This window comes from Promicromonospora iranensis, assembly GCF_028994775.1.
Lineage (GTDB): Bacteria > Actinomycetota > Actinomycetes > Actinomycetales > Cellulomonadaceae > Promicromonospora > Promicromonospora iranensis_A.
In genome coordinates, this window is record NZ_JAJQMN010000001.1 from 597,203 (window position 1) to 648,402 (window position 51,200).

At 69.6% G+C, this 51,200-nt stretch carries 38 protein-coding genes, 1 other RNA gene and 1 pseudogene; 17 read left to right on the top strand and 23 right to left on the bottom strand.

Features of this window, described 5'->3' with window-relative positions:
* Both LUU90_RS02710 and LUU90_RS02715 read right to left on the bottom strand, forming a co-directional pair.
* The coding region (locus LUU90_RS02710; RefSeq protein WP_275001704.1) for a tetratricopeptide repeat protein at positions 1–1,630 on the bottom strand (1,630 nt) is incomplete at its 3' end.
* 583 nt (positions 1,631–2,213) lie between these two features.
* On the bottom strand, positions 2,214–2,579 hold the full coding sequence (locus LUU90_RS02715) for a trypco2 family protein (RefSeq protein ID WP_275001705.1): 366 nt from the start codon (positions 2,577–2,579) through the stop codon (positions 2,214–2,216).
* A 340-nt stretch (positions 2,580–2,919) separates the two neighbouring features.
* Here LUU90_RS02715 and LUU90_RS02720 point away from each other — a divergent pair, with 340 nt between their 5' ends.
* Both LUU90_RS02720 and LUU90_RS02725 read left to right on the top strand, forming a co-directional pair.
* Positions 2,920–3,552 carry a hypothetical protein gene (locus tag LUU90_RS02720; protein WP_275001706.1) on the top strand — a complete coding sequence of 211 codons (633 nt, stop codon included), beginning with the start codon at positions 2,920–2,922 and terminating at the stop codon, positions 3,550–3,552.
* Positions 3,553–3,987: 435 nt separating this feature from the next.
* Positions 3,988–4,527: a hypothetical protein gene (locus LUU90_RS02725; protein ID WP_275001707.1), complete on the top strand. Its 540-nt coding sequence runs from the start codon at positions 3,988–3,990 to the stop codon at positions 4,525–4,527.
* Positions 4,528–5,019: 492 nt separating this feature from the next.
* Here LUU90_RS02725 and LUU90_RS02730 read toward each other — a convergent pair whose 3' ends face one another.
* Positions 5,020–5,571, bottom strand: coding sequence for a hypothetical protein (locus tag LUU90_RS02730; RefSeq protein ID WP_275001709.1), 552 nt, complete (start codon positions 5,569–5,571; stop codon positions 5,020–5,022).
* A gap of 372 nt (positions 5,572–5,943) precedes the next feature.
* On the opposite strand from LUU90_RS02730, the gene LUU90_RS02735 reads away from it, so the two are divergent.
* Genes LUU90_RS02735 through LUU90_RS02745 form a run of 3 tightly spaced genes read left to right on the top strand, consistent with a single transcriptional unit; the run spans position 5,944 to position 9,864 of the window.
* Positions 5,944–6,963: a CBASS cGAMP-activated phospholipase gene (locus LUU90_RS02735; protein ID WP_275001710.1), complete on the top strand. Its 1,020-nt coding sequence runs from the start codon at positions 5,944–5,946 to the stop codon at positions 6,961–6,963.
* Positions 6,963–7,967 (top strand): SMODS domain-containing nucleotidyltransferase, encoded by a 1,005-nt coding sequence (locus LUU90_RS02740; protein ID WP_275001711.1) that lies wholly within the window; start codon positions 6,963–6,965, stop codon positions 7,965–7,967. Before LUU90_RS02735 ends, LUU90_RS02740 begins: the two co-directional genes overlap by 1 nt.
* A gap of 4 nt (positions 7,968–7,971) precedes the next feature.
* Positions 7,972–9,864 (top strand): ThiF family adenylyltransferase, encoded by a 1,893-nt coding sequence (locus LUU90_RS02745; RefSeq protein WP_275001712.1) that lies wholly within the window; start codon positions 7,972–7,974, stop codon positions 9,862–9,864.
* A gap of 419 nt (positions 9,865–10,283) precedes the next feature.
* Here the strand turns inward: LUU90_RS02745 and LUU90_RS02750 are convergent, their stop codons facing one another.
* On the bottom strand, positions 10,284–10,781 hold the full coding sequence (locus LUU90_RS02750) for an SAM-dependent methyltransferase (RefSeq protein ID WP_275001713.1): 498 nt from the start codon (positions 10,779–10,781) through the stop codon (positions 10,284–10,286).
* A gap of 14 nt (positions 10,782–10,795) precedes the next feature.
* Complete coding sequence (locus LUU90_RS02755; RefSeq protein ID WP_275001714.1) at positions 10,796–12,199, bottom strand: hypothetical protein; 1,404 nt, start codon at positions 12,197–12,199, stop codon at positions 10,796–10,798.
* Between the two features lie 159 nt (positions 12,200–12,358).
* Between LUU90_RS02755 and LUU90_RS02760 the strand changes: the two genes are divergently transcribed.
* Positions 12,359–12,709 (top strand): hypothetical protein, encoded by a 351-nt coding sequence (locus tag LUU90_RS02760; protein WP_275001715.1) that lies wholly within the window; start codon positions 12,359–12,361, stop codon positions 12,707–12,709.
* Positions 12,706–13,827, top strand: a complete 1,122-nt coding sequence (locus LUU90_RS02765) for an HAD family hydrolase (protein ID WP_275001716.1) — start codon at positions 12,706–12,708, stop codon at positions 13,825–13,827. The genes LUU90_RS02760 and LUU90_RS02765 overlap by 4 nt, the downstream gene beginning before the upstream one ends.
* Before the next feature lie 71 nt (positions 13,828–13,898).
* On the opposite strand, the gene LUU90_RS02770 is transcribed toward LUU90_RS02765, so the two are convergent.
* From LUU90_RS02770 to LUU90_RS02785, 4 genes are all read right to left on the bottom strand, one after another.
* Positions 13,899–14,705, bottom strand: a complete 807-nt coding sequence (locus LUU90_RS02770; RefSeq protein ID WP_275001717.1) for a hypothetical protein — start codon at positions 14,703–14,705, stop codon at positions 13,899–13,901.
* Between the two features lie 561 nt (positions 14,706–15,266).
* Positions 15,267–16,400, bottom strand: coding sequence for a hypothetical protein (locus tag LUU90_RS02775; RefSeq protein WP_275001718.1), 1,134 nt, complete (start codon positions 16,398–16,400; stop codon positions 15,267–15,269).
* 143 nt (positions 16,401–16,543) lie between these two features.
* Positions 16,544–20,158 carry a MobF family relaxase gene (gene mobF / locus LUU90_RS02780; protein ID WP_275001720.1) on the bottom strand — a complete coding sequence of 1,205 codons (3,615 nt, stop codon included), beginning with the start codon at positions 20,156–20,158 and terminating at the stop codon, positions 16,544–16,546.
* 462 nt (positions 20,159–20,620) lie between these two features.
* The gene (locus LUU90_RS02785) at positions 20,621–20,824 is read right to left on the bottom strand and encodes a helix-turn-helix transcriptional regulator (RefSeq protein ID WP_275001721.1); all 204 of its coding nucleotides are present in this window, start codon (positions 20,822–20,824) and stop codon (positions 20,621–20,623) included.
* 93 nt (positions 20,825–20,917) lie between these two features.
* Between LUU90_RS02785 and LUU90_RS02790 the strand changes: the two genes are divergently transcribed.
* Positions 20,918–21,583: a hypothetical protein gene (locus LUU90_RS02790; protein ID WP_275001722.1), complete on the top strand. Its 666-nt coding sequence runs from the start codon at positions 20,918–20,920 to the stop codon at positions 21,581–21,583.
* Positions 21,552–22,844 (top strand): tyrosine-type recombinase/integrase, encoded by a 1,293-nt coding sequence (locus tag LUU90_RS02795; RefSeq protein WP_342469310.1) that lies wholly within the window; start codon positions 21,552–21,554, stop codon positions 22,842–22,844. Before LUU90_RS02790 ends, LUU90_RS02795 begins: the two co-directional genes overlap by 32 nt.
* Positions 22,845–22,868: 24 nt before the next feature.
* On the opposite strand, the gene rnpB is transcribed toward LUU90_RS02795, so the two are convergent.
* An RNA gene (rnpB, locus tag LUU90_RS02800) (RNase P RNA component class A) lies at positions 22,869–23,266 on the bottom strand.
* Between the two features lie 56 nt (positions 23,267–23,322).
* The gene (locus tag LUU90_RS02805; RefSeq protein ID WP_275001724.1) at positions 23,323–23,706 is read right to left on the bottom strand and encodes a tautomerase family protein; all 384 of its coding nucleotides are present in this window, start codon (positions 23,704–23,706) and stop codon (positions 23,323–23,325) included.
* 50 nt (positions 23,707–23,756) lie between these two features.
* On the opposite strand from LUU90_RS02805, the gene LUU90_RS02810 reads away from it, so the two are divergent.
* Both LUU90_RS02810 and LUU90_RS02815 read left to right on the top strand, forming a co-directional pair.
* Positions 23,757–24,584, top strand: a complete 828-nt coding sequence (locus tag LUU90_RS02810; RefSeq protein WP_275001725.1) for a YaaA family protein — start codon at positions 23,757–23,759, stop codon at positions 24,582–24,584.
* A 51-nt stretch (positions 24,585–24,635) separates the two neighbouring features.
* A complete protein-coding gene (locus tag LUU90_RS02815; RefSeq protein ID WP_275001761.1) occupies positions 24,636–25,964 on the top strand; it encodes an MFS transporter in 1,329 nt (442 codons plus the stop codon).
* Between the two features lie 6 nt (positions 25,965–25,970).
* Here LUU90_RS02815 and LUU90_RS02820 read toward each other — a convergent pair whose 3' ends face one another.
* From LUU90_RS02820 to LUU90_RS02830, 3 genes are all read right to left on the bottom strand, one after another.
* Positions 25,971–26,723 (bottom strand): histidine phosphatase family protein, encoded by a 753-nt coding sequence (locus LUU90_RS02820; protein WP_275001726.1) that lies wholly within the window; start codon positions 26,721–26,723, stop codon positions 25,971–25,973.
* Positions 26,720–27,478 carry a zinc ribbon domain-containing protein gene (locus tag LUU90_RS02825; protein WP_275001727.1) on the bottom strand — a complete coding sequence of 253 codons (759 nt, stop codon included), beginning with the start codon at positions 27,476–27,478 and terminating at the stop codon, positions 26,720–26,722. Before LUU90_RS02825 ends, LUU90_RS02820 begins: the two co-directional genes overlap by 4 nt.
* Before the next feature lie 134 nt (positions 27,479–27,612).
* The gene (locus LUU90_RS02830; protein WP_275001728.1) at positions 27,613–28,557 is read right to left on the bottom strand and encodes a Nif3-like dinuclear metal center hexameric protein; all 945 of its coding nucleotides are present in this window, start codon (positions 28,555–28,557) and stop codon (positions 27,613–27,615) included.
* Positions 28,558–28,673: 116 nt separating this feature from the next.
* Between LUU90_RS02830 and LUU90_RS02835 the strand changes: the two genes are divergently transcribed.
* The 3 genes and pseudogenes from LUU90_RS02835 to mtnN all read left to right on the top strand — a co-directional run bounded on the left by LUU90_RS02835 (position 28,674) and on the right by mtnN (position 31,846).
* On the top strand, positions 28,674–30,560 hold the full coding sequence (locus LUU90_RS02835; protein WP_275001729.1) for a SulP family inorganic anion transporter: 1,887 nt from the start codon (positions 28,674–28,676) through the stop codon (positions 30,558–30,560).
* A gap of 30 nt (positions 30,561–30,590) precedes the next feature.
* Positions 30,591–31,040: pseudogene (locus LUU90_RS02840) on the top strand (S-ribosylhomocysteine lyase); the annotation flags it as partial.
* A 92-nt stretch (positions 31,041–31,132) separates the two neighbouring features.
* Positions 31,133–31,846: a 5'-methylthioadenosine/S-adenosylhomocysteine nucleosidase gene (gene mtnN, locus LUU90_RS02845; RefSeq protein WP_275001730.1), complete on the top strand. Its 714-nt coding sequence runs from the start codon at positions 31,133–31,135 to the stop codon at positions 31,844–31,846.
* Positions 31,847–31,854: 8 nt separating this feature from the next.
* On the opposite strand, the gene LUU90_RS02850 is transcribed toward mtnN, so the two are convergent.
* Positions 31,855–32,817: a LysR family transcriptional regulator gene (locus tag LUU90_RS02850; RefSeq protein WP_275001731.1), complete on the bottom strand. Its 963-nt coding sequence runs from the start codon at positions 32,815–32,817 to the stop codon at positions 31,855–31,857.
* A gap of 138 nt (positions 32,818–32,955) precedes the next feature.
* Here LUU90_RS02850 and LUU90_RS02855 point away from each other — a divergent pair, with 138 nt between their 5' ends.
* The gene (locus LUU90_RS02855; RefSeq protein WP_275001732.1) at positions 32,956–34,254 is read left to right on the top strand and encodes an aspartate aminotransferase family protein; all 1,299 of its coding nucleotides are present in this window, start codon (positions 32,956–32,958) and stop codon (positions 34,252–34,254) included.
* A 19-nt stretch (positions 34,255–34,273) separates the two neighbouring features.
* Here the strand turns inward: LUU90_RS02855 and LUU90_RS02860 are convergent, their stop codons facing one another.
* The 8 genes from LUU90_RS02860 to LUU90_RS02895 all read right to left on the bottom strand — a co-directional run bounded on the left by LUU90_RS02860 (position 34,274) and on the right by LUU90_RS02895 (position 49,944).
* Positions 34,274–36,172 carry a bifunctional 3'-5' exonuclease/DNA polymerase gene (locus tag LUU90_RS02860; RefSeq protein WP_275001733.1) on the bottom strand — a complete coding sequence of 633 codons (1,899 nt, stop codon included), beginning with the start codon at positions 36,170–36,172 and terminating at the stop codon, positions 34,274–34,276.
* Positions 36,173–36,286: 114 nt separating this feature from the next.
* Positions 36,287–38,308: a hypothetical protein gene (locus LUU90_RS02865; protein WP_275001734.1), complete on the bottom strand. Its 2,022-nt coding sequence runs from the start codon at positions 38,306–38,308 to the stop codon at positions 36,287–36,289.
* On the bottom strand, positions 38,305–39,456 hold the full coding sequence (locus LUU90_RS02870; protein WP_275001735.1) for a VWA domain-containing protein: 1,152 nt from the start codon (positions 39,454–39,456) through the stop codon (positions 38,305–38,307). Before LUU90_RS02870 ends, LUU90_RS02865 begins: the two co-directional genes overlap by 4 nt.
* Entirely contained in the window at positions 39,453–42,224 is a 2,772-nt protein-coding gene (locus tag LUU90_RS02875; RefSeq protein WP_275001736.1) for a DUF5682 family protein, read from the bottom strand. Before LUU90_RS02875 ends, LUU90_RS02870 begins: the two co-directional genes overlap by 4 nt.
* A complete protein-coding gene (locus LUU90_RS02880) occupies positions 42,221–43,339 on the bottom strand; it encodes an ATP-binding protein (protein WP_275001737.1) in 1,119 nt (372 codons plus the stop codon). Before LUU90_RS02880 ends, LUU90_RS02875 begins: the two co-directional genes overlap by 4 nt.
* Positions 43,340–43,410: 71 nt before the next feature.
* Positions 43,411–47,226, bottom strand: coding sequence for a DUF4132 domain-containing protein (locus LUU90_RS02885; RefSeq protein ID WP_275001738.1), 3,816 nt, complete (start codon positions 47,224–47,226; stop codon positions 43,411–43,413).
* Between the two features lie 200 nt (positions 47,227–47,426).
* Positions 47,427–48,728 (bottom strand): aspartate--tRNA(Asn) ligase, encoded by a 1,302-nt coding sequence (gene aspS / locus LUU90_RS02890; protein WP_275001763.1) that lies wholly within the window; start codon positions 48,726–48,728, stop codon positions 47,427–47,429.
* Positions 48,729–49,074: 346 nt separating this feature from the next.
* Positions 49,075–49,944 (bottom strand): alpha/beta fold hydrolase, encoded by an 870-nt coding sequence (locus tag LUU90_RS02895; protein ID WP_275001739.1) that lies wholly within the window; start codon positions 49,942–49,944, stop codon positions 49,075–49,077.
* A gap of 130 nt (positions 49,945–50,074) precedes the next feature.
* On the opposite strand from LUU90_RS02895, the gene LUU90_RS02900 reads away from it, so the two are divergent.
* Together LUU90_RS02900 and LUU90_RS02905 are read left to right on the top strand one after the other, a co-directional pair.
* Complete coding sequence (locus tag LUU90_RS02900) at positions 50,075–50,725, top strand: heme oxygenase (biliverdin-producing) (RefSeq protein WP_275001740.1); 651 nt, start codon at positions 50,075–50,077, stop codon at positions 50,723–50,725.
* A gap of 156 nt (positions 50,726–50,881) precedes the next feature.
* Positions 50,882–51,200, top strand: a 319-nt coding sequence (locus LUU90_RS02905; protein WP_275001742.1) for an FAD-dependent oxidoreductase, incomplete at its 3' end; no start/stop codon positions are given.

A 51,200-nucleotide genomic window follows, 5' to 3' on the forward strand; every position in this document is an offset into this window, starting at 1 on the left:
GGTTCCCCGCTGCCCAGTACCCGTCCGCGAGATTGTTCCGTGACTGCAAGGTGTCGGGGTGGTCCCGGCCCAGAACCCGCTCCCGGTCTGCCAACGTCGCCTCGAACAGCGGGATCGCCCGCCCCAAGTCCCCAGCCAGCCGGTATGTGCGGGCGAGATGATCCCGGGAAACCAGGGTGTCCGGGTGGTCCGCCCCTAGTGCCTGCTCAGCGGAGGTGGACAGCGGCCGCAAAATCGTGAGCGCCGTGTGAGGATCTGACAGGTCGTTCAGGGCTTCGCCTGCTCGCGCTCCCGCGGCGACCATCTGTTCGTCCACGCCCTGATCGGGATGGGCAAGAAGCGTCAGAACGTGCGTCGCTAGCGCGGCCGCTTCAGTCCGCTGGGCCCAGTAGTCTTCTCGGTCCAGCGGCCGGACGGTACCGACCGTGCCGGTACCGGCGGCAATAGCCCGCGAGGACCAGCCATCCCGGTCGGTTATGTCGCGGATCACCCGGCCGACAAGCCGGTGCATGATCACGCTCGTGGTGTCGTCGGACGGCTGCGCCAGACCGCTGTCGGCGATGACCGCCAAGGCATCACCGACCTCGAATGCCTCACCCAGAGCGCCGAACCAACGGCGCGGCACACCGCCGGGGTCGAGGAAGGCAAGGGCGCCTAGAACCGATCGGGCCAGCTCCTGGTCGTGGGCGGCGTCTATCGCTGCTGCGACCGCTAGTGCCAGCGCGGCCACGGTCGCGCGTGGGTATTCCGGCGTTGCCTTGTCGTCCCCGAATAGGCGGTCGAGCGGTTGCCACCTCAGCTCCTGCATATACTCGCTGTACCCGTAACCATGGTCGAGACGGCGACGGCGCGCGATCGTCCAGACCGCCCCTGCCAGCGCCAGGGGAAGTCTGCCCAATTCCACTGCGACCCGTCGTGCACCGGCTGGGTCTGCCAGAGCGGTCCCGTCATGTAGGTAGGCGAGCGCCTGCTTGTGGGTGAACACGCCAATGTCAAGAACGTCGCCGAGAGCGACGGATCGGTCAGCCGAGGTGGCGATCACCGCAGCCGTTGCCTCCGGTGGCAACAGACCATCCAGGTCGTGCCGGTCGATGACGTTGTCGAACACGACCAGCCGACGGGTATCGCGGTCGCTGGCCCACAGGCTGTACAACCTGCGCACGCTGTCTTCGGGCGGTTCGCCCTGGGCGACTGCGCCGAGGCGTTCGGCCAGGAGCCGTAGGTCGGACACGGCCCCGGCGCGGGTCTCGGCGTTGACCCACGCCACCACGGGCCAGCCCTGCTGCACACAGTGGCGCGCGATCTCGCCGGCGGTCTGGGACTTGCCGACACCACGCAACCCGGCCAGCGAAACCAGGGTCATAGTGCTGTTACCAGCGACTCGTTCCACGAGCCTGGCAGTTACGGCACGGTCCACGTACCCCGGAGCTCGCCGAGGGATCTGACCCACGACGACCTGTTCGGTCCGCGTTGTCCCGCCGACAGTGGTCAGCCCTGCGATGCCCGTCACGCCGATCCGGTCCAAGAATCCCGCAGCCGACTCCGGATCAAGCCTGTCGAGCAGGTCGAACCCGGCAACGCGAAGAACGGTCGGGGTCTCCTTGACCTGCCGCGCCGAGATCACGCCCACGCAGTACTCCCGGCCGCTAACGGTGGCCAGCACAGCTCCGCCCGATGCTGCCGACCATGCCTGGGTGGCCTCGGGCGCCGTACCCCGAACGTCCGGCAGCAGCGACCTGTCCGATGTCAGTGAGAGCGCTACTCGTCCGTCACGGACCCAGCCATCCGGTATCCGAGCCACATGCGCCGAGTCCAGCAGCAGGTTCCCCGTCAAGGGCACCAGCCCGTCCGGCCCGCTGGGCTCACCCGGTGTGTGCGGGTCGAGGCGCCCGAACGACGGGTAGCACCCGCACGTGCAGCCAACAAGCACTCCGCCGGCCGCAGTGTCCAGAACTGCCAGCGACACTGGCTCGACCTCAGGCAGACCATCGACCTCCAGCAGCGCGAGGTCAACATTGGCGTCACAACTCCGCCATACGACCCGTCCGGTTAAGCGGTTCCCGTCGTGCCACACCTGGTAGTCCTCACCGTCCGCGCAATGGTCCGCGGTCAGGACCAGATTCTCTCGCAGGTGGAACCCAGAGCCACGGGAGCGGACTTCCTGCCCTGTACGCGCGAACGTGAGCAGGACGTTCCGCACTACTTCCACCGCGTCAGTCCTGTCCGTCCAACAGAGGTGTCTGCGTCGTCCCGTCGTCCGACACGACCTTCGGTGTCAGCGTCAGCCTGATGGTCTGCGTCGTTGCGCGCTCCGCCGACCCCTTGGTGCTGGCATCGACCAGCCACCACTTGACGCCGCCCCCGGCCTCCGCGCCGAGCGTGACGGTCGCCTGAAGCTCGACCTCGATCGCCGTCGCCTCGAACCGCAGCCGGCTGTCCTTCCCGGCGTCCATCGCCGCCTCCAGCTCCGACCTCAACGCCTCGATCGCCTTCGCAATAGGCACACCCTCAGCCATGAGAACTCCCCCTGTACCTGCCTGGACGAACAACGCTAAAGGTGCAAGCAGCTCGACGGCCATAGAAGTCAGAAATGAGGCCGTACTTCCGAGCCAGGCTTCTAGCGAACCAGGGATCAGATGCCGTAGTAGAGCTCGAAGTCGTACCTGGGCGACGGCCGGTGCTGGCGGCATTGGAATCGTTGGAATTTAGCGGTTTCTGCGTTGGCTAGCGCCGGTCAGTTGGGGTGGCTGTCGGGCTTCTTGTGGGCTTTTCTTGGACTCGGCGACGAGCGCGAGCGCGACGGCTCGCAGGATCAACACACTGGAGCACGGGCCAACGAGGCGGCCACCCCGCCGCCAAGCAGTCACGGATGCCCCCTCGCGCAAGGGCACATGCGAGGAAGACAAGTATCGTGGGCACGTGCCTGACGACGGTCACTTGGTGGACGATGTTGCAGGCGAGGCGGCAGCGCTCGTCGTGCCCGGTTCTGGGCCTCTTATAGGTCGAGCCTTCGCAGCGCTTCGTCATGAGTGGCAGCGGAACGCGTCTCTGGCGCTCAAGGCGGCCGTGTCGATTTCGGGCCTCTCGCGCAACGACCTCGAAGAGCTGTTGGAGGAGGATCCGGCGCTGACGCCCCTCTACCTCCGGGTGCTCTGGGCGGCTGGCATGAACGGGCATGACGAGACGTTGCGAGCGATGGGCGCAACGCTTGGGGAGGCGGTCCGTTCCCGTGACTGCGATGACGCTGAGTCAATCGCAGACGCGGACCAGGCACTCCTCGGGATGAGCAGGTTGACCCCTCGCCACTTTCGCGTCCTCCGGTTCCTCTGCAGCAAGCCTCGGCCGATTGCCGGCGCCGATCCTTCTGTCTGGAGCACCGCGTACCTCGCAGAGGAACTCGAGATGACCGAGGAACGGATGTCATGGTGTCTTACGGACTTGGGGACCACAGGCTTAACCATTTCCGAGGGCCGCTGGGGTGGAGTACACAGTTGGGCAACGCCGCTCGGGCAGGCGGTCGTACGGGCCGCGGACCAGCTCGGCGCGGTGTGACTCTTGTTCCTGGCGCGGTACGGGAGCGCTCAATCTGACTTCAGGTCCGCTCGATATGCCGAGAAGACCAGATTGAAGGAACCGCGGGGACTGTACCTCGGGTTCTCCCGAGAGCTGTCCTGTTATGTCTCGCGGTGTCCGAGGAGTTGGTTGGGCACCGCGAGACCCTTGGGAATCCGGGGATGTCACGGCACAACGCTGCGTTGGTGAGAGTGGCGTCGGATGGGCTCAGACAGCGCTCATGTGTACCCGATGTGTACCGCACGGCGGGTCTCAGATTTGGTGCGTCCTGCAGTCACCGATGTCCGACGCTGGGCACGCAAAACCGTGTCTTCGGCTGTGTCAGCGGCCAGCCGTAGGATCTGGGCTCGTGAATCGACCTGCGCTTCATGCGCTCACTACGCCCGTCCACTGGCCGATGGGTAGATACTGACCATGGGCATCTACTTCGGCTTGTTCGCCGTGGACTCCGGCCTCGTTCAGCGGGACGAGGAGTGGCTCGCGGAGTACGCGGAAGAACGATACCGAGAGTTCTGGGAGTGGGACCAGGATCCAGCGGCGGCGATGGACGACCCGCGCAGCGAAGTCATGCTGCGTTACCAGCACCACTACATGGACCTAATCAACCCTTACCTGGAGGCCGCGTACGGCATCGAGCCATACACCTGGTTCGCCGGTGAGCAGGTCAGCGAGCTCTACTTTGTCACGCCGCCGGACCAAGTCACTGCACTCGCAGCCACCCTGTCGCGTCCGGCCGGCGACGTTCGTGAACGGCTCGACTCCCTTGCTCGGGCAAACCTCGACATGGTGGGCACCTGGACACCATTGGAGGGCCTCCAGGCAATCGGCACGATCCAGGACGGGACCGTCGACCAGGTCTGGGAGCTGATCGATGGCTTGCACGTCCAGCTTCAGACCTTTTTCCAGCGAGCCGCCGACAGCGGACAAGCCATGATCGGCGAGTTCAGTCCGTGACACGGTCGCAGGTGATCCCCGCACCTTCGTCTTTGTCACCCGTGACCAGAGCATGTCCACGACCCGGAAATTGCCCAACACGAATGTGAGCCTGCGCCAGAGTGTCCCCGCGGTGTCAGCAGTAGTTCGTGGATCGCAGTCCGGGCATATGGCACGAGTTGCGATCGGCGACAACGGCCGGGAGCGTTGGAATACCAACGCTCCCGGCCGTTGGTCACGTTGAGACCGGATGGACTCGTGCGGACCTCTTGCGGACTATCTGCGCACTGCTGTCGCGTCGTCAATCCATGGCGGCTGGGGCTCATGCGGACCTCCGGTCGGCTACCTCTGCGTCGACTGGCAAGGTCACATTCCAACCCGCGATCTGCCTGAAGGAGATGGGGCAGCCATTGTGGAGTTGACCGCTACCAGATCAAGGCGCGCCTGACGGCGCCCGCGACCTCCGCCACCTCCGGTCGCACCCCGTCGCACCCACCTCCGCCGCTGATGCGCTCACACCTGCTTGGTCAGAGATTCAAGTGCCCGGCGGCCTGCCGTCACGTCGGCCAACATGGGGGCGAGGAGCGCGCTCATGTCGTCGGGGATGTCCGGAGCCGAAGGGGCGATGTCGAGGTCGTGCGCTCGCGCTGTTGCAAATACTTCTCGTGCTTCAGGATCAGGATCGGCTGTCAGCCTCGCGATCTGGATCTTGCGGGCGCTGTCCCTCGCGTTCTGGAGGTCACCAACAGACTGGATCGCGACGATGACGGCCAGCCAGTCGTTCCAGAGCAAGCGGGACGCGATGACATCACGGCCTTCCTTCCAACCGTCCGCTGTCAGTCTCAGATCGTGCGGCCACCACTTCTTGTTCCGAATGCACATCCGAGCGGCCGTTTCGGCCATTAGGAGGTCAGCATCGATCAAGCGCGCAGCTCGTCGTGCCATTACGGCTTCCCGCCGATTTTCTGCCCTGCGTTCCAACCAGCCGCCGAAGCCGACCCCAGCGATGCCGCTGACCAGCGTTCCGCCGATTCCCGCAAGAGCAATGATCGCCTCTCCGTCCATGGGGGTAAGCATGCACCTGCGCGCACGAACAGAGTCGGCGGCCGTGAAATCCCGGCCGCAGCGATGCTGTCCGTAACTCGCAGACGGCCACGACGGCCGGTGCCCGTAACCAGTACGTCGATCACCCGCCTAACAACCGCCCGCCTGAGGTCGACGTGCCTGAACATCCGACGCCAGGCACCACTCCAAGGTGGACTCTTCTTGGGCTCCGTTGGTGCGATGCCCTGTCCAGCCAGCCTGGTCCGCCTAGGTGTCGGTGCCCTATGCGGCCTAGCCACTCGGTCGCGAGGCACCGATCCGAGTTGCCGATTCGCCACACCGATGTCAGTGGCGAGGGCTACCGTGTGAGCACCGCAGGAGATGGAGGAGCAAGTGACGAGTCAGCTCTCCTCAAGTGGACCGGTCCCGGAGCCCTTCAACGGGGATCGTTTCCAGATCCTCGCCCTCGACGGTGGAGGCGCGAAGGCGCTGTTCAGCGCCAATGTTCTCGCGCGGTTCGAACAGGACATTGGCGTACGCGTCATCGACAACTTCGACCTCATCGCAGGCACCTCCGCAGGTGGAATCGTGGCGCTAGCGCTCGGTGCAGGACTATCCCCAGCCGAAGTGGCCGATCGTTACCTAGAGCTCATTGCGAAGATCTTCCCGCGCAACCGGCAGCGAAAACTGCGGCCGAGCCGTTTGGTGCGACCGAGCTACTCAGGCGCCGCCTTGCTCGATGCACTCAACTCCGTCTTCGGCGATCGCCGACTTGGCGAGAGCGCCAAGCGGCTCCTCGTGCCGTCGTGGAATGTCCAGAGCGGCGGCGTCCACATCTTCAAGACACCCCACCACGCTCGTCTCGTCCGCGACTGGAACGTCAAGATGGCCGATGTCGCTCTCGCGACGGCGTCCGCGCCGACATACTTCCCAGCGGCCACGGTCGACTCGACACGACTGATCGACGGTGGCGTGTTCGCGAACAATCCGTCGGTACTCGCGATTGCTGAAGCGACAAGCATGCTCGGAGTGCCGCTCGACGCGATCCGGATCCTCAATATCGGAACGATGAGCCCATTCACTGACCATTCCGACAAGCTGGATAACGCCGGGCTGAGCAAGTGGGGGCTCGCTGCGGTTCCCCTGATCCTCGCCGCGAGCAGCGCCAGCAGCAGTGGCCTCGCTCGTCACTTGATCGGCTTCGACGACTTCGTCCGCATGGACGCTGTCGTTCCACCAGGATTGTTCTCGCTCGACCGCATCGATGCGAAAAAGGTTGCAGGCTATGCCGCCACGGTCAGCCGAGACCTCAGCCCGGAGTACTCCACCAAGTTCGCGGATCACATCGCGCCGTCCTATACGCCACTGCGGGTCGCAACCGCGACAGGACCTACCCCTGAGGAGCCGAAATAATGGAGCAAGTCACACACTTCACCAATTTTCTCACCGAGAGGGTCAACCTACCCGAGTCCAAACTGGAATTTCTCGACAAGCGGGTTGATCTGATTTACAGCGCCCTCAAGAATTCTGATCTAGGTGCTCGCGTACTCGGTATGAAGAAGCAAGGATCGTGGGCACAGCGCACCATCATCAATCCGAAGGAGGGTGAAGAGTTTGACGCAGACTTCATGATCGAGTTTGAAGAACAGGACGGCTGGAGCCCGTCGGACTATCAGACGCCCGTCTTCGACGCTCTTAGTGAGTACTGCGAAGCACAGAAAATGAACACCCTCCCGGAAGCGAAGAACCGCTGCGTGACAGTTACGTACGCCAACTTCATGCACGTAGACGTTGTCCCGTACGTGAATCGTGCGGTCGACGGCGAATGCATTGTCAACACTGACACGAACACCTGGGAAGACACGGACCCGAGTGGATTCACCAAGTGGATGCGCAAAAAGGATGAGATTGCCAACGGCAATATGCGCCGAGCACTACGCATCCTCAAGTACCTGCGGGATCACCGGGACTACTACGAGGACACCAAGTCGATCATCCTCACCACCATCGTCGGCGGCGTCATCAGTCTCGACAAGACGCGGACCTACCCGGGCTGTTACGACAACCTTCCCAAGACGCTCCACCGAATCACGGCCGACCTCGCCGCCTGGGTGCGGGACATGCCGGAGCGGCCTGAGATCGCCGACCCGTCCCGCGCCGACTCCACCTTTACCCATCGCTGGCCACAACCGGAGTACGACAATTTTCGGCGAGACATCCAGGACGTCGCAGCCCGCGTCGAGGAAGCGATCAACTGTTCGACGGCTTGGTCGGACAGCACCAACAAGTGGCGTGAACTCTTGGGCGACGGCTTCGGCCCAGCCGACATCGGTAACGAAAGCAAGTTTCCTGCGACCGGAACAGGAGTAGCAGCGGGGATTGAAACCATGACTGGGCGCAGCGGCCGAGCCGGCTAGGTTCATGGTCAAGAAAAAACCCGGGCTCACGGGCTGGCAACGTCGCTGCCTCTCCCAGCTCAAGGCATCCGCCAGCCAGCTTCCGGAAACGCTCGACGTCATCGGCGATGGGAAGCTTGACGACAAAACCCGGGCGCTCCACATTCCGTTCAGACTCAACACGACTGATATTGAAACAGTTCCAGGTGGGCTCCCGCTTGAAAGTAGCGAACTATTCATCATTGCCGTTGCACCGACCGATGAGCATCCGCCGTGGGTGTACGTCGACCATGCTCGATTCTTGGGCCACCCTCACGTGTTGTCCGGTTTCCTGCTCTGCCTCTACCTCGACGAAACCCGGGAGTGGGACCCCGAACAGTGCATAAACGGGGAGCCCAATGGCGTACTTAACCGACTATGGCGATGGTTAAGTAAGGCCGCTCGCGCGGAATTCAATGCAGACGAAGCTCTCTATCACGCGGTCGGTGGGCTCCCGCACGTCAGCCGAACCGGCCTGCCTCTGCCTCCTATCCTGGTGCGTGATCTGCCTGAGCAGCATGGCCGTGCGGCATCCGCCTGGCTCACCCTTCGTTCCGACTGGTGCCTGCAACTGCACACCTCACGCCCCCTCGACGTCGAGACAGAACATGTTCCGGTCTTCTTCACCGATCACGATCTGCCCTTTGGCGCAGGCGACGACTACCTGTATGAACTCACCACACGCCTTGACCTGCCCTACAACGGGGGACTTGCAGCTGCGTTCGCGCCGCAAAACTCCGCCTTCAGGCCGACCAGACGAGCCAGCGGGGTGCGGTGTCAAGGCGCCCCCCTCAGCAGCAGCACTGGCCAGGACCGCACAACCTCAACCCAGTTCGATCGAAGGCCGTCGATCGCTATGCTTACCGTCCTCGCCGCAAGCGCAGCACGAAAGCCGAGCGGAGCGCCACAAACTCTCCTTCTTGCTGTCCCCCATCCAAGAGGCGGGCCTCGCCACCTCATCGCCGTGCATTTCGACTCGATACTTGCGGACCATCTTCGTGCACTCGTGCGTGACCGGACCGGTCCCCTGCTCAACTTCGAAGAAGCACGAATCGATCGAGCTACACCACTCAAGTGGTGCTACATCTCGGACGAGCGAACTGAGGTCACCCGCAGACGCGACATCGCACGACCCGTGACGGCATACCAAGGTGCGACCGTCGTAGTTTGGGGTGTCGGAGGGCTCGGATCGTGGATCGCTGAGTTCATCACGCGAGCCGGAGCCTCGAAAGTGACTGTCTGCGACACGGGTATCGTCACTGGCGGTCTCCTCGTCCGCCAAAACTACACAGATCATGACATCGGAGCATCGAAGGCGGAGCGGCTTGCAGAGCGGCTACGAGCGATAGCACCAAGCGCCTCGATAGAAAGTCACGGAAATCTCGGGGACGATGAACTGCAGAAAATCGCCACGTCCGCGAATCTAATCGTGGACGCAACGATTAATCGTGTTGTGACTCGCCGACTCGAAAGCATTTCAACGGACCCCGACAGGGCGGCAGTCATTGCGCAGGTCGCTACCGACGTCGGCACTGGCAGCCTCGGCCTCGCTATGATCCATGGGCGCAAGACGCAAGAGAGCGTCCTGGAAACAGACATGAGAGTTGGCCGGGCAGTTGAACGAGAACTAGCACTTGAACCCTATCGCGTCTTTTGGAACGATCCCGAGCCAGGAGACGAGTTTGTCCCTACGCGGGGTTGCTCCTTACCGACGTTCCATGGCTCCGCTGTCGATCTAGCCGGCGTCGCCGCCACTTTGACGAACCTCATAGCACCACACCTAAAGGATCATGCGAGCGGTACACATCTTGTAGCCTTACCCCACTCAGGTGTAACACCGGAATACCGGTACATAACGCACGATACACTGGAATCGTAAGACGAGGGACGGATACCACCCGTTGGAAACGCGGGGACCAGGACCCTCATATGTTGTCGTCGAAGACACGGTGAGAGGCAGGTTTTCGAGCCTCCGTGAAGCTAACGGCTGGGATCGCCTGTACTCAACCGATCCCAGCCATTGCGACCTACCCTCCGGATCACCATGAGTCGTGGGGAACTAGGCGAGAGAATCGTCACCGGTTCTCGATCAGCTCACGCACGTCTTGCGTACCAATCAGGGCTTGGCCTGCTCGTGCCAGGTGTTAGTGCTCCCGTCCAACGCGGTGTCGGCCACGCGGGCCGCGAACGACGTCTTGATACCCGATCGCGAACTGTCAATCCACTTCTGGACATGCCGATAACCAGTTGCCCGGTACTCCAAAGCCTGGAGAAGGCACTCGAGTAGGGCCCCCGAAGTCAGGACCGAGGCTGCTCGTTCCCGGCGGAAGCAAAGTAGTCACCAAGCATCTCGGTAACCCATGCCGGCTGGTGCGTCTCGCCGCGCGGACCCATCTCGGCGAACCACGGCTTGATGTCGAGGACAGGCGTCCCGTCGACAGCATCAAGGTCCTCGACGTGCAGATCCAGGCCGTCGATCAACACCAGTCGGCACCGTGAGACGCCAATCCAGTTCTGCCGACGCATGTTCCGGTGCCCGAAGATCCCGACCTCCGGCCAGTCCGGATTGTTGCGCGGGCGACGCGCGCCAGGATCGAGGTCGGACTGGTCAGTCAGGTGGAAGAAGAACGCGACTTCGAGGTGGGAGAACTCGTCGAGGCCAGCGACTGATGCCTCGGTGTAGGCGTCCGGGTCGATCCGGATGATCGAACGAGCGCCGCCCCAGTAGTCATCAGTCGGCTCGACGCGCCCGCCAACAACGTGCGCGACTGGGGTCATGACGATGGGGTCGGTCAACGTTCCTCCGCGTGTCAGTTCGTAGCAGCAAGATAGGCGCCGGCGCGCTGGTCGAGAATATCCGCGTCCGAGCTGGTCGCCCTGTAGGTCGCCAGGGCGGAGCGCATCTCGATGATGGTCTGGCGAGCCCTAGCCGACTGCACGCCGTCCATCGCGTCGAGCGCCACGCTCCAGGTCGCGATTGCTTGCTCCAATTCGCCGCGCCTGGCCTGCACGTCCCCGAGATATCCCAGTGTCACTGCATGGGTCCGCTTGAACGTGGATGCCTTGCGGGTCACGACGGAGTACTCCAACTGCTGCTCGGCTCCGGCAAGGTCTCCGATATCCCGAAGGGTATTGCCAGTCTCGTGTGCAAGAGACGCTTCCCCGAAGAAGAAGACCCGTGTGGGTTCGTCGCCCCCAGGCGTCGCAGCAGCAAGGTCCCGTTCGGCGACGAGCAGGGCGGATGATGCTGCGCTCTTCTGACCTGTCGCGGCAAGAGCGCGGGCGTGGACCACGCCGAGGAGCGCCCGCTCTCTTGGCGCGGCAGCCTTGTAGCGGTCGCCGTCCACCGAGGCTGTCGCGAGTTCCTGAGCCTGGGTCGGGTGGCCGAGGTCGATCGCCTGGTGCGCCATCGCGCGCAGCGTGTGCCCTGCCATCGCGGGATCATCGGCCTCAGCGGCGAGCTTGACCGACGAGGTGAACAGTCCCTGGGCGATGCCGTGCTCAGCGTTGTCGAAGGCCATCCAGCCGGCGACATACGCCAGTTCGGAAGCGGCGGAGAACATCTCGCTTCTGAGTACGTCGTTCGCGAAGGAGCCGTTCAAGAGCCGCTGCACGTCGTCGGTGAGGTACTGCATGGCGGCCGCCCGCGCGTGCCCGCCACCGTGCCGCTGGTCCATCCGAGAGAAGAACGCGACAGACTCGCGGACCGCTTCGAGGTCACCGCGGCCTACCGAGCGAACGCCGCGTGCGGCACGCTCGGTGGATCGGCGAACCATCTCGGTCCACCACGACTCATTGGGCAATGCGGCTGCGACCGTCGAGTAGGCCGCCAGACCGAGCAGGCCCCGTCGAGTGAGGTCCACGTACTTGCTCCCCAGGTCGGCCAGCCCGGTTAGCGTATCCATCTCCCACGTGGACGAGTGACCAGGTTCTCGCGCCGCGCTCCCACGCTTGGTCGGGTAGAAGCCGATCTCGGCATCCGTCGCCACACCAAGGACGGCGCGCAGACCGTCCCGATACTGCTGCCCAGGCCACCAGGACTGGCCGCGCTCGTAGCGGGCTATCGCGTGGGCATCGAGTGCGATGCGCTGCCCGGTCATCGCCCAGACATGCGCGTTCACAGCTTCCGCAAGTTCCGCGCGGGACATGGGTTCGCCGGGGCGCATACGTGAGGCCAGGGCCTCGCGCCGCTCGCGGAGTAGATCGTTGCCCATTGCCCGATCTCCTCCCCCGTGCGCAGGTCGTCCCGGGCGGACGTTCTACAGATTGTCCTGTTGATTGCCCTGCCTGTGTGAGCGAATCGCAACAAGAGTAGCGAGGAGACGCATCTCAGCGACCGATCCCAGACGGCCAGGCAGACTTCGGAGAGTCCCGTGAACCGCAGAGCAGCAATGACGCGACGTCCTGAATCACACACTCCAACGCAGGGCGCGCCAGGTAACCAGCGGCGATTGCAGACGGGCATCAACAACGGACTCATAGTTGCGGCATGGTTTCTCGACTGCGTCGGGGCCGAACGCATCGAACTGGTGACCGTGACACCTCACCGTGTCAGCCTCAAGCCAGCCGACCTCAACCAGGGCGAACAGATCGCCGGTCTACTCAACCTGAACATGCCAATCGACCACCGGATGCTCGTGCCCGGCAGCACGCTGTGGACCGGTGAACGTGACGGCTTCGAGGTCCAGGTCCGGTCCGTGCTGCGCGGAGTGGTTGCCCGATGAGTGCCGCGACCGCGACCGTCACACGGACCCTCGTGGCGCTCGATATCGACGGGACCCTGGTGGACGACGGGAGCAGGATTCCGTCTGGCACGGTCGAGGAGCTGGACCTGGCCCGCGCTGCCGGGCACGAGATCGTGCTCGCTACCGGGCGATCCCTGGTCGGGTTACTGCCGATCACGGTCCGGCTGGGCCTGACCGACGCCTGGGGCGTGTGTTCGAACGGCGCCCTGACCATCCGCCTGGACCCCTCCGCACCCTCCGGTTACGACCTCGTCGACGCCCGGATGTTCGACCCAGGGCCAGTGATCCGCCGGGCCCTGGAGACCGTTCCGGTGGCTCGGGTCGCGGTCGAGGAGATCGGTTGGGGCTGGCGTACGAATCATCCGTTCGAGACGGGAGAGCTCAACGGCCAGCAGAAGCTCGTCACGGTAGACGACCTGGTGGCCCGACCCGCCACCCGGATCGTCATCGCCGCACCCGAGATCCGCAGGATCACCGATGCCCTGCACGCCACCGGCGTCACGGTCACCCCGATGGGCCCCGACTGGCTCGACATCGCAGCCCGGGACGTGAACAAGGCGGTCGCACTCGACGGCGTACGCAAGCACCTGAACATTCCGGTCGAGCGGACCGTTGCGGTCGGGGACGGTGTCACCGATCTGACGATGCTCGCTTGGGCCGGGCGCTCGGTCGCGATGGGGCATGCGCCCGCGATCGTGCGCAGCGCCGCCGACGAGACCACCGGCACCATCGAGCAGGCGGGAGCCCTGTCGGTACTGCGTTCCCTGGTACCGGCCGTAAACCGTTCACTGTCACCGTTGGCTGCGCAGATAGCCACCGCCGAGGCCAACACAGTAAGGCCAGCAGTACTGCGCGTGTGGCACGGCCCTAGCGAGGACCTGTCCCGATGCGAAGCCTGGACGCTTCAATCGGGTCACTGGATTCGATACGCGCCGATCCCTTCTGGAGTCGGCGTGACGATGCGCGCAATCGAGGCCGCCGCACTGGAGGCAGGCTTGCTCTTCCCTCGTGGCGATGAGGGCCGCCGCCGCGCACAATGGCGCAGCGTTTCTGGTGCCGGTCCCGCCGGATTCGAGCTACCTATTGGCCGCCTCTGACGCTTGACGTTAGACCCCCTGGGATTGCAGGCAGGGCGCGTCTACAAGTGCACGACGGCATGAGGCGAGGTTCACCTAGCTGTGCGGAGCTTCTTATATGCGCGCCCTCCGGGGCGAGGTGCCTGGTGAGGTTCGAAGGTCTTCATGACCGTCTCGTTGACGCGGTAAACGTTCCGCCGTCGAGTGACGGCATAGTCGTCGCCCACCAACGCCTGGTCCACCGACACCAAACCATGTTCGGACAACTCGATCGCAGCACGGCTCCAGGTCGAACCCGACAGGCCGTACAGATCCTTGCGCTCAGCATCCGTCCATCGGCGATCCTCCCTCCCCCCTGTGAGCTCCTTGAGTATTAGATAGAGCGCCAGCTCACGACCACTCATCACGCAAATCCAGGCATTTGTCCAGAACTCGATCGGCAAGGTGAGGTAGCGATTACCGTCACCGCGACCAGGCCACGGCGGCGGGTTCCCCGTGGCCGGAGCCATCGGGTTGAGCACTTGGATCTGTCGCCGGCCGTCCCCATCCTTGATTTCCGCGAGGAAGCGTTCCGACTTGAGCCAACGCATAGCCGCTTGAACTCGCCGCACACCCTTGGTGGCCGGATCAGGCAGGGCTAAGGTACGAGCCACCTCGCCCGCATGAAGCGGCCTCGTGGTGTGGGGCGCCTTGGTTGCCCTCATCACGTACGTCAGGAACAGCTTGAGACGGACTTCGCCACTCTGGCCGCCGCCCAGAAGCTTGGCAAGGGCCGGCTCCCCCGAGCCACCCTTAACGAACCCGATCGGCAGCTGGACACTTGACACCCGCCCAGCCCGCCGAACCAGTTGCCTGAGGTTTGCGTGTGCGTCGCTGAGGTCTGCGTTCTGCTCGGCCATCGATCTCTCCTCAACCTACGTCGTTAGCAGACGCCGGGGGTGCAGTACACGGGGTACACGGGGTACGTGGGGGTACTAAGGGGTCCTGGCACCGCAGCGCGCGACAGCGCTTGATCGCTACCTTGCCGAAGGGTTCTCCTACGTCTACAACCGATGTCTTCCTCGTCTAAAACCGCTGTTCCCGATATCAGAGAGCAACCCTCTCATCGTCCACAAGCGATGCTCCCACAGTCAGAGAACGATTGTCTACGAGGTGGACATGGCGCATCAGATTGGTGTGCGATGAGGCTTGTCGCCAGCAAGGTGATGCCACGACGGCTCCCACGGATTGCGCCCGCGGGAGCCGTCCCTGACGGAGGAGGTGATCACATGCTCCAGGGTTTCAAGCTGACCATTCGATTCGGTCGTCATCAGCTGTCCATCACCCTCGAGCCGTTCTGACTGGGGGGCGAGGAGGCACCTCTTCTCACCCCATTCGAACGCATATGAGTCTGCAGCACAAGCCACCTCGCCAGCCCCTGCACCCCGGGGCTGGCGAGGTGGCACATCCAAGGCCCCGGATCACCGCTCCACGATGGCAGGTGCCGCGATGCGCTCGACACGAACCGCGCGCTTTTCCAGCAGGTACCGCAGCACCTGCTCGTCGTTCTCGGTAACGCCTGGGCCCAGTCGCGTCTTACAGAAAAACAACGGCGCCATACCGTCGAGGCCCCCGCCGAGCGGGCGCAGCTCGATATATGGGGCCAGCCCGTACGGCCCCTCGCGCACATGAACGACAGCTTGTCGCTCATCCGAGCCAGCAACGACCAGCCGAGCCTCCGACTCTTCGATGAAGGTCCTGTCCTTCACGAGCCCGACCATGGTGAGGTACCACTGGATCGCCCAAGATTCTGCCTCGCTCTCCGATACTTCGCCGCGACACGCGGCAGCGAAGACCTCAAAAACGCTGGCTTCCAGGCGGTGCAAAGCCTCGTCAAGTTCGGGTGTACCGGTGTAGAGGACGTTGCGCCAAACAAGATCGATGTCGGACGAAGGTCGATTCGTCTGCTCTGAGGCGATCGACGTCTCCGGCTCGGGGGCGTGGTATCCCTCCACTACGGCGTCGCGCGTCGGCGATTCGCGGCCGTCCTCCCCGGCAATGTCCTCGTCGGTGCTTGCAATGTCGCCCTCGATGCAAATCGGTTCGAACGCCACCTTGACGTCGAGGCACATAACGCACGAGCCGTACGCGCGCCATTGGGAGAGTCGGTCCGGAACGGTGGATGCGCAGGCGACATACATGGCTTCGCCCCTCAACCAATGGTCGCCAAGGGTGACGATGAGCAGGAGCGCTTGCGCCGGTGTGAGAGGTACTCCAGTGGGCTGTCGGACGTCGTCGAGCCCTCTGAGCTCATACAGCCACAGATCCGTGAGCCTCATGAAGTTAGTGCGCGCCGCGCTCTCGGGCAGTAAGCGGAGTGGAACGCCGACCGCATCCTGCTCCTCAGCCAAGCGGGCGTTGGCGTACTCCGAAATGAGGCGCTGCCCAGTTTCAATCTCCGCGCGGTCGTTCATAACTGAGGTGAGCGCCGCACGCAGCGGGCTGCCGTAGGCGACCGCATGCGCGGTCGCAGGCACGGCGTAGTGATAGACGAACGGACCAAGAGCGCGCGGGCATATGGCATCGAAGAGGCTGTTGCTATCGAACGCGGTCACGACACGACGCTAGCGCCTCAACTGGGCAACGCCGACGCGAGTTCGAAGGTGCCAAGGTTGCCGGCTACGTGCGCGCGCTGACCTCAGCACTGTGAACCAGCATCTCGACGGCACCGTTCACCGCAACCGCCGAGCGGTCACAGTCACCCAATACTCGGACCGGACGCGTCGCCCAGCGTTGTGTGCAAGGTGGACGAGGAACTGGAGCTTGTAAGTTTTCGCACCAGCCCAAGGGCGCGGCTCGCGTCGTCACGTTGGGGGAGCGCAATGGGCTGGTCGCCCAGCAGGCTGTCTCCAACCACTCCGTAGCGGTCTCGGTAAGCGACCACAGCGGTGACCGCTTCCTGCCATTCGCGTTCCATGGGTCCCTGCGGGCGTGGCGGTAAGTGTCGGGTCCAGGATTCATGGTCACCGAATGCCTGCTTGGCCAGGGTGCGGGCGCGGCGGTTGATTAGTTCGGCGCGAAGGTCGAGAGCTTCGCGCACATCGTCCGGCAGCGGCCCCCGGGCTTTCGGTATGAGGCCGACGATTCGGTTCCTCCCGTTCGATGCACGAGTGGCGGCATGGCTAAGTCGGTCACGCAAGACAGCCGCGACATCGTCCGCATCGTAGAGGCTTCGTGCGCTCGCTAGTCGAGACAGAAGCCAACCGACGTTGTGGCCGTCTGCTTCGGCTCGGCGTAGTTCGGCGCACAGTGGTCCGAACGCGTCGGATTCCACGACCTGGGCGATGTCGCGTCGGGTGAAGCCTTCCCCGGCCAGGGTGTGCGCGACCAGTTGGGTCCAGCGGGGGCGTTGGGCGTGGGTGGCGATGGTGTCGTACTCGGCGGCGAGCTGTGCGATGGAACCCCAGCGGTGTTCCTCGTCGTGCCGGGCCTGGTGTGCGGAGGGTTCGGCGCCGACCCGGTGCAGGATGCCCGCCAGGACGGCACGGGCCGCGTCGAGTTCTGGAAGGTCGGGGTCGATGTTCGCGCCGATGGTGTGTTCGTGGTTGTGGTTCCGGTCGGGCTGGTCGACCGGCACGAACACGGTGTTCGTCGCGCGACCTCGGGTCAGCGCCACGTACAGGTTCTCCCGGCTCATGGTCGGGCTCGCGACCGTGTACGCGGTGTCGACGGTCAGGCCCTGGGCGCGGTGTGCGGTGATCGCGTACCCGAGGTCGACGTGCTCGGCCACGTACGCGGCGGGCAGCCGGACCATCGGGCCGCTGAGCTGCTGGCGGTCGGCGTTCCGGGCATCGGTGTGCGCGTCCGGGTCGATGCGCTGAGCGGTGACCGACCCGTCCGGGTGGACGTCGGTGATCTGCCACCGGTCGCCGTTACGGACCCATCCGGCGTGCCCGGAACGCAGAGTGCGGTCGTTGCGACGGGTCAGGATCAGGTCTCCGGCCGACGCTCGTGTCTGTCCGGCCAGGCGCACCGACTGACCGTCGGAGACACGTCCACTCAGGACGCGTTCGGAGCGGGCTCGGCGGTTGAGGTCGTTCATCGTGTTGTTGTCGAGCACGACCAGCACGGAGGACAGCCCCGCGTCCGTGTCCGTCTTCCAGGCGGTGTAGGCGGCGGCGGTCATGTCTTCGGTGGTGCCCGCCTGGATGCGGCCGTGGTCCTGGTAGGTGGTCAGGATGGCGGGGTCTCCGTCGCGCAGGCGGAGGGTGGCGCGCTTCTCCCAGTCGGCGTGGAAGCGGTGTACCTCGATCAGCGTCGGGACGTCACCGCTTGTCCGGGCACGTTCGTTGGTCAGGAGGGTCAGGGTTCCACCGGTCTCCACGGCGGGGAGTTGGGCGGGGTCGCCGACCAGGAGCACCTTCGCGCCGGCCTCGACGGCCGCGCGCGTGAGGCGGTCCAGGGTGTGCGTGCCGGCGAGGGATGCTTCGTCCACAATGACCAGTTGCCCCGGCTCGAACCGGGCCTGGTCGTGCTGGTGGCGAGTAAGCCACATCGCCGTGTTCTCACACTCGATCCCGAGCTCCGTCGCCAGGACATCCGCAGCCGCCGCAGAGGGCGCCAGACCGACGACGGCTCCCGGGCCGTGCTGACCTTCCCACAGGGTGCGCAGCGCGCGGAGGGTCGTGGTCTTCCCGGTCCCGGCAGGGCCGATCAGCAGGTCCAGGCGCCGCCCCGAACTGGCCACGGCATGGACAGCGTCGGCCTGCGACGCGTCGAGCGCACCGTCCCGCACACTGTAGTTCAGGATGGCCCGCAGCCACTCGCCGCCTAGGCGTGGTGCGGTGTGGTCGTCCATGAGTCTGAGGAGGCGCTTTTCGGCGTCCAGGACGGCCTGGGAGGTGAACACGGTCGAGTGCTTGGGCCGCAGGGTGCTGGTCCCGTCCGCGCGCCGCATCGCCACGGGCGTCGGGACCAGCTCACGTGGGGTCAGGATGACCGAGCCGCCCTCGGCCTGGGCGACGATCCGGGCCACGACCTCGATGCGGTCTTGGTGAGTGGCCATGCGCCAGTGCATGGTCTGTCGTTCGGCTTCGGCCCACAGGTTCCAGTGCTTCCACGTGGCCCGCTTGTCCCCCACCACGCTCAGCACCACCGAGGCCGCCATGTCCACCACGTCCTGGGGGACGTCACCGGACGTGAACACCTGGCCCGGTTCGGCCAGGGCAGCGGACAGCAGGCCTTGCGCCCATTCGGTCGGGTCCTGGCCCAGGATGCGCCCGGCCCGCTCCCGCCACTGCGCGGTCAGGTCGGCCAGGGACTCGATGGTCTTGGGCGGTCGGGTTTCCAAGGTGGCCTGTTCCCGCAGCCGGTTGATCGTGCCCGGCGACGGAGTGCGCCCGTGCTTGCCGCGGTACTCGTCGATGAGCTGGTCGGCGCAGTGCTCGATCTCGGCCGACCGGTTGGAGAACTCCTCGATCAGCTCGTCACTGACGCCGACGATCTCCATCCGCGGGCTACGGTCCGTGCCCCGGACCCGTCGTTCCCACTTCACGCCCAGGGCACCGGTGAGACGGTCGGCCAGCACGGCGTTGTAGTGCTCGCTGAACGCGACGTTCGCGTTGAACAGCGCCCTCGAGTCCAGGGTGCGCCACTTGCCGTCGACCAGGGCGCGGACCTTGTTCGCGATCACCAGGTGCGTGTGCAGCTGCGGGTCGTGCGCACGAGAGTCCCAATGGTCGTACGCAGTGGCGATCACCCCGGAGACGTCGGCCTGCATGATCGACCCGTCCCCCGCGTCGGTACCCATCCTCGTGGCTGCGATGTGCTCCTCGATGAACCGGATCGTCTCGGCCATCGCCGCCCGGTGCGCATCCAGGATCACCGCCTGCGTGTTCCGGTCCGACAGGCCCCACAGCACCGAGACCGACTTCGCGGGCGAGAACGTCAGATCGAACCCAGCGACCGCTGTCCGCTTCCCCGCCAGCGTCTCGTCCCGCACGATCGCGTCCACCGCGGCCTTCCGGTCCTCTGGGCTCAGGTTCGGGTCCAGAGCAGCGGCACGGTTCTCGATCCGCTCACGCAGCGGCACGATCTTCGGGTACGCCCGCCCCAACGGCTCCGTTGTGACCGGGTCCCGACCAGCTTCCAAGAGCCGCTGGAGCTGGGTGGTGGTCACGCCGTCCCCCGGGATCAGGACACCCCCACCGAGGTCCGCAACGCCGCTTCCCAGCCAGTACCCGGGTGGGGTGCCCATGGCCGTGTAGTACGCGGTGACCGGGTCCAGGCCGAGTCCGTCGTCGAGGTTCGGGGCATCGCAGTCGCCGTTGGCCACGGAACCGGTCAGGTACTCCGTGCCGTTGCCCACGCTCATCGGAACGATGCTCACCGCCACCAGCGATCACCACCCCGCGGGTGTGCGGGCGAGGTGTGCGGGCAACCGGCCAACAGCGCCGAATCGCACCAACGCCAACGGTTCCGTCGTTCCTCAACTGCCTGAGGTGTGCTGCGTTGCCAGGCGACCAACCCCGCGTACGTCGTTGCCCGCCTGCGACTTGCCAGCCGCGTGCCGTACTCCGTACCGCTGCCGCCGCTCGGTGCACATGCTGCAAGCGTCCAGCTCGCTGCAACGTGCGTCTGCATAGTCACGTAAGCCGGGTAGGAGGGAACAGCGGGGCGGAACCCCCAGGCAATGACCCACTCCGCCGCGTCGGCGAACGTCTCGGGGCGCATCGCCGGGGCGTGCTGGTGCGGGCTGGTGGCGTTGCCGTCAACGACAACGGGGCCCGGACACCGAAGTGTCCGAGCCCCGTTCATCCGCCTACCCCGAGAGGAGTCAGGCCGCTGTGTGCTTGGCACCAGCCGCCTCCTGCGCCGCGAGCCAGGCCATCACCTTCGAGCGCCGGTAGACCACCCGGCGCTGACCGAGGCGGAACGAGTCAGGGCCCTTCCCGATGTACCGCCACCAACGCAGCGTGTTCTCCGGCACACCCAGAAGGTCAGCGACCTCCCGCGTGCGCAGCAGCGGATCCGACTCCATGACGACCACTCTCCTTGGCTGCATACTTCTTGGAGATTTATTTCATCACGGTTTCTATTGGCAGTCAATAAGATTCGCCGATACCGTTGCGGTGTGGCAGACCAACGAGACGTCCAAGTTGGACAGAACCTCACCAAGCATCGCGGCGCCGTCAGCCAGCAGACACTGGCCGGCTGGATGCGCGAACGCGGGTGGAAGTGGTCCCAGGCCACGACCTCCGCTATCGAGAAAGGAGAACGTCCCCTCAAGTTTGTTGAGGCCGTCGATCTGGCGGCTGTCCTCGACATCCGCACCGAGGACCTGCTCGCAGAGCCAGAGCTGGCCACAGCGTCGCGCACTGTGGCAACCAGTGCTCGACAGACCGCCGAACTGGCCAAGCGAGCGCTGACCGCGTCCCTCGCGTTCGAGCGTGAACGCCGAGCTCTCGACGACGCCATCGACACAGCCGTCAGGGTCCCCGGTTGGGATGCCCTGGCCGATGTCGAACAGATCGGCCAGGCGCTTACGTACACCACCCGCGCCATCGGCGACGTGGCTCACGAGCAAGTGCAACTGGAACGCGAGGGCCGAGCGAACACCGAAATCGCTGACCTCTATCAAGCGATCCTCGGGGTCCGCGAGCGCGTCTGGTTCTCCCCCGACGACTGGCGCGCCGAGCGCGGCATCCGCCTCCGCGAAGACCCCCAAGAACCCGCCAACCCGAACACCCCACAGGAAGGAACGAGCGATGTCCTCCATAAAGAAGAGACCGAACGGTAAGTGGCGCGCCCGCTACCGCGACGCGGACAAGCAAGAGCACTCCCGCCACTTCGACCGCAAGACCGACGCCCAGCGCTGGTTGGACGAAGTGACGACCAGCATCGTCACCGGGCAGTACGTCCACCCCAAGGCCGGTGACATCACGTTCTACGACTACGCGGAGACCTGGCGCACAATCGCCAGCCACCGGGAGTCGTCCGCCGACCTGGTCCGGCGCCACTTCACTAACCACGTGTACCCCGCGATCGGCCAGAAGCGGCTCAAGAACATCACGCCGTCGGACATCCGGTCGCTCGACAAGACACTGGGCGAGAAGTTGGCACCGGCGACAGTCGTCGTCATTCACCGGTACGTCTCAGCCGTGCTGGCCTCAGCGGTGCGTGACCGCAAGATCCCAGTGAGTCCCACGGTCACGGTTACGGCGCCCAAGCCCGGCAAGAAGAAGGTCGTGCCCCTCTCGACGGAGGTCGTGTTCAGCCTCCGAGACGTCGTACCGGACCGTTACCGGGCGCTCGTGGTCACGACGGCAGGTACGGGGCTCCGACAGGGCGAGGTCTTCGGACTCACCCTGGACCGAGTCGACCTCATGCGGAGGACCATGACCGTTGACCGACAGCTCGTCTCCGTCAACGGCGCTCGTCCTGCGTTCGGCGAACTCAAGACGGAGGCCTCAGAGCGAGAGATTCCGTTGCCACAGACGGTGGTCGATGCAATCGCCGCACACCTCGCCACCTATCCGACTGGCGCCGACGGACTCATCTTCACCAACTCCGAGGGCGGAGCGCTCCGCCGCTCTGGCTTCAACGAGATCTGGACGGCAGCACGGCGAACAGTGCTCGCGGCATTCGCGTGGCTGGACGCCTCGCCTGAGGACCGGGTCGGATCGGTCGCGAAGGCCCTCGGGACATCAACCGCCAAGGCAGGTGCGCTCGTCGTCCAGGCGCGAGCAGCGGGCCTCGTCCCGCCCGACGATGCAAGCCCGACCCTGATCGAGTCAGCACGAGCAGCGCTCGGCGACCTCCCCCGGGGTGCCATGGTGTTCCACGACCTAAGGCACTACTACGCGAGCCTGCTCATCCGGCGCGGAGCGTCGGTGAAGGTGGTGCAAGCCAGGCTCGGACACAAGTCCGCAGCCGAGACGCTGGACACCTACTCGCACCTGTGGCCGGACGACGACGACCGGACCCGCGACGCGGTGGACAGTGTCCTCGGCGCAGTTCTTGCGGACTCTCTGCGGACTGCGCCCCCCGTCGCAGCCTGAATGCGCTGGTCAGAGCGTTAAAAGCGGACGAGCCGGTCTGTACGCCGGGTTCTGTTCCCGCGCCGGGTTACCCCCGCGCGGGCGACGGTCATCCATCTAGGCCCTGCGTTGCCGCAGGGCTCGAGCGGTCTACCCGACTGTGCTTCTCAAGGAGAATCGGGCGAGCAGCCCTCAAACACAGTCTGTCTGACCTTGCTCCAGGTGGGGTTTACCTAGCCGCTACCGTCACCGGCAGCGCTGGTGGTCTCTTACACCACCGTTTCACCCTTACCCCCGGTCCTGAGACCGGGGGCGGTCTGTTTTCTGTGGCACTGTCCCGCGGGTCACCCCGGGTGGCTGTTAACCACCACCTTGCCCTGTGGAGCCCGGACGTTCCTCGGCAGGCACCCGAGGGTGCCCAACGCGACCGTCCGACCGACTCGTCCGCAGGTAGAAGCGTACCGCCAAGTGTTCGGACCGCTTGTCAGACCTCGACCTGTCAGACGTCGACGCGATAGCTCAGCGTCAGCTCGTCGCCGGACATCCCCCGGATTCCCCAGTTCTCCTTCGGGCTCTCCAGGATCACGATCTCCAGGTCGTTCACGTCCAGGCCGAGGCGCGGAGCGACGTCGTCGTACAGCGCCGCGATCAGGGCGCGCTTGGCCTCCCGGCTGCGGCCGGTGAAGCAGACGATCTCCACGACCAGGTAGGCGTCCGAGCGCGGGGCGACCAGGTCGCCGTCGTCCAGGAGGAGGAAGCGGTGGAATCGCTTGTCCGCCGGGAGCTGCCACGTGCGGACGAGTGCCTCGTGCAGCGCGTCGGAGATCTCCGCACGCCGTTCGCCCCATACCGACCGGTTTCCGTACACCTTGACCTGGGCCATGGGCACCGACCCTAGTCAGCCCTGCCGGCCGGCCACTTTAGGCTGAGCGGGTGATGTTGCTCCTCCCGCCCTCCGAGGGCAAGACCCCCGCGCCCGAGGGCTCGGCCCCTCTCGACCTGAACGCCCTGGTGCACCCGGAGCTCACGGCACGGCGCGAGCAGATCATCGCGGACCTCGCGCGGGTCAGCGCGCGACCCGACGCGACCGCCGTCCTCGGGGTCAGCGACGGGCTGGCCGACGAGGTGGCGCGCAACACGGCGCTCCGCGAGGCGCCGTCGGGCCGCGCGGCAGAGGTGTACACGGGAGTCCTGTACGCGGCGGCCGGCCTGGCCACGCTGCCCGACGCCGCCGCGCGGCGCGCCCAGGCGAGCGTCCTCACCTTCTCGGGGCTGTGGGGCGTCGTCGCACCCGCTGACCGCATCCCCGCCTACCGCCTCAGCATGGGCGTGTCCCTGCCGGACGTCGGGCGGCTCGCCACGTTTTGGAAGCCCGCCCTCACCGAGGTGCTCGACGCGCGGGCCGCGGGCGACGTCGTCGTGGACTGCCGGTCGGCCACGTACGTCGCCGCCTGGAAGCCGCGGACGACGGGCGCCGGGGCCGCCGAATGGGTGGAGGTACGCGTGCTCCGCGAGACCGACGGCAAGCGGACGGTGGTGTCGCACAACGCGAAGCACACGCGTGGCGTGCTGGCCGGACACCTCCTGCGCCGCGAGCCCGAGGCCCGGACCAGCGAGGACGTGCTCAAGGCCGCACAGGAGCTGGTGGGCTCCGTGGTCCTCACGGAGATCGGCTCCGGCAAGGACCAGACGCTGATCGAGGCGAACCTGCTGGACGGAAAGCCGCGTGGCCCCCGGACGCTGGAGCTCGTCCTCGCCTGACCGGCTCCCTCGCCTCCACTTCGAGGCCTACGTTTCTTCGCTCTCCGGGGCCTGAGAGCGAAAGAACTTAGGTCTCGAAGGAGAAGGCGGGTCCCAAACCCTGGCGCCCGTGCCCACCGACCGGTTGGATGGCCGGTCATGAGGACCAGCAGCCTGACGGGCGCCCGCATCGCAGTGGCCGCGGCGTTCTTCGCACAGGGCTTCGTCTTCATCAGCCTCACCACCCGGCTGCCCCGGTTCCTGGAGCGCTGGGGACTCGACGAGGTCACCCTGTCCCTGCTGCTGCTCATGATGGTGCTGCTCGCCGGCGTCGGATCGCTGGTCGCCGAGCGTGCCGCCCGGCGCTTCGGTAGCGCCGGCACGCTTCGCCTCGGTCTCGCGCTGATGGTGGTGGCCGTCCCGGCACTCACGCTGGCCCCCGCCATCGGCTTCTTCGTGGGTGGCGTGGCGGTCTACGGCGTGGCGCTCGGCCTCGTCGATGCCACCACCAACATGCAGGCCGTCGACCTGGAGCACCGGTACGGCCGACCCATCCTGCCGTCGTCGCACGGCTACTGGACCACCGGCGGCATCAGCGCCGCCGTCGTCGTGCTCGCGACCGGCCACCTCTCCCCGGCCGTCGGCGCGTTCGTGGTGCTGGTCCCCCTCGTGGTCGCGTTCGCGCCGTTCCTCCCGCACGTCGCCCCGACGCCGGTGCTCGCACCCGGCGTGCCGACGTCCGGCGTCGCGGCGGGTCCGACGACGACGCCCGGGGACGCTGCCGCTCAGGCCGGGGCGCTGGTCCCGTGGCGGCCGATCTGGCTGGTCGGCGCCGGGCTGGTCGTGTTCTACATGGTCGACACCACCGCCGCGACCTGGGGGCCGGTCTACCTCGCCCGGTCGTTCGACGCCCCCGGCAACCTGGTGGCGCTCGCGACGTTCCCCTACCTCGTCACCTCGATCGTGGTGCGCCTCGCGGGCGGCCACCTCGTGACACGCTTCGGCGTGGCGACGGTGCTCCGGGTCGGCGCCGTCCTGGCCTGCGGGGCGCTCGCGCTGGTCGCGCTCGCACCGACCTGGCAGCTGGCGGTGGCCGGCTTCACGGTGCTCGGCGCGGCGGTCGCCCTGGTGGCACCGCTCAGCTTCTCGGCGGCGGGACGCATCGCCGCGGGTACGGCCGGAACGGCCGAGGCCCAGGCCCAGGCCGACCGCGCTCGCACCGACGCCGTGATCGCGCGCTTCAACCAGTTCAACTACGTGGGCGCGCTGCTCGGCGCCGTACTCACAGGGCTGGTCGGGGCGGACAACCTGCGGCTCGGGTTCGCCCTGCCAGCCGTCCTCGTGCTGGCGCTGGTGCCGCTCGCACCGGCGTTCGCCCGCGGGACGCTCAGCCGTAGGTAGCCCGGCTCAGCCGTCGGTCGGGACCCCGACCGCCGTTACCTCGGTCGTGCCGTCCTCCCACAGGCGCAGCACCGACAGTGAGGCGGGCGGTACCCGCAGCCGTGCCCAGTGCGAGGCGGGCGCCCCCAACGCCTGCCCGACGGCGGTGCGGATCTGCGCCGCGTGACCCACCGCCACCACCGTGCGGTCCACGCCGCCGGCCAGCAGGTCGGTGAGGCCGTCCCAGACGCGGGCGCCGAGCTGCGCGTACGACTCGCCACCCGGCGACACGAAGGTGCCCGTCGAGTGCCACTGGGCCAGCTCCCCGGGCCAGCCCTGCTCGATCTCCGCCGCGGTGAGGCCGTCCCACTCCCCCAGCCGGCACTCGGCGAAGCGAGGCTCGGTCGAGACGTGCAGCCCGAGGCGCCGTCCGACGGCGGCAGCCGTCTCCTGGGTGCGCACCATCGGTGACGCGACGAGCGCCGTCGGCCGGGGCAGGTCGGGCCAGAGGCCGCCGCTGCGCATGCCGCCGGTGGAACCCGCTCCGGTGCGGGCCGCGCGCCCGATACGGAACGCGGCGTCAGCGGCCTGCGCCGCCTGCAGCCGGCCCCGCGGCGTCAGCGACGGGCCCGGGCCGTCCGAACCGGAGTAGACCCCCGCTTCCGTCAGCGGCGTCAGCCCGTGCCGGACCAGCACCACGGTGAGCGGGAGGGCGCCGTCGAACCGGGTGGCCACGGCCGGCGGACGCCGGTGCGTGTCGAACCCTGGCGCTTCGCTCATCCGGCGGCAGCGCCGGTCTTCGCACCGGCGACCCGCACGAGGATCCGGCCGCACTCCTCGCAGCGCACCACCGCGTCCGGCGCCGCGCTCCTGATCGTCGCCAGGTCGGCGGGCGGGAGGTCCATCCGGCAGCCCTCGCAGCGGTTGCCGTTGAGCACCGCCGCGCCCGTGCCGCCGAGCTGCGTCCGGATCTTCTCGTAGAGCTTGACCAGGGCGGTGTCGAGCCCGTCGACCGCCTTGGCCCGCTCGCCCGCTATCGCCTGGACCTGCGCGTCGATCTCGGCCCAGCCGGCGTCGCGCTCGGCCTCGACCTTCGCCTTCTCGGCGACGAGCTCGTCGTTGGCGGCCTCGACCTTGGCCAGCGTGTCCTCGTGCGCCTCGAGCCGCTCCATGACGTCGAGCTCGATCTCCTCGAGCGCGGCCTGGCGGGTGGCGAGGGAGCCGAGCTCGTCGGTGAGCGCGACGGCGTCCTTGGCGCTGACCCCACCCGAGTCGAGCCGCTGCCGGTCACGATCGGCGCGGTTCCGCACCTGCTCGACGTCGGACTCCGCCTTGGTCAGCTCCCGCTTCAGGTCGGCCACCCGGGTGCGCGACTCGACGAGCGAGGCGCGCAGGTCGGCGATCCGGCCGTCGAGCTCGGTCAGCCTCGTGAGCGCCGGGAGGTTCTTGCGCTGGTGGGCGAGCTGCTGGACACGCGTGTCGAGCGCCTGGACGTCCAGCAGCCTGCGCTGGTCCTCGGGTGGTGCAGTAGCCACGGGGGCGTCCTCTCGGTCGGGTTCTGGGGGCTGTCCAACGCTACCTCGCGCCTGCCCGCGCGGAATCCACTCGGATCCGCTCGATCTCGCTCGGAATCCGCTCGGCATCCGCTCGGCATCCGCTCGGGAACCGATCAGCGGGACGGGACCTGGCCCGTCCAGGGGTCGGTCACGAGCTCACTGACGCGAGCGTCCACCGCCAGCCCGTCGGCCGCGAGCGCCGCGGCGAGGTCCTCGAGGGCGTAGCGCAGCCAGGGCCACTCGCTCGCGTAGTGGGCGGTGTCGACGAGGAAGGGGGTGCCCGAGGGTCCGTGCCCTCCGGCCGCGCGGGCCTCGAACTCGGCCCGTTCGCGCAGCTCGGAGGCGGGGTGGTGGCGCAGGTCGGAGGTGACGTAGACGTCGGCGGCGGCCGCGCGCACGGCGTCGAAGTAGCCGTCGCCGGAGCCGCCGAGGACGGCGGCGGTGGTCACCGTGGCGTCGGGGTCGCCGGAGTAGCGGATGCCCTGTGCGGTCGCGGGCAGTGCCGCGGCGACGCGGCGGGCGAAGTCGGCGAGCGTGGTGGGTTCGGCGAGGCGGCCGACGCGGCCGATGCCGCGGTCGGTGCCGTAGTCGACGCCCTGGCCGTGGCCGTCGGTCTCGCCGGCGGCGCTCACCTCGAGGGGCCGCCGGTCGGTGATGCCGACGAGGTCGGCGAGGGCGTCGGCCACGCCGCGCGGGGCGGCGTCGGCGTTGGTGTGCGCGACGTGCAGGGCGCATCCGCCGGTCAGCAGCCGGTGCACCACCGAACCCTTGAAGGTGGTGGCGGCCACGGAGCTGACGCCGCGGAGGAACAGCGGGTGGTGCGTGACCAGCAGGTCGGCACCCCAGTCCAGGGCCTGGTCGACGACGGCGGTCACGGGGTCCACCGCGAACAGCACCTTGCGGACCGGCGTGGCGGGGTCGCCGGCGACCAGCCCGACGGCGTCCCAGCCCTCCGCCGTCGACGGCGGGTAGAGGCCGTCGAGGGCGCGGACGACCTGCGCCAGGGTGGGAGGCGTGCTGCCGGACGGGTCGGTTACGGGGACGTCGCTGCTGCTCACGCATCGCAGCGTAGTACGCGGGGCCTGATCTGCCCTTTCACCAGGCGAAGGGTGAATGATCTTGCTACGGTCCTTCACTTGTGGGGGACACCGTCGAGCACCGCTTCGGCGGGCCAATGACCAAGCGCGCCAGGATCATCGCTTCCATCCGTGAGCGCGTCGACATACGAGATCTTGTGCCGTCCCGGGCCGACTACGACCTCCGGCCACGGACCCTGCGCTCGGACCTCCTGGCGGGCATCACGGTGGGTGTCGTCGCCCTGCCGCTCGCGCTGGCGTTCGGGGTCAGCTCCGGTGTCGGGCCGGCGGCCGGGCTCGTGACCGCGGTGGTCGCCGGCATCGTCGCCGCGCTGTTCGGCGGGTCGCACGTGCAGGTCAGCGGACCGACCGGCGCTATGGCAGTGGTGCTGGCACCGATCGTGGCGCAGCACGGGGTGGGCTCGGTGGCGCTCGTGACGCTGCTCGGCGGGGTCATCGTGCTGGTGTGCGGCCTCCTCCGGCTCGGCCGCGTGGTCACCTACATCCCCTGGCCGGTGGTCGAGGGCTTCACCCTCGGCATCGCGGCGATCATCTTTCTGCAGCAGGTGCCCGCCGCCGTCGGTATCACCGCTGACACCGGGCACAACACCCTGGTCACGGCGGTGCGCTCGGTCGGGACGGCGCTCTGGCCGTCGGGTGCCGTCGTCGACGGGAGCGTGGTCGACGGCGTCGTGCACGGCAGCGGGGCGCCGATCTGGGTCTGGACGCTCGCCGTGGTGGCCGTCGTCGCCGCGGTGATGCTCGTGCTGCCGCGTGTGGCGAGCGCCCTGCCGGCGTCGCTCATCGCGGTGGCCCTGGTGACCGTGCTCGCCGAGGTGCTGGACGCGCCCGTGCCCCGGATCGGCGAGCTGCCCAGCTCGCTCCCCTTCCCGGTGCTGCCCGACGCGACGCCGGACGCCGTCCGCGGCCTCGTCGGCGCGGCCGTCGCGATCGCGGCGCTGGCCGCCATCGAGTCGCTGCTGTCCGCGCGGGTCGCGGCGGGCATGGTCGCGGGTCGTACGGAGGGGCGGCGGGACAGGGGCGCGGGCGGGAAGTCCGGAGGCCGGTCCGACAGCCGGATCCTCGACTCCGGGCCGTACCACCCCGACCGGGAGCTCGTGGGGCAGGGGCTCGCGTCGCTGGCGAGCGGTGTGTTCGGCGGCATCCCCGCGACGGGCGCCATCGCGCGCACCGCGGTGAACGTGCGCTCGGGAGCTCGCACGCGCCTGGCCGCCGTCGTGCACGCGCTGGTGATCCTCGCCGTGATCTACCTGGCCACGGGGCCGGTGGGACGCATCCCGCTCGCCGCGCTGGCAGGCGTGCTCATGGTCACCTCGTTCCGCATGATCGGCGCCTCGACCATTCGTTCGGTGCTCACCTCCACGCGGCCCGACGCGCTCACCTTCGCGGTCACCGCCGTCATCACCGTGGCGTTCGACCTCATCGACGCCGTCCAGATCGGTCTGCTCATCGCGGCCTTCTTCGCCCTGCGGGCCGTCGCGCGGGCGACGTCGGTGCGCCGCGAGCCGCTGCCCGGCGTCGCGCACGAGGGCGACGAGCGGATCGCGCTGTTCCGGCTGGACGGCGCCATGTTCTTCGGGGCGTCCGACCGGATCCTCGGCGAGGTCACCGCGCTGACGGACGCCGGGTCCGGTCGGCCCGGCGGTGTTGCGGGCGGTGTTGCGGATCATCTTCCCGACGACCGGCGCGACGACCTCCACGAGCCCGTCGAGGTGGTGATCCTGCGCCTGTCCCACGTGCAGCTCGTCGACGCGACCGGGGCGCGCGCCCTCGCCGACCTGGTGCAGGAGCTCGAACGGCGCGGCGTCATGGTGCTGGTCAAGGGCGTCCAGCCGCAGCACCGTAGGCTCCTGGAAGCCGTGGGCCTGCACCGCGTGCTGCGGCACGAGAGCCACCTGTTCGCCGACCTGCCCGCGGCGGTCGAGCACGCCCGTTCGCACGTCCGGCAGGCGCAGACGGCATAGGCTCGTACCGTGACCGAGTCAGCCCCCCGCATGAACGTCGAGTCCTTCAACCTGGACCACCGCGCCGTCGCCGCACCGTACGTGCGCCTCGCCGACCGCAAGCAGCTTGCGGGAGGCGACGTGATCGTCAAGTACGACGTGCGGTTCACGCAGCCGAACGTCGCGCACCTGGAGATGCCCACAGTGCACTCCCTGGAGCATCTGTTCGCCGAGCACTCGCGCAACCACTCCGACGCCGTCCTGGACTTCTCGCCCATGGGCTGCCAGACCGGCTTCTACCTGATGCTGCAGGGCGAGCCCGCGTACGAGGACGTGCTCGGCCTCGTCGAGGCGACGATGCGCGACATCGTCAGCGCCACCGAGGTGCCCGCCGCGAACGAGGTGCAGTGCGGCTGGGGCGCCAACCACACGCTGGCCGGCGCGCAGGAGGCCGCCTCCGTGTTCCTGTCGGCGCGCGGTGTCTGGTCGCAGGTGTTCGCGGACGAGACCCAGGGTGACGCGTCGGCGAGCGACGCTGCGGCGCGGGACGCCGCCGCCCGTGCGGCAGCCGAGCGCGACGCGGCAGCCGACCAGTGAGCGCCGGGACCCCCGTCGCCGTCGTGCTCGTCGCGATGGACGACGAGGCCGCGCCGTTCCTCGACCTGGCGTCCGAGGTGGGCGAGCCCGAGCACGTGGGCCACGCCGTGCACCGGAACGTCACGCTCGCCGGGCGGCCGGTCGTCCTGGTGCGCAGCGGGATCGGCTTCGTCAACACGACCGCCGCGGGTACGAGCGCGATCCTGCGCCACGGCGCCGACGTGCCGCTGATCAGCGCGGGCAGCGCCGGCGGGCTCGCGAAGGACGTCGCGGTGGGTGACGTGGTGCTGGGCACGCGGCTCGTGAACGCGGACGCCGACGCCCGCGCGTTCGGCTACGTGCTCGGCCAGGTGCCGGGCATGCCCGAGGCGTACGACGCCGCCCCCGGGCTCGCGGACGCCGTCCGGCACGCCACCGCTTCTGTGGAAGCCCAGGTGCTCCGTGAGGGCACCATCGGGTCCGGCGAGAAGTTCGCCACCGCCGACCTGGCACTGCGGCTCCGCGCGGACTTCCCCGACATGCTCGCCATCGACATGGAGTCGGCCGCGCTGGCGCAGCTGTGCCACAACTTCGGCACCGGCTTCGTCTCCGTGCGGGCCATCTCCGACCTGTGCGCGCCCGACGGCACCGAGTTCCTCACCCACGTGGACGACGCGGCGCTGCGCTCGGCGCAGGTGGTCGCGGCGGCGATCGGGCTGCTGGGCGGCTGACCCGGCGCCTATCCGGCTGCCGCGCGCCCTGCGGGCGGCTCAGTGGGTGTCCGTGCGGTGGGCGGATGTGTCGTGGGTGCCTGTGCGGCACACGTGCGCAGCTGCTCCACCGCGCACGCGATGAGGGCGGCCCGGCGCTGGTCCTGGCTCGCGTGCGCGACGATGCGACGCGACACGGCGGGACGCACGAGGGGCCGGGCGACCAGCCCTTCGACGAGTTCCGGGACGGCGAGGCGAGGCAGGACCGCGACACCGACACCCGCCGCGACCAGCCGGAGCGCCGCGCGGTGGTCGTCGAGCCGCGCGGCGTAGCGCGGCGTGAACCCGGCGGCGCTGCAGGCGCTCAGGACGATGCGCCCGATCGGGCTGTCATAGATGTCGTGGTCGACCCAGGGCTCGTCCTCGAGGTCCCCGACGCCGACCTCGTCGCCGTCCGCCAGCGGGTGCGTGGCCGGAAGCACCGCTACGAGCTCCTCGACGAGGAGCACATGACGCCGGTAGCCGTCGAGCTCCACCTCGGCCCCGCCCGCCGGCTCGGTACGGATGTCGAGGTCCGGCCGACGCCGTCCGCGCCCGTCGGCCGGTTCGTTGAGGCTGATCTCGACGGTCAGGTTCGGCTGGAGCCGGCGCACCGCGAGCGCGACCGCGGGCATCCACTGCTCGGCCGCCGAGGCGAAGCAGGCGATGGCGAGATGCTGCCCCTGACCGCCTCGAAGGTCTGCCACCACCCGTTCGAGACGGTCGAAGTCGGCCAGGATCGATTGCGCCTGATCGGCCAGGTCGTGCGCGGCGTCCGTCGCGACGATGCCCCGGCCTTGTTTCTCGAACAGGACCAGCCCGGTCTCCCGCGCCAGCGCGGTCATGTGCTGGCTGATCGTCGCGGGCGAGTAGCTGAGGTTGCGGGCCGCCCCGTTGATCGACCCGGCAGCCAGTACCGCGCGCAGGACCTCGAGTCGCCGTGGGTTGAGCACGCTACCGACCGTAAGGCGCCGGCCCGTCGGCGTCGACCGTATGGCGGCAGCGAACGGTCGACCGGCTTTGTCTGCTTGTCCTGACACTTCTACGCGGTCGAGGATGGCGGTGCACATCCCGCGCCAGAGAGGGTGACCATGGACAGGACATTCGTGGACGAGGCCGACCGGCTCCTGATCCGCTACGGAGCGACCTTCACTCCGCGGCTCATCGAACGTGCCTCCGGCGCGTACGTCTTCGACAGCGATGGCACACCGATCCTCGACTTCACCTCGGGGCAGATGAGCTCGATCCTCGGCCACTCGCACCCGGCCGTCGTCTCGACGGTCTCGTCGTCGATCGCGTCGCTGGACCACCTCTTCAGCGGCATGCTCAGTGCCCCGGTCCTCCGGCTTGCGAGCCGGCTCGCCAAGTCGCTCCCGGACCCGCTGGGCAAGGCCATGCTGCTCAGCACGGGTGCCGAGTCGAACGAAGCGGCGATCAAGATGGCCAAGCTCTTCACCGGCCGCTACGAGATCGTCTCGTTCGACCGCTCGTGGCACGGCATGACCCAGGGCGCGGCGTCCGCCACGTTCTCCGCCGGACGGCGCGGCTACGGTCCTCCGATACCGGGCAACCTCGCGCTGCCCTCACCCAACGCGTACCGGTCCCCGTTCCGGAGTCCTGACGGGTCGTACGACTGGGAGGCCGAGCTGGCCTACGGGTTCGCACTCGTCGACCAGCAGTCCGCGGGCAGTCTCGCCGCCTGCCTCGTCGAGCCGATCCTGTCCTCCGGCGGAATCCTCGAGCCGCCGCCGGGCTACCTCCGCCGCCTCAAGGAGATGTGCGAGGAGCGCGGGATGCTGCTCATCCTCGACGAGGCGCAGACGGGTCTCGGGCGCACCGGCGACATGTACGCGTTCGAGCGGGACGGTGTCGTCCCCGACATCCTGACGCTGTCGAAGACGCTCGGGGCCGGGCTGCCGCTGGCGGCGGTCGTCACGAGCGCCGAGATCGAGCAGGTCTGCCACGACCGCGGGTTCCTCTTCTACACGACCCATGTCTCCGACCCGCTCGCGGCAGCGGTAGGGCTGACCGTCCTCGACGTCATCGAGCGGGAGCGCCTTGTCGAGCGTGCGGCGCGGCTGGGCGCTCAGCTCACCGAGCGGCTGGTGGCGCTGTGCAACAGCTACGACGTCGTCGGCGACGTTCGTGGGCGCGGCCTCCTCCAAGGGCTCGAGCTCGTCAAGGACAAGGAGAGCAAGGCTCCCGCCGACGCGCTGGGCAACGCCGTCACCGCGGCATGCCTGGAACGGGGCCTGCACATGAACATCGTGCAGCTGCCGGGGATGGGTGGGATCTTCCGCATCGCGCCACCGCTCACGATCGGCGAGGACGACCTGCACGCGGGGGTGGACATCCTGGAGGCGTCCCTCAAGGCGGTGCTGGACCGGTAGATGGTGCTGGGAGGGCGGCTCAGCCCTTCGCGTCCGCGTAGCTCTCCGTCACGGCGACGCTGAGCGGGAAGTCCACCGGGAAGTCACCGAAGAGCAGGCGCCCGGCCTCTGCGGCGGCGGCGCGCACCTCGTGCGCGACCGCCTCGGCGAGCGCCGCCGGTGCGTGCACCACGACCTCGTCGTGCAGGAAGAACACCAGGTGCGGACGGCTGTCGAACGGCGCCGGCGCCAACCCGGGCGCGGCGTCGGCGGGGATCTCGCCCAGCGCCCAGAGCCGACGGCGGATGGACGCGATCCAGCACAGCGCCCACTCCGCGGCCGTGCCCTGGACGACGAAGTTCCGGGTGAAGCGCCCCCAGGAGCGGGTCTGGCTGCGGGCACGTGACTGGACGTCGGCCCCGGCGTCCTCGTCGAACGCGGAGCCCTGGACGGCAGCCCAGGAGTTGCCGGGCAGCGGTGAGCTGCGGCCCAGGCGCGTGGTGACCTTCTCGCCGCGTTCCCCGGCCCGCGCCGCTCGCTCCACCAGGTCGATGGCCTGCGGGAACGCACGGGCGAGCCGTGGCAGCACCTGCGCGCTGACGCCCGTGGTGCCTCCGTACATCGCGCCGAGCATGCCGACCTTCGCGTGCTCGCGGGAGTCGACGGCACCGGTCGCGACGATCCCGGCGTACATGTCCGTGTTCGCACCGTCCTTGCTGCGGCCCGCCGCGGCCATGCGCTCGTCCCGGGCAAGGGCGGCCAGCACCCGGGGCTCGAGCTGGGCCGCGTCGGCGACGACGAAGGTCCAGCCCGGATCTGCGGTCACGGCTCGCCGGACGTTGTGCGGCAGCTGCAGCGCGCCGCCTCCTGTGCTGGCCCATCGGCCGGTCACGACCCCGCCGACCACGTACTCCATGCGGAACCGGCCGTCCGGGGCCCAGGTGTCCAGCCAGTTCCAGCCGTTCGCGGTGTAGAGGCGGTAGAGCCCTTTGTACTCCAGGAGCGGGGCGATCACCGGGTGATCGAGCTTCTCCAGCTCCCACTTGCGCAGGCTCCGGGCGCCCACGCCCGCGTACTCCATGGCGCGCAGCAGGTCCGGGTGGGAGTCGGGGTTGAGCGTCGGCGGGGCGTCGATCGCTTCCCGGATCCGGTTCGCGAGCGCTTCGAGCTTCGCCGGCCGAGCACCCGGCCGCGGCCGCGGGCCGAGCGCGTCGGTGAGGATCTCGTCGTGGATGTCGCCGCGCCACGGCAGCCCGGCGTGATGCATCTCGGCGGCCGCGAGCGCCCCGGCCGACTCGGCGGCGAGCAGGAGGCGGAGGCGACCGGGTTCGGTGCTGTCCTTGATCGCGAGCAGCTGCGCAGTGAGCTCGGCGGCGGGGTCGAGCCCGTCGCCGCCGGTGCGGCCGCCTGCGTCGAGGCGCGCGTCGTGGCTACGGGGTCCGTCGGGGTCGGGCCGCTCGTCCGGCTCTCCCGTGCCGCCCGGTCCCGGGTGCCGGCGGCTTCCCGTCGCACGGCCCGAGGGCGCCGGCGCGGTGATCTCTCCGAGGTCGAAGAGCGGCTCGGAGCCGGGGTGGCGGTCGGGGCGGGTCATGGCGGCCGCCGTCGGGCCACCGGGAGGTGGGACGGGTGCGAGGCGGTCCCATGCGGTGGGGCCCGCCTCGGCGAGCGCGGTGTGCGCCGACAGCACCGAGGCACGCAGGACCGCGTGCGCCAGGCGCAGGTCGTGCGCGCGGTCGACGCGGACGCCGTCGGCGAGGAGGGCGGGGTACCAGTTGTTGGTGTCGTCCCAGGTCCAGCGGACCTGGGACGACTCCTCCGCGGCGACCTCGTGGGCCAGGTCGCCCGTGTCGATGACACGTGTCTCCCCCGCGGGCGCACCGGAGTCGGAGACCGGCCGTAGGCCGATGCCCGAACTCTCCCGCGAGATCACCGTGTGCATGGGCTCAGTCTGCCGTGACCCTCTGACACTCGGCGGCCGGTGGGACGGCGTGCGCGGGGTGCCGTACATCCGCGCTGGTCGGTGCCGGCTCTACACCCGCGCCACGCGCCCCTGTCAGCCTGCGACGTCCACCACCGCGCGGGCCCTCCCCACCACGAAGGCCGCGTGCAGCACGGCCGACGGGTTCAGCTCACCGTCCAGCAGCCCGTCGGCTGTCCGCTCCAGCGTCGCGAGCCCGAGGTCCCGGGCCAGGCCCCGCGCCTGCTCGACGTCGGACCGCTGCCGTGCCGTGAGCGCCGGACGCCCCGTCGCTGCCGCGGCCACGAGGACGTCGCCGAGCAGCAGCGTCACACGGCGCACCGGCGACGGCGGTGCGACCACCGATCCCACGGCCTTCGCCGCGGCCGCCTGCGCCTTCAGCTTGCGGATCCGCCGACGCCAGAAGTCCCAGTAGCTGCCCTCCAGTGTCCAGGCCGGTGTGACCGTGGGGCTGACCAGCCGGATCGCACCCTTGTCGCGTACGAACAGGCCCACCGGCTCATCCCGGTCCTCGCGGCGCTCGAACGTCACCGCCACCAGCCTCGACCTGACGGACAACAGCGTCTCGACCGCCTGCTCGCTCGTCACGGGCAACCGCAGCGCGCGGGGTTCGCCGTCGGATGTGACGACGGCGAGGGTCAGCTCCTGGCGCACCTCGTCGAGCCCTACCTCGCCGACGTCGCGCACCAGCACGAGCCGCACGTTCGCCGGGCGGCGCCCGAACCCGACGACGTCGCGCGGTGCCACTCCCGCGCCCGTGCGCTCGGCGATCAGCCGGAGCTCGTCGAGGTCGAATCCGCCACCCTCGAACCTGTCGTCGTGCAAACGATGGACCACCGGTGTCCCGCCGGCGCCGAGGCTGCCGTCAGGCTTGGTACGCACGGCGGTGAGCCGGAGGGCGCCCTCGCACAGGTTGCTCAGGGACCTGCCCCACAGCAACGGGCTGGTCCAGCTGCGCTGAAACCTCGGGTCGGTGCCCGACGAGCGGCCGGTCACCACCTGCCGCACCTGCCCGGTGCCTGTCCCGACGGCCGCGTCAGCCACGCCGGCCGGATCGGCCGCGTCAGCCCCGGTGTCCCAGCCCAGGTAGGCCAAGCCGCGCGAGCCGCTCGGTGACGTCCACCACCGAGCGCCGAGCGGCACCCACCGTGTGAGATCCCGCTCCTCGTCGGCGCTACCCGCGCGTCTCGCACTGGCGGCACCGCTCGCGTTACCCGCACCGCCCGCGCTGCCCGTGCTCGCTGCACTTCCCGGGCCTGGGTGCTGATTCGGGCTCGGTGCGGCGTCGGCCGCACCCGCCCCAGCCGGCTCCAGGGCGCGCTGCAGCACCTCGCACATCGCCCAGACCTCGGCGAACGCGTCGAGCAGATCGGACTCGGTGACGGCGTCGTCCCGCCCGGCGAGGCCCGCGACGAATCCCGCGGCCACCCGCAGCAGCCCTTCGAGCCGGACAGCGCCGACCTGGCCGGCGGCGACGTGCTCGAGACCCGTCAGCCGTACCCGACCGGCCAGCGCACGCAGCGGCTCGGCGTCGTCCGGGCCGAGGTGTGACAAGCCGCCCGACATGAGACGTCCGACGACGTCGCGCACCTCCGCGAGCGCCTCCCGGCGACGCTGCAGCACTGCCGCCGACGGGCGCGCCGTCGTCCCGCGGGTACCGGCCGACGCGGTGCCCCCGACTGCACCGGGGGGCGTGGCTGCGCTGGGCATCCCGGCTGCGTTCGGCGACTCCGCTGTGCCCGGCGACCCCGGGACCCTGGGCACCGACTGCGCGACGACGGTCGCGGCGTCCTGGAGCGGCGCATCGGGCGCCACCTCCGCGGCCCACAGGCAGGCGGTCAGGACGTGCTGGCACACGCCCGCCGTCGGGCAGTCGCAGGTGATGGCCGCAAGGCCGCGGCCATCCACCCGGACCGACGCCCCGGCGATCTCGAGCACCGCACCCTTCGGATCGTGGGAGACCTCGGTGACACCGCCCTCGCGGGCATGGTCCTTGCGGGCACGCCGCAGGAGCCCGGCGTTGCCGAGCGCCTTGAGGGCGTCGTCGTCCAGGCCCGCGTACGGGGCGGCCCAGGCGAAGGTTCTCCGGTCGCTCATGAGAGCACCTCCCCCAGCCATTCGGCGAACCGCTCCGGAGTGAGCGCGGCGACCTCCATGCCGCACTCGGCGAGATGACGCGCCGTGCCCTGGTCGTAGACGGGCTCCGCCGCCTCGTCCAGTGCCGCGAGCCCGAGCATGGTCACGCCGGACGACGCCATCCGCCGCACCGTGGAGAGCAGGTTCGACACCGAGCCGCCCTCGTAGAAGTCGCTGACCAGCGCCACGACGGTCCGTGACGGGTTGCGCACCTGCTGCTCCGCGTGGCGCATCGCCCGCGCGATGTCGGTGCCGCCGCCGAGCTGGGCGGTCATGAGCACCGTCACCGGGTCGTCGGCGAGGTGCGACATGTCCACCACCGAGGTGTCGAACAGGTAGAGCTGCACGTTGATGCCGGGCAGGCCCGAGAGGATTCCCGCGCACACCGCGGAGTACAGCAGTGACGCGGCCATCGACCCCGACTGGTCGACGACCAGGATGACGTCCCAGGTCAGCGTGCGCTTCGCGCGGGCGGAGAAGCGCACGTCCTGCACGGTCATGCGTCCGTCGGCGTCGACGCGGCCCAGGTTGGCACGCAGCGTGCGCTTCCAGTCGAAGTTCCGCGCGACCCGGTGCATCGACCGGCGCGACCGGTCGATGCGGCCGTTGACCGCTGTCGTGAACCGGGTGCGCAGACGTTTCACGATGTCCTCGACGACCCGCTGGATCACGCGCCGCAGGCCCGCCGCGGCACGGTCGTTCAGCGCGCCCCGCACCTGCATCATCGCGACGGCCAGCTCGCGCGAGGGTTCGAGGGCCTCGACCGCGGCGTCGTCCTGCAGGAGGTCGGTGAGGCCGTACCGGCTGACGGCGTCGACCTGCATGCGCTCGAACGTCTCGCGCGGGAACAGGCTGCCCGCCTCGTCGAGCCAGCGGAGCGCCGTGACGTCGACGCCGTGTGGCTGGGACGCACCGAGGCCGGCGCCCTGCTCGACCCGGTGTCCGCGCGCCGTGTACTCGCGGTCGTACAGGTAGCGCAGGGACCGCTCCAGCCCTTCGTCCTGCTGCCCCACCGACAGCTGGTCCGCCGCGTAGCGGCCCAGCACCAGTCGCCAGCGACGTGCGGCCTCGTCGTCGGAGACGGAATCGGATACGGACACAGTGCTCATGCTTCTCCTCGTGTCGGAACGGCTCCGGCCCCGGCTGCGGTCTCGGCCACGAACTCGGCCACGGACTCGGCCTGGGCCTCGGTGGCGGCCCAGTGGGCCAGCCCGTCGCGCCGGAGCACCGCCGTCAGCTCGTGATCCACGGCGAGGCCCTGCGCCAGGTCGTCCTCGGACAGCGCGACCCGCACGTCCACCTGCTCCACCCGGGCGCCGGTCCGCTCGGCCACGCGCTTCGCCAGCCGATGCGTCTCGGTGGGACGCAGCCACGTGAACGCCCGGCGCAGGTCCGGCAGCACGGCCAGGAACGCGTCGCCGTCGAGCGCACGCAGGGCGTCGTCGACGGCGTCGAACATCTCCGGGGTGTGCAGGATCAGGTCCGGGGCGGCGCGCATCACGCCACCCAGGAACCGGACCGCGGTACCCGGGTCCGCACCCGCGGCCAGGGCGCCACGCACCCGTTTGATCAGGACGTCGTCGACCACCGCTCCGTCCGTGAAGCCGAGCGCGAGCAGGGCGCCCGCCACGGCGGGCGCGGTGCCGTCCTCGTCCCGGAGGCGCGCGAGCTCACGCCCGACGGCGGTGCGGGCGGCCGAACCGACGCCGTCCTCGCCCCGATCGGTCCCGGGAGAGCCAGCAGCGTCGACCGCCGCCGCGCCGCCCGCAGCAGCCGCGTCCCGGAGCAGCGCACGCAGGCCGACCAGCGTGCTGATGGCCGCGTCCTCGTCCTCGGCTCGCACCTTGCCCAGGTCGCTGACCAGGTAGGCGGCGGTGGCGAGTGCCTGGCTCACCAGGTCGAGCAGCTCGCTCGCCTGCTCCTCGGCGCCGAGCTCCACCCGGGCCTGCCACAGCCCGAGCAGCTGTCGCGCCCCCGAGACCACGGAGTCCAGGTCGCGGTCGGTGTCCAGGGTGCTGCGCAGCAGGGCGACGATCCGGGGCAGGTGAACGCCCATGCCGATCACCAGCGTCTGCGCCACGAGCCGAGCGGCGGCGGCGACCGACGCCGAACCCGCGCCCGTGCTCGCCAGGCGTGCCTCCGCCTCGTGGAGCCGCGCGACGGCCACCGCGTCGAGCGTCGCGCCGAGGTGCACCATCTCGACCAGGCGCGCCTCGACGAGCGGCGTCCAGCTGTACTGCCACTCCTCGGTGATCAGTCCGAGCCCACGGCCCGACACATGGTCCGGCCCGGAGACCAGCCGGCCGAAGCCCGCACCGATGAAGTCGAGCAGCGCCAGCACCTGCCGCTTCGACCGATGGGACGCCGTGCGCCGGGCGTCCAGGCGGGTGGTGCGCGGCACCGAGTCGTCGACGACGAGCCGCACCGCCCGGACCCGCTCCCGGACGTCGCGCACGAGCGGCGGCGACGCGCTGCCCGGCGGCACGTCGCCGAGCGACCGGCCGCCGAACACCTCGGCGATCGCGAGCCCCAGCGGCCGCTCGGGCTCGCCCGGCCCGCCGACGCCGCCGTCGTCCTGCACGTAGCAGGACCGCACGGCGTCCAACAGGTCGGTACGGCACGGGAAGGCGCGCTCGCGCAGCTCCGCGAGGCGCACCGCGGACTCGGCCGCGGAGCTGACCTGCGGCAGGCTCACCGCGTGACCCCGCTCGGCAGCACCGCGCGCGATGTCGACCAGGACCTCCGTCACCAGGGCACGGGCGCCGACGGGACCGTCCGGTACCGGGTCCTGCGCCGACCCCAGCTCGCGGAGGTGCGCGGTGTGCAGCCGCTCGTAGTACCCGGGCGAGGGCATGCCCGCGCCGTAGCCGCGCAGCCCGTCGAGCCGTTCGTGGTCGTAGCGGACCAGCCACGCCTCGCCCTGCACCGCCGGGCCGAACCCGCCTTCGGGCTGCCGGTCACGGACCGGTGCACCCTCCGGCGCACCGGACAGCGCCTCGACCAGCGCGAGCGTGTGGAACGCGCCGGTCACGACGAGCACCGGGCCCGCTCCGCCGCCCGCTCCGCCGCCCGTCAGGCGATCGGCCGTCTCCCCGACCCGGGCCGCCATCCGCGCCTCGCGGTCCAGCGATCCGTCACCGGCGAGCACACCCTCCTCGTAGTCGAGGCGGGCGAGCGCCGACCACGCGAAGACGTCGTCGAACACCGTGCGCCAGTCGGCCAGCTCGGCGCTCGCCCGGGCCTCGAACAGCTGGTCCCAGACCTCGTCGTGGTCGCGGCAGCCGAGCCGGCGCGCGAGCGCGGCGACGGCCTCCGAGTGCGCCAGGTACCGCTCGGACATGAGGGTCCGCGCGAAGGGATCGGGCTGCGCGCCACCGCTCCCACCCGGGGCGGCCCCGTCGAGCGCACGCTCGGCGGCCGACCGCTCACCGAACGGCCGGTCGACGAACGCCAGCTCCGCGCCGACGGCGTGCCCCGCGCGCAGCGCCACCCACTCCGGGGAGAACGAGGCGAGCGGGTAGAAGCCCGCACCCTCCGGCTCGTCCTCCCCGGTGCGGCCACCGAGGCTGAGCACCGCGACCGGCGGCCGCGTCTCCTCGTGCAGCAGGTCGGGGACGAGCCGCGTGAACTCCTCCGGCCCCTCGATGAGCACGGCCGCCGGGCGCAGCTCCTCGATCGCCGAGCGCACCGCCACGGCGCACGCCGGGCTGTGGTGCCGCACGGGCGCGAAGTGAATCCCGCGTTCGTCGCGCAGGCGGCGAGCGGCGTCCACGGCGGCACGCAGGCGTTCCGGGGCGTGCTCCCACACGGCGTCCGCCCGCCGGCTCGTACCGGCACCCACCGCGGCACCGGCGTCCGCCACCACCTCCACGCTCACCGCCACAGCGGCTCTGCCGCCGTGAAGAACGCCTTCCAGCGCGCGTCGTGCCGGGCCCGCTCGCGCACGACGTTGTCGACGTAGTGCCGCAGCCTGCGCGCGTCCTCCTCCTCGCCCTTGAGCGCCACGCCCGCGATCTGTCGCGCGACCTCCGCGGCGGTCACCGTGCCGTCGCCGAGGTACCGGGCCTCCAGGGACGCGGCGACCGCGACGTTGACGGCCTCGGCCGTGGACATCACGGTCTCGGGCCGCTTCACGGGCGCACCCTCGCGCGTGCTGCCGGTCCGCAGGTCCTGGAACACGGTGACGAGCACCTCCAGGACGTCGTGCGGTACCTCGGGACGTCCGCTGTCCGGGCCGAGCTCCGCCTCCAGCTGGTGCTGCACCAGCTCGATCTCGAACGCCCGGTCGCGCACGGGGGCCACCGTCTCGAAGCTGAACCGGCGCTTGAGGGCGGCCGACATCTCGTGCACGCCGCGGTCCTTGAGGTTCGCCGTGGCGATCACGGTGAAGCCGGGCCGGGCCGCCACGCGTGCGTCGGGACCGAGCTCGGGGACCATGAGCTGCTTCTCCGACAGGATCGACACGAGGGTGTCCTGGATCTCCGGGGCGCAGCGCGTGATCTCCTCGAAACGCACGACCCGGCCCTCCCGCATGCCCGTGCAGACCGGCGACGGGACGAGCGACCGCTCGCTCGGCCCCTCGGACACCAGCAGCGCGTAGTTCCACGAGTACCGCACGTGGTCCTCCGTGGTCCCGGCGGTGCCCTGGACCGTCAGGGTCGACGCGCCCGACACCGCCGCGGACAGCAGCTCCGAGAGCATCGACTTCGCCGTACCAGGCTCGCCCACCAGCATCAGGCCCTGCCGGCCCATCAGGGAGACGACGGCGCGGTCCACCAGTGGGTCGTCGCCGTAGAACTTGCGCCGCACCCCGATCTCCTCGGAGCCGACGACGAACGCCCGCACCGCCCTCGGGCTCAGGCGCCAGCCCGGCGGCCGCTCGTGGCCGCGCTCCTGGTCCCAGGCGTCGAGCGCGGCGAGCTCGGCCGCGTAGCGGACCTCGGCGGGCGGCCGGATCTCGGCCGGGCTGGTGGTTTCGGTGGTGATGGTCATGACGTCCTCGTGTCTCGCGGTGCTGTCGGGGGTGTGGCTGCGTCGGTGTGCTGCGGGTGCGCGCTGCCCGCTCAGTACTCGCTCTTCTTCTCCCAGTCCGCGTCGAAGACCCCGCCGTCGGCCACGGTCAGGTAGTCCCGGTACGAGACCGCCAGCAGCGCCTTCGGTACGTCCCGGAGCGCGAAGAGGCCCTGGTCGCCCCACGTGCCGGTGCGCCGGAAAACGAGCTGCCGGACGGCGGCGGTGATGTTCTCCTCGGGCAGGAACGCGCCGGTGAACTCGATCTCGACGGTGAGGCCGAGGGCCCGGTACTCCTTGACGTAGGCGTTGAACCAGCCCGCATCCTCGGCTTGCGACCGCGTGTACCCGAGCTTCGTGGCCCGCCCGCGGATCGTGAACGAGTCGCTGAGCCAGCCCTTGCGGGTCTCGATCACGCGGGCGGTGTCCGGCACGTCGGGCAGCAGCTCGGTGCCCTCGGCGTCGGCGCCCAGGCCCTGGTCGAACAGCGGCGTGATCTCGTAGTCGGCGAGGTGGGAGCGCCAGGCCGGCGCGCCGGTCTCCTCGTCGTCCCCGAGAGTCACGGCGTGCACCAGCGACACCCGCGCGTCGTCGGGCAGGGTGACGTCCTCGTCGGCGACGCCGATCAGGGAACCGGCGTCGCCGGGCCGGAACGTGACGGCCGCCCGTGCCTCGGCGTCGACGTCGGACGCACCCGGCAGCTCGGCGGCCCACACCAGGCGTGCGGCGAGGCGTGCCATCAGCGGGTGCCCCAGGACGAACTCGCGCCAGTCGGCGAAGCTCCAGGTACGACCGGTGACCATGGCCTCGCCGAAGCGCTGGGTCTGCAGCGCCACGACGGCCTTCAGCTCGGAGCGCGCCTGCTTGAGCTGCTGCTTCGCCTCGGCGTAGGCCTCGGCGTCGTCGGACGCACGCTGGGCCGGCAGGGCCTTGACGACCTTGCCCGCCGGGTTGCGCAGCTCCAGCGTGAAGGCGTCGGTGATGCGACCGGTGACGACCCGCTCGCCGTCGGGCGAACCGAGGTCCAGGCGCAGGATCCCGTCGTCGTCGAACCCGGCGGTCTGCACCGTCCGGTCGGCGAGCTGGTCCGCGTCCCAGCCGTTGCGGTCGGCGATGTCCTGGGCGAGCGCGGACGCCGTCTCCTGGACGCTGCGCTGCTTGAACCGGCGGGAGATCGCGAGCAGCTGCTGCACCGCTGCCCGGTCCCCGTTGGCGGCGAGCGCCCGCACCAGGTACTCGGCCTGCGCGCGGCGGCCCTTGTGGGCGGCGAAGTAGTGCTGGGCGGTCGTGGCGAGCTCGGCTCCGGGCATCCCGACCGTGAGCGCGAGCAGCCCCTTCTCCTGGGTGGCCGACCCGAGGTAGGTCGCCTGGTCCTGCCGGTACAGGGTCTTCCAGATGTCCTCGACGGTCTGGTCGGCCTGGTTGCCGTAGTACCCGGGGTAGCGCTTGATCGAGGCCTGGAGGCTGGTCCACCGCGACTGCGCGTGCTGGTCGGCGTACTCGCGCGAGTGCTCGACGGCGGGGTTGCGCGTGTCCTGGGCGACCCAGGCCCGCAGCACGAACGAGCCGAGCGCGGCCTGGGAGGTGGTGTCGAGCAGGCCGACGTAGCGGGCGATCAGCCCGTCGCCGCTCGGCGACTTCAGCTTGGTGGCCAGCACCACCCACCAGCGCACGACGTCACGCGGCACGACAGCGCCCTGTTCACCGGCGGAGCCGGCCCAGCGCACCTCGGGGAGCTGGTCGAACGGGAACCAGCCGAGGCTCGCGGGCAGCTTGCCCTTCAGGCCCTTGGTGGCCTCCGCCTGCAGGACCGCGGGTGCGAGGTCGGCGGAGATGTCGTCGCCCAGGGTCTCCAGCGCGGAGAGCAGGCTTGCCCGTGCCGCCTCCCGGCGCTCCTTCGTGAGGGCGGCCCGCAGAGCGGGCACCGCGACCGGGTCGCCGATCCGCGCGAGCCAGGCGGCGGCCGAGGCACGCACCTCGGCCTTGGGGTCAGCGAGCGCCTGCTCGGCGAGGCTCCGTGCGCCGGTGTGTGCCTCCAGCGCCTCCTGCGCGGCGCGGCGGTGGGTCTTGCCGGTACCCAGCGCGAGCGTCGTGAGCTGGGCCAGCAGGCTCGGCGGGACGACGGGGAACTCGCGCAGCACCCGCAGCGCGGTGCCGGTGCCCCCGCGGTACTTCTCGTCCGTGCCGAGGTAACGGCCCAGGACCTCGGGGCGTTCGGCGAAGTAGGGCCAGACCATGGACGGCGCGAGCGTCTCGCCGCCCCACCAGGTCTGGAACACCATGTCGCAGATCTGCTCGTCGGGCTTCCGCACCCCGGCCCGCACGAGGCCGTCGTGGACCTGGCGCAGGTCGGTGGACTGGTCGAGGTACGGGCGCAGGGCCCAGACGAAGTGGGGCTGTGCCTCCCCGTCCCGGAGCGCGAGCACGCGGACGGCCAGCATGAGGCCGGGCTCGGCGAACAGCGTGCGGAGCTCGCCGGCGACCCACTGGAAGAGCACGGCGTTGCGGAGGCGCGTCTTGTTCGTGGTGGTCACGACGCCGGTCACCCGGTCGGGGACGGCCGCGAGGTCGGCGTCCGTGATCGACTGGAGGTCCTTGAGGTTGCGCCGCGCGCGTTCGGCCCAGTACTTGTTCGCGTCGCCGCCGTGCGTGGCGAGGTCGAGCTGCACGCGCGCCTTGGCGATCTGCTCGTCGAGCAGCGTACGGGCGCCGGCGGCCCAGCCGGGTTCCACCACCGGGTCGGCCAGCGGCTCGTAGCCGGGGACCTCGATCGTGAGGTCCGTACCCGCGCCCGGGCCGGCGTCGTCCAGGGCGCGGGACCGCTCCACCGTCTGCTCCAGGAGCCGTACGCGTGCGGTCTGGCCGGCGGGCACCTTGCCGTCGGTGTCCCGGAGCGCTGCCAGCGCCTCGTCGAGCGCGTCGATGCCCCCGTCCAGGGCGACCAGCCGGGTCACCGCCTCGCTCAGCTGTCCGGTCGGGATCGTGGTGAGGTGGGGCCGCAGCAGCGCTACCTGCGCAACGTCGTCGTGCGCGGCCAGGTGGTTCAGGGCGCTCGTCCGGACGCCCTTCGCCTTGTCCACGGCGAGCGTCGCCACGATCTCGACCAGTCCGGCCTCGGCCGTGCGCTTGCCGATGCGCGTCAGCACCTCCTGCTTGCCGTGCGCGCCGAGCCCGTTGGTGACGTCGGCGAGCGTGCCGACGTGCTGGGTCACGTACTGGTCGAACTCCGGACGCCCGGCCATGGCCTCGCGCGGATCCCGGTACCAGGAGCGCTCGTTGGCCCTCCGGTACAGGATCGCCGTGAGGACGGTGCTCGCCGCGTCGGCGGCGGGGATGCCGCCCTCGACGGCCACCTGCTCCAGGAGGGCGGGGAGCCACCGGTCGGCGACGCCGGGTTGCGGCTTGGCGTGGTTGTGGCCGTGGCTCGTCCCCCGCCGGGCGCCGTCGTACACCAGGACGTAGAACCACGCGGGGACGACGGCGGGCACCTCGGAGGTGTCCAGCACGTGCGCGAGCAGCCTGCCCATGCGGGCGAGGACCGGCACGTCGGCCGACGCGTAGAGGCGTCCGCGCGCCGCGACGCCGACGTCGATGTTCCAGCCCTTGTGCACCGCCGCCACCTGCTTGACGACGTCGGGCGACACCCACCGTGACCAGAGCTGGAACGGAGCGCCGAACAGGGCGTCCAGGTCCACGGTGCCCGGCTGCTGCACGTTCATCAGCACCTCGGGTGTCGCCCCGTGGAGCACGTACCCGACCGCGTCGTCGTACAGGCCGAGGCCGTGCAGCTTCAGCGGGGCCAGTGCGTCGCGCACCGCCTTGGCCGCCACGTCGCCGCCCTTGACCCGGTCCACCAGTTCCTGCAGCATCTCGTTCCTCACCCAGCCGTCGGTCACAGGGCAGACCTCGCCCCTGTGACGCACCGCATCAGCAGCGCGCGCCACAAGGTAGCGGTCACCACTGACACGCCGGCACCCCTGACCTGCACGGTCGGCAGGACGTCAGGTCGTCGGCACTCCGGGTCTCCGATCTCCTGACGTCCTGCCGGCCACGGGCGGTCAGGTCCCGGCTACGGGGTCAGGCGGTGCAGGTCGCGCGGGAACGGCGTCACCTCACGGACGTTGGCCGCCCCGACGAGGCGCGCCACCCAGCGCTCCAGGCCGATCGCGAACCCGCCGTGCGGCGGCATCCCGTGCCGGAACGCGGCGAGGTACGACGCGTACGACGCCGGGTCCTCGCCTCGCGCCTCGATCGCCGCGACGTAGTCGGCGTAGCGGTGCAGCCGCTTGCCCCCGGTGACCAGCTCGAGGCCGCGGAACAGCAGGTCGAAGCTGTTGCTCCACCGTTCGCCCCCGGGCGCCCCGTCCGGCGCGGTGCCCGATCCGGGCTCGGGGTGCGTGTAGAACGGCCGCTTCGCCATGGGGTAGCCCTCGACGGCGACGAAGTCGGACCCGTGCTCGGCCAGGGCCCACTCCCCCAGCGCGCGTTCGTGCTCCGGGGCGAGGTCCGGCTCGTCGGACGGCGCCCCGACCAGTGCCAGGGCGTCGGCGAAATGGAGCACCGGGATCTGTGCCGGCACCTCGGGCACCTCGACGCCCAGGCGTTCGGCGGCTCCCGAGTCGCGCACGGCGTCGGCCATCCCGGCGAGCACGTCACGCAGCACCGCCAGCACGTCGCGGTGGTCCCGGACGAACCCGAGCTCGACGTCGAGCGAGCGGTACTCCGCGAGGTGCCGCACCGTGTCGTGCGGTTCGGCGCGGAAGACCGGCCCCACCTCGTAGACCCGCTCGAAGACGCCGACCATCTGCTGCTTGTAGAACTGCGGCGACTGCGCCAGGTACGCGGGCCGGCCGAAGTAGTCGACGGGGAACACGTTCGCCCCCGACTCGGTAGCGGTGCCCACGAGCTTGGGCGTGCAGATCTCCGTGAAGCCGGCCGCGTCCAGCGTGGCGCGGAAGCCGCGCAGGCTCGCCGCCGCGACCTCCCACCGCGCCTTCTGCGCGGGATGCCGCCAGGCGACCGCCGCGTGGTCGAGCAGCGTGGGCAGCCCGGCCGTCAGCGCCGGCCGCCACAGCTCCACCGGCGGGGTCTCGGCGGCGTCTGTGAGCGGCGTGATCACGGGCGCCGTGACCTCCACTCCGGCAGGCGCCTGCGGGTTCGCGGTCACCGTGCCGGTCACCTCGACGGTGGTCTCCTCCGGCGGCACCTGGGGTGCCACGGAACCAGGACCGGACCGCACCACCACCTGCGCCAGGCCCGTGCGGTCCCGCAGCACGAGGAACGTCACCGTCGCCAGCTCACGACGGCGGTGGACCCAGCCCTGCAGTCGCACCGACGAACCCGGGGCCGCGGCGGCGAGGTCACGCGCCAGCGTGCGAGCCGGCTGGTGAGCGGGCCTGGCGGCAGGGGCGGCAGGAACAGCAGCGGCAGAAGCAGACGCCGCAGGGGTTCGCGAAGGTGGTCTCATCAGTCCTCCAGAGAGCGAAGGCCCTGGAGGAGCGGGCGGGGGCTAGGTCGCGGTGCCACCACTCCTTCGCCGGGAGACCCCGGCCTCTCGTCGGTACGCCGCACGCGCGGGCAGGGCGCTCGCCCGGTCACCCGGGCCGAGGGTCGTCACGCCTCACGCTCGCCGGCACACACGTTATGCCCGACGGCGAAGGCCTCGCCACACGTTTTCCGCGCCCCCGCACGAGCCGTCACGGAGGACGTCGACGCCGTCACGCGCCCGTGCCGAGCCATTCCCGCACGGCACGGCCGACGGCGTCGGCGTCCTCCAGCGGCACCAGGTGACCGCGACCGGCGAACTTCACCACCTCGGGCTCGCCGGGAAGTGCCGCGCGGAGCCGCGCGGCCTGCTCGAACGGGATCCACGGGTCGTCCAGGGCCCAGCCGATGCGGACCGGGCAGCGCACCTGGCCGAGGCCGCTCACGATCGGCGCGGTGTCGGCGGGCGAGAGCTGTGCGATCTGCCGGTAGAACGCGGCCTGACCGGCCCCGTCGAGCCAGGGCTCCGCGAGCGCCTTGACCGCGGCGTCGGACAGGCCGTGGTTCGCCGCACCGGCGATGTACTCCTTGACGAGGGCGGCGTGCAGCGGGCCGGGCACCGCCGCGAAGACCGCCTCGTTCTCGGCCACGAGCCGGAAGAACGGCGATCCCCACGGCTCCAGCGTCACGATGTCGAGCAGGAACAGGCCGGCGACGTCGACGTCCTCCAGGAGGTGCGCGCCGAGCGCCACCGCTCCCCCGATGTCGTGCGCCACCACCTGGGGCCGGTCCAGGGACCAGTGCCGCAGGAGGGCCGCGAACCGCCGTCGCTGGGCGACGAGGTCGACCGGGTCCGCGACGTCCTTGGACGACGCGCCGTACCCGGGCATGTCCCACAGGAACACGCGATGGTCCTGGCTCAGCGCCAGCGCGACCGGTTCCCACACCCGCACCGACCACGGGGTGCCGTGGCACAGCACGACGTCGCCCACCGGCGGCCGGCCTGTCGGCTCCAGCCCGTAGGTCGCGACGCGGGTACCGCCGACGTCGACGAAGACGGGCGCGGGCAGGCCGGACGGCGAAGCAGACCGTGCAACAGACATACGACGACGGTAGCCCGAAGGTCGGCCGACGGAGTTTCAGTCGAGGGTTAGGTAGACCTAACTCCGGTTGCTATGCTCGCGACGTGATGACAGTTTGTCAGCACGCTGCCGCCGCGTCGGAGGAGAATCCATGAGCCTGCCCGTCGAGGAAGAGACCCCGCTGTCCGCCCTCCTGCGTGAGGGCACGCGTGCCGACCACGGCGCCGCCAACTCCGAGGACTTCATCGAGCAGCTCATGTCCGGCGCGCTGAACCGCGCGGCCTACGCCGATCTCTCGGCCCAGCTGCTCGTGGTCTACGAGGCGCTCGAAGAGGCGAGCACGGCGGTGCGCGACGACGAGCGGGGCGCCGGCCTCGTCTTCCACGAGCTCACGCGCGTCCCGGCGATCGAGCGGGACCTCGCGTTCCTGTACGGGCCGTCGTGGCGCGAGGAGATCCGGATCCTGCCGTCCACCCGGGACTACGCGGACCGGGTGCGCGAGGTCAGCGGAAGCCTGCCGCACTATGCGGCGCACTCCTACACCCGATACCTGGGCGACCTGTCGGGCGGACAGATCGTCAAGCGCATGATGAAGCAGCACTACGGCCTCGATGAGGGCGGGGTGGACTTCTACACGTTCCCCGACATCCCGAAGATCAAGGTGTTCAAGGACGCGTACCGCGGCCAGCTCGACAGCCTCGAGCTGGACGAGGACGAGGTGGCCACCACGCTCGCGGAGGCGCACCACGCCTTCCACCTGAACCGCGTCGTGTTCGCCGAGCTGGCCGCGATCCACTGCTGACCGGCACAACCCGGTTGGTAGTGATCGTCACGTCGCCGTGGAGCAGACCAAGCGGGACGAGCGGCCCGCATCTCGACCGATGACCCATCTCACATGTTGAGAATCCTCACAGCCTGAACCTGTCACGAATTCCGGCCGCCGGTGGTCGGATTGAGTATGAACACCACCGAACGTCGGATCTCAACGACAGTGCTGGTCATCGGGACGGGCGGGTCGGGCCTGCGGGCCGCGATCGAGCTCGCGGAACAGGGTGTCGATGTGCTGGCCCTCGGCAAGCGGCCGCGCATGGACACCCATACGTCGCTCGCGGCGGGCGGGATCAACGCAGCGCTCGGCACGATGGACGCGGAGGACAGCTGGCAGCAGCACGCCGCGGACACCATCAAGGAGAGCTACTTCCTGGCCAACCCCCACACCGCCGAGATCGTCGCGAAGGGCGCCGCACAGGGCATCGCCGACCTCGAGCGGTACGGCA

What these genes read in the sequence shown, in the direction of transcription:
- LUU90_RS02755 (WP_275001714.1), bottom strand. Translation starts at nt 12,199, where the DNA reads ATGGGCAACGATCTACTCCGCGAGCGGCGCGAGGCCCTGGCCTCACGT.
- LUU90_RS02835 (WP_275001729.1), top strand. Translation starts at nt 28,674, where the DNA reads ATGACCAAGCGCGCCAGGATCATCGCTTCCATCCGTGAGCGCGTCGAC.
- LUU90_RS02805 (WP_275001724.1), bottom strand. Translation starts at nt 23,706, where the DNA reads ATGGCCCAGGTCAAGGTGTACGGAAACCGGTCGGTATGGGGCGAACGG.
- LUU90_RS02880 (WP_275001737.1), bottom strand. Translation starts at nt 43,339, where the DNA reads ATGACCATCACCACCGAAACCACCAGCCCGGCCGAGATCCGGCCGCCC.
- LUU90_RS02785 (WP_275001721.1), bottom strand. Translation starts at nt 20,824, where the DNA reads ATGGAGTCGGATCCGCTGCTGCGCACGCGGGAGGTCGCTGACCTTCTG.
- LUU90_RS02715 (WP_275001705.1), bottom strand. Translation starts at nt 2,579, where the DNA reads ATGGCCGTCGAGCTGCTTGCACCTTTAGCGTTGTTCGTCCAGGCAGGT.
- LUU90_RS02725 (WP_275001707.1), top strand. Translation starts at nt 3,988, where the DNA reads ATGGGCATCTACTTCGGCTTGTTCGCCGTGGACTCCGGCCTCGTTCAG.
- LUU90_RS02820 (WP_275001726.1), bottom strand. Translation starts at nt 26,723, where the DNA reads ATGAGCGAAGCGCCAGGGTTCGACACGCACCGGCGTCCGCCGGCCGTG.
- LUU90_RS02900 (WP_275001740.1), top strand. Translation starts at nt 50,075, where the DNA reads ATGAGCCTGCCCGTCGAGGAAGAGACCCCGCTGTCCGCCCTCCTGCGT.
- mobF (WP_275001720.1), bottom strand. Translation starts at nt 20,158, where the DNA reads ATGAGCGTGGGCAACGGCACGGAGTACCTGACCGGTTCCGTGGCCAAC.
- LUU90_RS02885 (WP_275001738.1), bottom strand. Translation starts at nt 47,226, where the DNA reads ATGCTGCAGGAACTGGTGGACCGGGTCAAGGGCGGCGACGTGGCGGCC.
- LUU90_RS02870 (WP_275001735.1), bottom strand. Translation starts at nt 39,456, where the DNA reads ATGAGCACTGTGTCCGTATCCGATTCCGTCTCCGACGACGAGGCCGCA.
- LUU90_RS02745 (WP_275001712.1), top strand. Translation starts at nt 7,972, where the DNA reads ATGGTCAAGAAAAAACCCGGGCTCACGGGCTGGCAACGTCGCTGCCTC.
- LUU90_RS02895 (WP_275001739.1), bottom strand. Translation starts at nt 49,944, where the DNA reads ATGTCTGTTGCACGGTCTGCTTCGCCGTCCGGCCTGCCCGCGCCCGTC.
- LUU90_RS02860 (WP_275001733.1), bottom strand. Translation starts at nt 36,172, where the DNA reads ATGCACACGGTGATCTCGCGGGAGAGTTCGGGCATCGGCCTACGGCCG.
- LUU90_RS02855 (WP_275001732.1), top strand. Translation starts at nt 32,956, where the DNA reads ATGGACAGGACATTCGTGGACGAGGCCGACCGGCTCCTGATCCGCTAC.
- LUU90_RS02770 (WP_275001717.1), bottom strand. Translation starts at nt 14,705, where the DNA reads ATGGCCGAGCAGAACGCAGACCTCAGCGACGCACACGCAAACCTCAGG.
- LUU90_RS02730 (WP_275001709.1), bottom strand. Translation starts at nt 5,571, where the DNA reads ATGGACGGAGAGGCGATCATTGCTCTTGCGGGAATCGGCGGAACGCTG.
- LUU90_RS02795 (WP_342469310.1), top strand. Translation starts at nt 21,552, where the DNA reads ATGTCCTCCATAAAGAAGAGACCGAACGGTAAGTGGCGCGCCCGCTAC.
- LUU90_RS02740 (WP_275001711.1), top strand. Translation starts at nt 6,963, where the DNA reads ATGGAGCAAGTCACACACTTCACCAATTTTCTCACCGAGAGGGTCAAC.
- LUU90_RS02865 (WP_275001734.1), bottom strand. Translation starts at nt 38,308, where the DNA reads ATGAGCGACCGGAGAACCTTCGCCTGGGCCGCCCCGTACGCGGGCCTG.
- LUU90_RS02765 (WP_275001716.1), top strand. Translation starts at nt 12,706, where the DNA reads ATGAGTGCCGCGACCGCGACCGTCACACGGACCCTCGTGGCGCTCGAT.